The following is a 57,549-nucleotide window of genomic DNA, read 5'->3' on the forward strand; positions in this document are numbered from 1 at the left end:
GCCGGGGCGCTAGCCGTCAGCCTGGTGGAAGAGGGCTACACGGCCATGAAAATCTGGCCGTTCGACCGTTTCGCCCGTCAGGCGGGGGCTAACACCATCAGCCTGGCCGAGGTAAAGCAGGGCGTCGAAGCCTTCCGCCAGATCCGTCAGGCGGTGGGCAACCGGATCGAAATCATGTGCGAGTTGCACAGCCTTTGGGACAGCACTTCGGCGTTGCGCATCTGCCAGGCGCTCGAAGAATTCGAGCCTTACTGGGTCGAAGACCCGCTGTGCAAAATGGACGATGCCAAGGCACTGGCCGATCTGCGTAACCGCACACGTGTGCCGATCTGTGCCAGCGAAACCCTCGGCGGCAGCGTGGCCTATCGCGACCTGCTGGCCGCCGGCTCCATGGACTACCTGATGCTCGACCTTGTGTGGTGCGGTGGCTTCACCGAGGCACGCAAGATCGCCGCGCTGGCGCAGGTCTACAACAAACCCCTGGCACCCCATGACTGCACCGGCCCGGTTGCGCTGTTCGCCGGGTTGCAGATCGGCATGCACGCGCCGACCGCCGTGCTGCAAGAGGTGGTGCGTGCCTCGCTGTCCACCTGGTACGGCGATCTCGTCACTCATCTGCCGCAGATCGTGGACGGTCACGCACTCGCCCCGACGCTGCCGGGACTGGGCACCGCGTTACGCCCCGAAGTGCGCCAGCACCGTGACGTCATCATCCGCGAGACGCGCCCATGACTCTGCTGCGCTGGCGGGATGTCCGCCGCTGGGGAGCTGTCTGAGCGCGCCGATTCCTGCTGTCCGCTATCGAGAACACAATGAAAAAAATAGATTCTCTGCGGCGTTTCATCGCCGAGCACCGCCGTTACGAAGTCATCGTGTTGCTGTTCGTCATGATGATCATCAACCAGGGCGATCGCGCCACGCTGTCAATCGCCGGCGCAAGCGTCTCCCAGGAACTGGGGTTGAACCACGCCGAAATGGGCTGGCTGTTTTCCGCCTTCGCCTGGGCCTACATGCTGCTGCAGCTGCCGGGCGGCCTGGCCATCGACCGCTTCGGCAGTGTCAAGGTGCTGGGCCTGGCCATCGTCGCCTGGTCGGTCTTCACCTGCATGATCGGGACCGTGGCGATCATGCCGGTGGGTGTGGCCTTCTTTGCCGTCTTCGCCCTGCGTTTTTTGGTGGGCGCCGCCGAAGCGCCGTGTTTCCCGTCCAACAGCAAAATCGTCTCGATGTGGTTTCCGACCGCCGAGCGCGGTACGGCAACGGCGATCTTCAACGCCTCGCAGTATTTCGCGGCGGTGGTGTTCACCCCGCTGCTGGCCTGGATCTCGACACGCTGGGGCTGGCCGTGGATCTTTTACGTCATGGGCGCGGCCGGGATTCTGATCGGCATCGTGTTCTTCATTCGCATCAAGGCCCCCGTGGACCACGCCAGTCTGAGCAAGGTCGAACTGGATACCATTCGCGAAGGCGGCGCCAATCTCCAGGAGCGTCCTGCCTGCGCAGGCGAGCGGCAGAGCTGGAGCGAAACCTGGGCCAGCGCGCGGGACCTGCTGGGGCAGCGGATGTTTCTCGGGATCTACCTGGCGCAATTCTGCATCAGCACCCTGACGTTCTTCTTCCTGACCTGGTTCCCGGTCTACCTGGTGCAGCAGCGTGGCCTGTCCATCCTCAATGCCGGGCTGTTGGCCGCGGTGCCGGCGATCTTCGGCTTCATTGGGGGGATCGGCGGCGGCATGGTCTCTGACTGGATGCTGCGCAAAGGCGTATCGCTGACCCGTGCACGCAAGGTGCCGATTTACGTCGGCATGGCGCTGTCGATGAGCATGATTCTGTGCAATTACGTGCAGACCGACATGCTGGTGGTGCTGTTCATGGCCCTGGCGTTCTTCGGCAAAGGCATGGGCGCCCTCGGCTGGGCGATCGTCTCTGACGTATCGCCCAAGCGCAGCGCCGGTATGAACGGCGCGATCTTCAATACCTTCGGCAGCATTGCCGGCATCGTCACGCCGCTGGTAATCGGCTACATGGTCCAGTCCATGGGCTCGTTCAACGGTGCGTTGATTTACGTGGCGCTCAACGCCGCAGGGGCTTTCATCAGTTACATGTTCATCGTCGGTGAACTCAAGCGCCCGGATGACACGCCCTCTGATGCGGCTGCTCCCATCGTGAGACAGGAGGCCTGCACAGGTCGCTGAGCGAACGGGCCAGAGACGCATTTGATGGTTTCGCGTCAATCTGGCCTGCCCATTCCGCATTTTTCTTGAAATTTTTTTCTGCGACTGCCGGTCAGGTGTCCGGGTGGTGTAGCCGCGCCCATGAGAACTGCACCGGGCTGTCGCACTGCCGCGAAACCAAGAGAGGGAAATCGATGCTCGATAGACGCAATTTCTGCAAGGCCACGGTCCTGGCCTCTGGCGCCGGTATGCTGGCTTCCGGCAAGCTGGCCCAGGCCGCCTCGCTTCTGAAGGCCGGGCCACCACTGATCGAAGTCGCGAGTCTGGACTGGCTGTGCAATGCGGTGGCACTGACCTCCAGCGGGCGCCTGTTCGTTGGCTTGCCGCGCTGGCCTGGTTTCGAGAAAACCCCATCGATCGCCGAGGTGCTGCCCAACGGCGGCCTCAAGCCGTTCCCCGGTGGCGAGTGGAACCAGTGGCAGCCCGGCACGTCCGGCGCCAAGGCACTGGTGAAGATCAACACCATCCACATCTTCGATGACGACACGTTGTGGGCCATCGACCAAGGCGAGGATGCCGGGCCCCATGGCATCAACCCGCATCAGAAAATCCTGCAGTTCGATACCCGCGACGGCAAGCTGCTGCGCTCCATCAGCCTGTCGCCAAGCGTGTTGCCCGCAGGTGCCAACCTCAACGACCTGCGCCTGGACAGCGAGCATGCTTACCTCACCGATTCGGGCCTGGGGGCGATCATCATCGTTAACCTGAAAACCGGTGTGGCGCTGCGTCGCCTGGCCGATCACCCGTCGACCAAAATGAGCCCTGAGCGCCGTCCTTTGGGCGAAGGTGCGCAGCCGCTGATGATGCCTGATGGCAGCGATCATCAAGTGCATTCCGACCCGATCGAAATCAGCCCGGACGGCCAGTGGCTGTACTACCAGCCGCTGTCCGGACCGCTGTGGCGCGTGCCGACCGCAGCCCTGCGCGACACGCAGGTGACCGAAAAAGCCCTGGGTGAGACAGTCGAATTCGTCTACGACACCGGCCCCTTGACCGGCACCGCCATCGACAGTGCGGGCAATCTCTACCTGGGCGAATACGACAAGCCTCGCGTGACAGTGCTGTCACCCGACGGCAGCCTGCGCGTTGCGGTGGAAGATCAGCGACTGTGGAATCCCGATGCGATGATCATTTCCAACCAGCGCGAGCTGTACATTCCAGTGCCGCAAAGTGCGCGGATGGCCTCAAATCGAGGGCCGGGTGGCGTCAACGGCCTGCGGTTGCCGTTCAAGATCTACAAAATCCAGTTGCCGACGAGTTTCGGTGCGCGTGAGATCGTACCCGCCGTGGTCGGCCAGCCGTTGGCGTCCGCGCCTTCATGAACCCTTGAGAATTGCAGAGCGAGGCCCCAATGCCTGACGACGCAAGCCTGAACCGAAGAACACTGCTCAAATTCGGCGCCACCGTCGGCGCCGGTCTGGCACTGCCTGCTGTCGGGGCTGCCGAGCTACGCACTGATCAACCGGCCACGAGTGGCCGCGCCGTGCATTTGGTCATTCGCCACGCTACCGTACTCAGCATGGAGCCCGGCGCCGCGGCGATGAACGACACCGATGTGCAGATGCGCGATGGGCGCATCGTGGCCGTCGGCAATTCCTTGCCGGGGGAGGGCGCGGAGTCGATCGATGCCACGGGGATGATCCTCATTCCCGGCCTGGTGGACAGCCATTGGCATTTGTGGAACAGCGTCCTGCGCAACAGCGCGCCGGCTCCAGGGGGTGAAGCGTTCTTCAAGTCGCAATTGGCGGTCAGCAAACGCTTCACCCCGCAAATCTCGGCGCTGGGTGTCCGGCTCGGGTTGCTGGAGGCGGCCAATAGCGGCATCACCACGGTCAACAACTGGGCCCACAATCTGCGCGATTCGGCGTTTGCCCAGGCTGAATTGAAAGCCCTGTTCGCCAGCGGGCTGCGAGGGCGGTTCTGGTACGGCTACGCACAGGATCTGGATGCAACGGCGGCAATGGATTTTGCCGACATCCAGCGGGTGCAGGCTCAGCTGCGCTCAATGCCAGTTTCACGGGTGGATATGGGGTTGGCCATTCGTGGCCCGGAACGCACCAGCGCCGCCATTTGGGAGCCGGAATTCGCCTTCGCCAAAGCCCATGGTCTGCCGATCTCCACTCACATCGCCGTCACGGCCAAGACCCAGAAGGAAAAAGCCCTGCAGCAGTTGGCGAGCAGAGGCGTGTTGGGACCTTCGGTGCAACTGGTGCATGCCACCCACGTTGATGCGCAGGACATCGAAACCATCGCTCAATCCGGTGCCTCAGTCTGCCTCACGCCACTGACTGAAATGCGCGTGGGCTATGGCTTGGCGCAAGTCGACGCGCTGCATCGCGCGAAGATTCCAATCACCTTGGGCATCGACACGCTGGTGCTGAGCGGCAACGCCAATCCGTTCATGGTCATGCAAACCTTGCTCAATCTGGCGGTCGGGATGAGTGGCAACGAGCAGGCCCTGACCGCGCGGGACGTGTTGTTCTGGGCCACCCAGGGCGGCGCGAATGCCATGGGGCTCGGTGGGCAGATTGGCTCGATCACCCCCGGCAAACGCGCGGACCTTACGCTGATCGACGCCCGCCGACTGGGGATGATGCCGGTGCTCGATCCGTTCGCCAGCGTGGTGCAGTCGGCAACCCCGGCGGATGTGGACACGGTCATCGCCGATGGGCGCGTGCTCAAGCGCGGTGGTCGGTTGCTGGGGAGCGATTGCGCAGCGCTTACACGAGAGATAGCCGGACAGCTGAGGGCTTTGGGGCTGCCGTAACGGTCTGTGCAGTTCGAGAATATTGGGATCAGCGCCTCATTTGCCCCGGACTCACTCCCAGCCGTTGCTTGAAGGTGGTCGCCATGTGCGCCTGCGAAGCGAATCCGCAGGCCTGGGCAATGTCGGCCAGCCGCTGCTTCGGATCGCGCAACAGGGCACGCGCCCGGGCGATGCGGCGGTCGATCAGGTAGCTGTGGGGGCTCTTGCCGGTGGCCTCGGCAAATGCGCGCATGAAGTAGCCCTCGGACAGCTCCAGCAGGTTCGCCATGCTCTGCACGCTGATCGCTGCGTCCAGTCCGGCATCGAGGTATTCATCGAGCAGGCGCAGGCGTCGCATCGTCATCGAACCGCGTACAGCTGGCGATAATTCGTGCTCAGCGGCCACTCGCTCAACCAATGCCAGCGCCCAGGCTTCCCAGTCATCGTTCGGGGAGGCGTTCAGAAGCGCCTTGCGCATGCGCTGGGCCAGGCGGATGGCGTGGGGATCGATCAGATTATTGAACGCACCGGCACTGGCCAAAGGTGCAGCGTCGTTGCGCAGCACGCGCAGGTATTCGCCACCCTCGCGGGACTGGGAGAACACGTCGCAGCCAGTGGGCACGAAGGCCAGCCCGTTGGGCACTGCGTCGAAGGGCCGGACCCGGTCGCTGCCGATGGCGTGCACGCCGCGCTGGCTGTCAAATGCAAAACCCACCGCCGGTTGCAGCGCTACATAGCGGGCCTCGTAGGCGCGGGCGGGCAACAGTTCGATCACCCACGGGCCTGCCTCGGCCCGTCGGAGCGGTTCGCTGCTGCCTGGAAATTCGGACTGAGTATGCGCGTTCATGCTCGCCATAGTACGCAGAGTTACCGAGAAGGTCAGGTCGGGTTTTTGAAAGCCTGTGGCTGCCAGGTCTGCCTAGACTCGGGGAAAAACCGGAGCCCACCTATGCACAGCCTGACCCGTGAAGACATTGAAGACGCCGCCCGCCACGTGTACCAAGTGATGCCGCCAACGCCACAGTATGCGTGGCCCTTGCTGGCCCAGCGCCTGGGCTGCACGGTGTGGGTCAAGCACGAAAACCATACCCCCACCGGCGCCTTCAAGGTGCGCGGCGGCATCACCTTCATGCGCTGGCTCAAGCATGCCTATCCAGGCACCCGAGGCGTGATCGCGGCCACGCGGGGTAACCATGGCCAGAGCGTGGCCATGGCCGCCCGGGCCTTGGGGATGCGCGCCATGATCGTGGTGCCGGTGGGCAATTGCACCGAGAAGAACGTTGCCATGCGTGGGTTCGGCGGTGAGGTCATCGAGTTTGGCCAGGACTTCGACGACGCTCGTGAAGAGGCCATTCGTCTGGCGCAGGTCCATGACCTGTTTCTGGTTCCTGCGTTTCACCCCGAGCTGATCCGAGGCGTGGCGACCTATGCGCTGGAGCTGTTTAACGCGGCACCGAATCTGCACACGGTGTATGTGCCTATCGGTTGCGGCTCCGGGATCTGCGGGGTTATCGCCGCTCGCGATGCACTCGGGCTGAACACCGAGGTGATAGGCGTGGTGTCTTCCCAAGCGGACGCGGCCAGGCAGTCGTTCGAAGCAGGCGAGCTACGGGAAACGGCCTCGGCAAACACCTTTGCCGATGGCCTGGCGGTGCGCAAGCCGGTGCCGGAAGCCTTGCGGATTTACGCTGCGGGTGCCGCACGCATCGTCTCGGTCACCGACGCCCAGATCGCCGAAGCCATGGGCGTGTACTACTCCGATACCCATAACCTGGCAGAGGGCGCAGGGGCGTCGGCACTCGCGGCGCTGATGCAGGAACGTGTGGCGATGCGCGGCAAGCGGGTTGGGGTGATTCTGTCCGGTGCCAACGTCGATAAGGAGGTGTACGCAAGAATCATTGGATAAGCCATGCAGCTATGCCGGTCCTGATGCCTTCTGTTGAATGAATTCGCTCCCAAACCAAGGGTCGCGCACGCCATTCGTGCGCGACGCCTGCGACTCAGATACGGAAACTGCCGACCAGCTGCTTGAGACGCGCCGATTGTTGTTCGAGGTCCTTGCAAGCGCGCAAGGTCGCCTGCAGATTCTCTACGCCTTCCTGATTCAAGGTGTTGATTTCGGTGATGTCGACGTTGATAGCCTCGACCACGGCGGTCTGCTCCTCGGTCGCCGTCGCCACCGACTGATTCATGCCGTCGATCTCACCGATGCGCAGGGTCACGCTTTCTAGGCTGGCCCCAGCCTGGTTGGCGATGCTTACGCTCTCGACGCTTTCACGCTGGCTTTCGTTCATGATCGCCACGGCCTCGCGCGCTCCGAGTTGCAGCTCCTCGATCATGGCCTGGACCTGGCTGGCCGATTCCTGGGTGCGGTGGGCCAGATTGCGCACTTCGTCTGCCACCACGGCGAAGCCACGGCCTGCCTCACCAGCGCGAGCGGCCTCGATCGCGGCGTTCAGTGCCAGCAGGTTGGTCTGCTGGGAAATGCCGGTGATGACCTCGAGAATCTGCCCGATGTTGGCGGTCTTGGTATTCAGCGCTTCGATCTGACCGCTGGCGCCACTGATCCGTGTAGACAAGCGGTTCATGGCCGCGATGTTGCGGTCGACAACTCCCTGACCCTCGGAGGCCAGGGTGCGCGCATCCCCCGAATGACCGGAGGCGCGCGCAGCGTTCTGCGCGATTTCCTGCGCAGCTGCGCCCAGCTCGTTGATCGCCGCCGCCACGCTGTTGGTGCGATTGGCCTGTTGATCCGAGTTGAGCATCGATGAGTTGGATGCGCTGACGACCCTCAAGGCCACTTCGTTCAGTTGCACGGTCGAGCAAGCAACTTCACGCATCGAGTCCTGAATCCGCTCGACGAACAGGTTGAAGCCTTCGCCGAGATAGCCGAATTCGTCTCGGCTCTGAACTGCCAGACGCTTGGTGAGATCGCCATCTCCGGCGGCAATGTCGTGCATCGCCCGCCCCATCAGGTTCAGCGGACGCAGCAACACGCTCAGCAGCAAACCCAGCAACGCGATGATCAGTACCACCGCCACCACTGTGGCCACCACTGCGGAGGTGCGAAATTCACTGAGTCCGGCGTAGGCCTCAGCCTTGTCCACGGCGACGCCCACATACCAGTCCACCGACGGCAGGCCGTCGACATGGGCGAAGGTCAGGATTTGCGTGCGACCGCCAAGGCTGCTTTGGCTGATGTCTCTGGACAGCTTCGGCGTAGCCACGGGATAGACCTCGGCGAGGGTTTTCATCACCCGCGAGGTATCGGGGTCGACGAGGATTCGGCCCTGGGCATCGACCAGAAACGCGTAACCGCTGCCGTGAACCCGCATCGAGCTGATCATCTTGACTAACGCCGCCAGGCTCAAGTCGCCGCCGGCCACGCCAGACACGCCCGAGGCACCCTTGACCGGCGAAGCAATGGTAACGATCAGGTCCTTGGTCAACACGTCGAGATAGGGTTCGGTCAGCGTGGTTTTGCCCGCACCGATGGCGTCGGTGTACCACGGACGGGTTCTCGGGTCGTAGCCGGCGGGCATCTCATCCGGAGGCTGGGTGATGAACGAGCCGTCGGCTTTGCCGAGGTAAATGCTGACGAATGTCGAAAGCAGGGTGCGTTGGCTCAGGGCCAGATTCTGCATCTCAAGGCTCGGCGTGGAGTTGGCGCTTTCAGCCAGGTTTTCCACCAGCAGAATCCGACCGGAAAGCCAGTTTTGAATGTTGCCGGCGGTGCTTTCGCCGATCTGGTTGAGGCTGTCCTTGAGTTGTCCGCCAATGGCGTTTCGCTGGAGGTAGTCGTTGTATAGCGTGAACAGCGAAAACGCTGCAATGACAACGAGTGAGGCAGCCAACAGAATCTTGTGGCTGAATTTCAATGATTGGGTCATGCCGGGGCAATCCGTAGAGCAGTGTCGAAGGGTACGATCTATGACGCATCGATGGGAAACGTATCGGCAGGCTTCAGCCGAGGGACAAGGTTAAATTGTGATAAACGCCGGTCGGCGTCTGATTTCCGATGGTCGGTCGGCAGAAAAGGCGGCCCGCAGATGCGGCGACCCAATGTACAAGGGGCTTGGCGATCAGCTCAGACTGAGCAGCGAACGTTTACTGAGCTCTATCCCAAAATATGGGATTCGCCATCACATATTGAGGTGATATTCGAACTGGTCTATGGTGGTTCGGCACTCTGGTCCGTCTCATAACAAAACAAGAGAGTCCATATGCCACAGTCATTCGCCGATCCGGGCTTGCATGCGAGCACCATGAAACGGCTCAACATCAAGTTGATTCCGTTCCTGATGCTGCTGTACATGGTCGCCTACATAGACAAGTCGAATATCTCGGTCGCCGCGCTGCAAATGAACGCCGAGTTGGGCCTTACCGCGCAGATGTACGGCATCGGTGTCGGTCTGTTCTTCCTGACCTACATTCTTCTCGAAGTTCCCAGCAGCGTGATTCTCACGCGGGTCGGCGCGCGCCGCTGGATAGCACGCATCATGATCACCTGGGGCATCGTCGCCGCAGGCATGAGCCTGGTGCAGAGCGCCAATCAGCTGTACGGCATGCGCCTGCTGCTCGGGGCGGCCGAGGCCGGTTTCACGCCCGGCATCATTTATTACCTTTCCCAGTGGTACCCGCGCAGTGACCGGGCCAGGGCCATGTCGTTCTTCTATATTGGCGCGGCGCTGGCCTCGGTGATTGGGCTGCCGATGTCCGGAGCTTTCCTGCATCTGGATGGCTACTTTGGTGTCAGCGGCTGGCGCTGGCTGTTTCTGCTGGAAGGGATTCCAGCGGCGGTGCTGGGCATCATCGTGCTGCGCTACCTGCCGGACTCACCGGCTCAAACCCACTGGCTTGAGCCAGATCAGAAAGCCTGGCTGAGTCGCACCATCGCCGCCGAACAGGCCAAGACCCCGGTTTCCCACCACGCGGGGTGGCAGACGGCATTTCGCAGTCGCCAGGTCTGGCTGCTGAGCCTGTTCTGGCTGTTGCAGGCGTTCGGGACCATCGGCATCACCCTGTTTCTGCCCTTGATCGTGAAGTCCGTTTCAGGACAGGCATCGTTCACGGTCAGCGTGCTATCGGCGCTGCCGTTTCTGTTCGCGTGCGTGTTCATGTACTTCAACGGCACGCATTCGGATCGCAGCGGCGAGCGAGGCTGGCATCTGGGCCTGCCATTGATGGTCGCCGGCGGGCTGCTGGCTGCAGCGGTCGCTACCAGTAACTCCTGGCTCGCTTACGTGTTTCTGGTGTTGGCGGTAGGGCTGAACTGGGCCGCCACGCCGGTGTTCTGGGCCACGACCACTGAATACCTGTCAGGCGCCGCGGCCGCAGCCTCGATCGCGCTGATCAACTCCATCGCCAATATTGCAGGCCTGGGCCTTCCGCCGGTGATGGGCTGGATAAAGGACGCCACGCACAATTACGACTATGCGCTGCTGCTGGTGGCCGTGGCGCTGATCGCGGGCGGACTGCTGGGGCTTTACGTGGCCCGCGCACCGCGTTCAGCGCCGCCGCTCGCGGCCACCCCTCCCCAAGAGCTGCAGCAAGCCAAGACACCGTGACAGCGCCCGCTTTCACGCGTTGTTGCGGGTGACAGGTCGGGTTTTCCGAGGACACCTCCGCATTGGGGGTACGACCTCTTCGCGATGAATTCGCGCCCACGGTGGGTTTGTGTGCGGCCTGCAAAATCGGACCGTTCCAAAGCGGCCTTCGCGTTTTCGTCGGTGCGCGGCGTCAGGGCAAGTTTGCCAATCCCGACCGCGGCCGAGCCACATCCTCGCTTGACTATTCTCAGTGCTGATAGGAATAGGCAAGGCTCGCAGACTATCCGGCATAGGTCCTCGGCGGTTGCCGCTCTACCCTGTGCACCCGTCAACCGAGAGGACGTTCCCCCATGAGCAACCACAAAACCCTGTTCATCACCGGCATCAGCAGCGGATTCGGCAAGGCCCTCGCCACCGAGGCGCTGGCTGCCGGGCATCGGGTCATTGGTACGGTGCGCAATGAGGCCGCGATGCAAGCGTTCGAAGCGCTGTCAGCGGAGCGCGCCCACGGGGTCATTCTGGATGTCACCGAGTTTGAACGCATCGACAGCGTGATCGCCGAAATGGAAAGCCGCTACGGTCCGGTGGATGTGCTGGTGAACAACGCCGGCTATGGCCACGAGGGGATTTTCGAAGAGTCGTCGCTGGAGGAAATGCGTCGACAGTTCGACGTCAACGTGTTCGGCGCGGTCGCCGTGACCAAGGCTTTCGTCCCGTACTTTCGCCAACGTCGCAGCGGCCACATCATTAACATCACCTCCATGGGTGGCACCATCACCATGCCGGGCATCGCCTACTATTGCGGCAGCAAGTTCGCGCTGGAAGGGATCTCCGACACGCTGAGCAAGGAACTCAAGCCGTTCAACATTTTCGTCACGGCAGTGGCGCCGGGCTCGTTCCGTACCGACTGGGCCGGCCGCTCGATGCAGCGCACGCCGCGCAGCATTGCCGACTACGATGCCAGCTTCGACCCGGTGCGTAAGGCACGCGAAGAAAAAAGCGGCAAACAGTTGGGCGATCCACAAAAGGCCGCGCAAGCCATGCTGCAGCTGATCGCCAGCCCCAACCCGCCGGCCCACCTGCTACTCGGCAGCGATGCGCTGGGTCTGGTGCGCGACAAACTGGCGCAGTCGCTGCAAGACATCGATCAATGGGAAACGCTGACCCGCTCTACGGATGGTTGAGCGTCACGACGAAGGAGGGGGCACATGGATTACGCTGCAGCGCGTACGCGGCGCATGGTCCAGTTGATGGAACAGCTGGCACCGCTGGAGGGCTATAACCTGAGCCCGTTGGAAGACATACGGTTCTTGCGTTGCAACCGGCCACTGACGCGCACCCCGGTGCTGTATGACCCAGGCATCGTGATCCTCTGTCAGGGGCGCAAGCGTGGCTATTTGGGCGGCGAGGTCTACATTTACGACGCTCAGCACTACCTGGTGGTCTCGGTGCCGGTGCCCTTCACCATGGAAACCGACGCCAGCGAGGAGGAGCCGATGCTGGCCGTTTATCTGCGGCTGGATTTCAAGCTGGCAGGGGAGTTGATCCTGGAGATCGACGAGACCTTTGGTCCAACCCACGCACGGCCCAGGGGCATGTATGCCTCGCCGATGGACGAGATGCTGCGTGAGTCGACCTTGCGCTTTCTCGAAGCGATGAGCCATCCGATCGAAGCGCGGATTCTCGGCCCGTCACTGGTGCGGGAAATCTATTACCGCATCATCGCCGGCGAGCAGGGCGGCTCCATGCGCGCGGCGCTGAACAGGCACGGACACTTCGGCAAAGTGACGCGGGCCATCCGCAAGATCCACAGCTGTTATCAGGAGCGACTGGACGTCGAGGCGCTGGCGCAGGAGGCGAGCATGAGTGTGCCCAATTTCCATTTGCACTTCAGAACCGTCACCGACTCCTCGCCAATGCAATACCTCAAATCGACGCGGCTGCACCAGGCCCGGCTGTTGATGCTGCGCAACAACATGTCAGCGGCATCGGCCGCGTTCGAGGTGGGCTATGAAAGCCCGTCCCAATTCAGTCGCGAGTTCAAACGGTTCTTCGGCCGCACGCCCCATGCGGAAATTGAATGGATGAAGGCCACCTACGCGCTGCCTGCGCCGAGCACGCCCTCGATCTACGTTTCGTCGCACTGACCGGAACCTGATCTGCGCGGCAGGATTGTGGGCGCCTCAACCGCGCTTGCTGCGGTTTAGCTGAAGATGACCGCTGCATCCGGCGCCTTGCCCGTGCCGAAGGATCCGCTGATTCGCCAGTTCGCCACGTCGACCATTACCACCTTGTTCGACTCCAGCGACAGGTACAGCACATCACCGGTCGCGGACAAATTCAGCCCTGGCGCAGCCGCTTCCAGAGGCAGGTGTTTCTCTTCCTTGAGTGTGTCTGGGTTCAGAAGGCTCAGGCTTTTGTCGGCCTGATTCGAAACGACCAGTCGGCCATCGGGGAGGGCGACAATGGGCACCGCTTCGCCGCGCAACGGCACCTGTTGCCGATGCTCGAATGTCGAGGCGTCGAAGGCATGCAGCGTGCCCTTGTAACGGTCGATCACGTAGAACGTCTGCTCATCCGGGCTCAGGCAGGCGCCTTCAGGCGCTTGTCCGACCAGCCGTTTGACCGGTGCGAAGGACGGATCATGAGGATCAAGCATGATGACCATGCCGGACAGCGTGTCTGCCACGTAGGCACGAGTGCCGTCTTTTCTCAGCACGAAGTAGTGACTGCGCGTGCCGCCCACCGGAACGATCTGACTGGGGTACTCGTCGCTCGAGGGATTATCGAAGCGAATCATTACCGAGTCGGTTTCACTCAGCACGTACAGCCGCCCGGAAGTGTCCATGCGGATGCCATGCAGTCGGTGATAGGGCGTGAGGTCGAGCGTGCGGACGACTTTTCGCGCCTGCAAATCGATGACGAAGACCTGATGTCCACCTTCGCCCGGGGCGAGCCACTTTTCGACGCCGTACTGAGCGACATAGGCAAACTTGCCCTGGACGTCGGCGACGATTTCATGAGGCTGGGTGGCGAGCGCGATGTGCGCCAGGGGCTGCCCTTGGGGGAGTTGATAGAAGCTGACGCCAGGGGCCTCTTTTTCCACCAACACCATCACCGGGTCCCGACCCGCTCCCGCAGCGAATGACGGAAGGAACGGCAGCGTGCTGCTGACAGCGATCATCTGGAGCACCTGACGGCGATCAAACTGATTCATGGCTTTTCCTCGAAGGCATGCTTGAAGGCTCTGCAACAAGCATGTGGAGCCTTCAGGCCCGCCATTCGTTTCATTTGAATCAGCCTGCTTTCTGTTCGGAATCACGCTGCGGAACGCGTAACACGACCTTGCCGCGCACGTGCTCTGTTTCGATGAAGTTCAGCGCATGGGCCGCCTCGCGCAACTCGAGGGTCTGGTCGATCACAACCTTCACCTGACCGGAATTGACATACTCGGCGATCTCGCGCAGCTGGTGGCCATCCGGGCGCGCTGTGAAGCGCGTGCCTGTCTTGCCTTGCGCCTGAGGATGATGAGCGTCGGGCATTTCCAGGGTCGAGACCAGCCGTCCGCCTTCACCCAACACTTGCCAGGATCGCGCCTGAGTTTCGCCGCCGATGAGGTCGATCACCAGGTCGAAATCGCGACAGATGTCCTCGAATCTTTCCTGTTTGTAGTCAATGGCCCGATCTACGCCCAGTTCGTTGAGAAATGCCAGGCTGCCGGCCGAGGCGGTGGCGTAGACCTGGGCGCCCTTGGCGCGGGCGAACTGCACCGCGAAATGCCCGACCCCGCCGGTGCCGCCGTGGATCAGCACTTTCTGGCCCCGCTCGAGATGACCGTGCTCCATCAGTGCCTGCCAGGCCGTGTGCGCGGCCAGGGGGATAGCTGCGGCGTGGCGCCAGTCGATGGAGGAGGGAATGATCGCCAGGTGAGCGGAGGGCACCCGCGAGTATTGCGCATACCCGCCGTCAGCACCAATCATGGCGAACACCCGGTTACCGACCTGAAACCTTTCGACACCTTCGCCGACCGCTTCGATCAGACCCGCGACTTCCCGGCCGAGGGTCAGCGGCAACTTGTCAGCCTTGACCTCGGGATACTGGCCGTTGCGGATCTTGAAATCCACCGGGTTTACGCCGACCGCCATGTTGCGGACCAGTACCTCACCGGCCTGGGGTTCGGGGATGCTCACGTCGCTGACGGTCATGGTCTCAGGGCCGCCAAACCGATCGATACGGATGGCAATCATGGCTGCACCTCTTCTTCGGACTCTGAAGCCTTGCCCGGGTCAAGCTTGACTTTGATCCACCCTGACTCGTGCAATTCAAAGGAAGCAAACGCACTGATGGCGTCGGTCAGCGGTTCGCACTGGGTGAGGACCTTGGCTGGATCGACCTTGCCGGCGAGCGTCAGCTCGATCAGTTTCGGGATGTATTTGCGGTGATGGCAATTGCCCATGTTCATGCGGATGTTCTTGTTCATCGCCGCGCCGATGGGAAAGCTGTCGAAACCCGCTGGGTAGACGCCAATGATCGATAGAGTGCCAGCCTTGGCCAGCGCTTCCACAGCCCATTCCAGCGCCTGGGCAGGCGCATCTCCGGGTTGCCATTGCTCGTGACTGTGCGGGTAGCCGCCATGACTGTGATTGGCGTCGATCCCGACGGCGTCGATGGCGCGATCCACCCCGATGTCATCGGTCAGTCGGTTTATCGTGGCAATCGGATCTTCTTCTTCGAAGTTGATGCACTCGGCACCCAGATGGCGGGCGCGTGCCAGCCGGTCGTTCAAACCGTCGATGGCGAAGATCCGCCCGGCGCCCATCAACCTGGCACTGACAATGGCGAACAGACCCACCGGGCCGCAGCCGAACACTGCCACCGTGTCACCGTCTTCGATCTCGGCCATCTGCGCGCCGAACCAGGCCGTCGGAAAGATATCCGACATGGCTATGGCCTGATCATCGGTGATTTCGTGGGGCAGCTTGATCAGACCGATATTGGCAAAGGGAATGCGGGCTTTTTCAGCCTGCAGGCCATCGAACGGCCCGGTGGCCTTGGGCCCGCCAAAAAACGAGGTGCCGGCTCTCTTGCCATTGGGATTGGCGACGTCACATTGCGCGAAATAACCGGCGCGGCAGTAATTGCAGTTCCCGCAGGCGATAGTGGAGGGTATGAGGACACGATCGCCGACCTGAAGATCGCGCACGTCAGCGCCCAGTGATTCGACAATACCGACGCCTTCATGGCCCAGAATCGTACCGCTCTGCATGTCCGGTGCGCTACCGCGAATGAAGTGCAGATCGGTACCGCAGATGGCAGATGCCGTGATTCGAACGATCGCGTCGGTCGGCTGCTGAATGGTCGGTTCGGGCACGTCATCGAGTCTGATGTCGCCGATACCGTGAAATACCACTGCTTTCATAATCCTTCTCCACCTGAGGCTGTATGGCTGATAGGGGGTGGAGACCGGCACACGGCTTTTGGTTTAACCGGGAGGACGGACGGCGCGCTGCGCTCGCCGAACAGCGAGGGCGGCTCATCCGCGATTCACCGCTTGCGAAATTCACAGAACGACGCCGCCTGATCGCCCTCGAAACATTAGGCCTCGACTCATTCGCGGCCATCGGAGGCGCATTATGAACAGTGAATTCGCATCGCAAAGTAATATTCCCGGCCAACCCCTTGAGCCAGGGCGGCCCGACATCATGCCCAACCCTGCGGCTGAAGAAGGCCAGCAACCCTGGAAAGAAGGGGAACAACCACTGGAGGATGACGGTGGGGTTCTGGAGGAAGAGGACATGGGCGACGTTGAGGTCAACAACAGCGTCTCTGGGGAAAATCCACCCCAGCGTTGATCCAGTGCGGTCGCAATGGTCGACAGCCGCAGATCGGTAGCGGACGCATAACCGCTATTGCCACTGCCCGCAAGGCGTACGCACAGGTAATCAGCCTGCAGCGCGGCTTGTCGGCGGTGGTGATTTCAGGGGCATCACCGTCTGCAAGCCGGACTACCACAGAGGTTCGTGGCGCACTCGGGCAAACATCGTTCGCCAGCGAGCCGTTCACCCTTGCGATGCACGTCAGTCGATCCCCACGCAATTACTTGGAACCGACTCATCCGCACCGCTTCTATACGCATGACCGGGCACACCTGACTGGACCCAATGCCGCTGAACCAGGAACCTTCTTGATGAATCTGATTCCCGAGCAACTCCCCGAACGTCGCCGTTTCCTGCGCATCACAGGGTCCGCCGTCGCTGCCGCCAGCCTGTTGGGTTGGGCATCCCACTCGGCTGCCGCTCAGTCTGGCGCCCTGCCGAGTGGGCAAGTGCCTCACCAGCCCGCGGACAAACTGCCGCCCGCTGTCAAGCTTCCTGCCATGCAAGAAGACGAGACCGAGAAATCCGAAATGCCCGTGCAACTGGGCAAGGACGCAAGACTGGGATTGGCGATTGTGGGGCTGGGCCGATTGAGCCTTGAGCAGATCATGCCGGCGCTCGCCAGCTCCAAGCGTTGCAAGGTCACGGCGCTGGTCAGCGGTGACCGCGACAAGGCGCAACGCGTGGCAGCCATGTACGACGTTCCCGAGGCGTCGATTTACAGTTACGACACCTTCGATCAACTGCGCGATAACCCTGATGTCCACGCGGTTTACATCGTCCTGCCCAACGCGCTTCATCGTGAGTTCGTGGTGCGGGCGGCACAGGCAGGCAAGCACGTATTGTGCGAGAAACCCATGGCAACCTCGGTTGCCGATTGCCAGGCGATGATAGATGCGTGCAAGGCGGCCGACCGGCTGCTGATGATCGCCTACCGTATTCAGTACGAACCGCTCAACCGGCAAGTCATGGACTGGGTCCGCGATGGAAAAACCCTGGGCACCATCAAGCTGATCGACATGGCCAACTGTCAGAACCAGTCCCGGGAGAACGTTCACCAGTGGCGTCATGTGAAAGCCTTGGCGGGTGGCGGTGCGCTACCGGATATCGGCTTGTATTGCTTGAACACCGCGCGTTTTCTGCTGGGAGAAGAGCCGGTGGAAGTCTCGGCAAGCCAATACAGCAGCGAAGGTGACCCGCGCTTCAATGAAGTAGAAGAAGCCATACTCTGGCAGATGCGTTTTCCCAGCGGTGTGCGCGTGCAATGCTCCTCGAGCTACGCCACCTTTACTTCAAAGCGTTATCGCGTACTGGGCGAGAAGGGCTGGGCCGACATGGACCCGGCATTCTCGTACGAGGGCCTGCAACTCAAGCGCAGCCGGATCGCCGGTGACACCCGCGAATTCATCGCCCCAGGCATCGAGCAGATTTCCACCAAGGTCAAGAACCAGTTCGCGCTGGAAATGGACCACTTCGCCGAATGCGTCGTCAGTGGCAAGCAGCCGTGGACACCAGGCGAAGAGGGCCTGCAGGACCAACGCATCATGGAAGCGATCTACGAATCGGCCCGTATCGGCAAGCCAGTGCGTCTGGCACAGGTCAAGGGGCCGGATGCCTTTCGTGGCACGTCGCCTTCCAAATCATGAAATGCAATGTTTGAACACTCATCGAGGTAACACGCCATGAAAGCAGCAATCCGCATATTGATCGGCTTGAGTTGTGTCTTGGCGCTGCACGGCTGTTTCGACAATGATCAGAACCAGGACAAAGCCAAGGATCAATCCAAGCCCTCGCTGCAGATGCAGCAGAACGACGAGAAAAAGTAACGAGCTGGGTTCCCGATCGACATCCCAAAAAGTGATGCATCCAGATGCGTGAATGACCGCTTCAACCGACAGGAGCCAGTGAGCGGTCATGCATCTGATAGGCGCACAGGCGTCGCAAATCTAGGGTTTGTCGATTAGCTCTTTAATCGTTCCGGTCGGAATGCTGACCAGTGCGAACTTGCCCTTGATCTGGACCCACTGTTCGTCCTTACCCGGCGCACTCAGGTGCCGCGCCTGCCAGTCGTTGACGGCCAGGCTTGGGCGCTGAAATTCATCAGGCACGTTGTCACCTTTCTTGAGTTGCGTTTCCCCCGCGCCGGGCCGATCCAGTGTGATGCTGGTCTGCTCGGCAGCGAAACTTGCGTTACTTAGCGTGCAACACGCCACGACAGCCAGAACAGAGGTGTGTCGGGCGATCGGGTGCAACGCCGACCAGAGCCGGGCAAACGCCGGACCTGGCCAGAGGAGGGAAGTGCGCTGACTCATGAACCGCTACCGGAGCCACTCGAACCTGAACTCGAACCGGAGCCCGACGGCGATTTATTCCCGGGGCTCGAATTACCACCGCTGCCGGCTTCTCCACCGGAGCCTGGCAACGCGGTGCCAGTGGTGTTGGCGCCATTGGTACCGCTGGCTTTGGGTACGCCGCTGGATGGGCTGCCGCTGGCCGGGGCTGACGGTCCGCTCATGGTGCCGCCGTTGGAAGTACCGCTCGAACTGGAGCCGCTGGTCGCTGCCATCGAGGTTCCCGACAGCGCGCAGGTCAGTGCGGCCAATGCCAGTGCATAACTCAGTTTCTTATTCATGGGGTAAAGCCTCTTCGTCAAAGAACGAGATACAAGGTCTGGCATTGTTGCCAGTCGTTGTAGGGTTCTGACTCATCGGACAGCTACAAAAGTTTTAAAAAATAACGAGTCGGCGATGAACGGTTATGACGCCTTCAGTCAGGCTCGTTGTATGTCCGGTCCGTTTGTGACGGTTCGAGAGGCTTGCTCAGCACCCAGTTCGATCATCACTGCAGGGCGGCGTTGGGCGTTATTCCGCCCGTTGATGCATGGTCGTGCCTATCAAGACCGGAGCATAGTCCCGAGGCAATCGACGTTTCGTTGAGCCTGCGCCATTTATCCGTAGATTTCCCCGCCGAACACGTCCGCCGGACCGCCTTGAAGGGCGGCTGCAGAGAATCCACGCACCCGCATCATTCTCATACCGAACATATTCATATGGTTTATTCCATATAGAGAATGTTATTCCGACGCGGGAATCGTGTTATTCCTGATTCTGACAACGGCGCCGCACGGCTTGCGCAGCCGAAGGACGCTTGAATCCTGGGATAAACATCAGGTGAGAACGGATGAAAAATGGCGTGCTGGATTCACTACGGGTGATTGAGTTTTGCGAAGGCATCGCCGGGTCGGCAGCGGGTTTGCAACTCAGCGAGGCGGGCGCTGAGGTCGTAAAGGTCGAACTGGCCACGCGACCGCTGAAGCGCAGCGGTGCTCTGTTTTCCGTGCTCAACCGGGGCAAGCGCCACGTAACGCTTGCTTCACTCGAAGGTGTCTTGACGTTGCTGGAGAGCGCGGATGTATTGATTCACGAACTCACACCCGCGCAGGCGGCCGCGAACGGGCTGGACGATGCTTCGCTAAAACGGCTTTGTCCTTCACTCGTGGTTTCGGCGATTGGCGGTTGGCCACAGCGCCATGCATTGGCCGAGGCTGTGCCGAGGGAGACGCTGGTGCTGGCGCGCCTTGGCTTGCTGGATGAGCAGCCCGGACATCGCACGGGTCCGGTATTTGTGCGCATGCCTTATGCAAACTGGATCGCCTGCTGGTTATGTGTGGTGGGTGTCATGGCGCGACTGATCGCACGGGACCGTGATGGCCGAGGGGGCGTTGCTCATACCAGCCTGGCGCAGGCGGCACTGGTGCCGATGAGCATGCATTGGGCCAGAGCCGAAACGCCCACGCCGGTATTTGCCAAAGGGCTGGATAAGCATATTCCCATTCCTTTGCATCGCTGCAGCGATGGGCGCTGGCTGCATGTGCATTATTCCCCGGACAAAGCGCCATGGATGGCGAGCGCCCTCGCGCAGCTGGGCCCTGACGAAGTGGCCAGGCTCAATGCGGCCTGGCCCGAGAGCCACGTCGCCCCCAATTTCGGTGCCAACAGGTACGTCTTCGCCATGCGCCCGGCGCAGGAATGGGTGGAGCATCTATGGGAATGGGACGTGGCGGCGCAGATTGCCGCGCCCTTCGGCGCTGTTTATTTCGATGAGCAAGCCAGGGCCAACGGCTATGTCGTCGAGGTAGACGATCCAGTGTTGGGCAGGACCTTACAGCCTGGGCCTTGCTATAGCGTGCAACCGGCCTCAAGGGTGCGAGGTCCCCTACGCTCGACGTGTGAGGACCTCGAGAGCATCGGATTTCGTCCTCCTGTGCCGGTGGCTGTCGACAAGCCAGTCTGCGACCTACCACCGCTGCATGGCTTGAAGGTTCTCGATCTGGGCGCCTATCTGGCCGGGCCGTTCGCCTGCATGTTGCTTGCGGACCTTGGTGCGGATGTGATCAAGGTCGAGGCGCCCACCGGCGATGCCATGCGCCGACTGGAGCGTACGTTCAGCGGCACTCAGCGAGGTAAGCGGGGGGTTGCGCTGAAGCTGGGGGATGCGGCGACGCAACCGGTGGTCGAGGCGCTGGTGCGCTGGGCCGATGTCATCCATCACAACATGCGCCTGCCCGCGGCGCGCAAACTCAAGGTCGACTATGACAGCGCCAAGGCGCTGAATCCGACGCTGCTTTATTGCCACGTCAGCGCCTATGGCCCCAATGGCCCACGTGCGCACTGGCCTGGGTTCGATCAACTCATGCAGGCGTCATCCGGTTGGGAAACGGCACAGGGAGGCGAGGGCAACCCACCCCAATGGCTGCGCTTCGGGGTCGGCGACTTTTTCGCCGGGTTGTCATCGCTGTTTGCGCTGCTGCTGGGTGTTTATGCCCGAAATCGAACGGGAAATGGGCAGATGGTCGCCTCCTCACTGTTGGGGGCGACGCTGTTGACGATGGCCGAGGCCGTGGCCCTGGACGACGGATCGATTACCGAGGTGGATGTACTGGACAGCACGCAGACCGGCGTGAGCACGGTGCATCGGCTGTACTTATGTGGCGATCACACCTGGCTGGCGGTGGCGGCGCTGCAAGACGATGAAGCCCGGCGCCTGCTTGCGTTGCTGGGCGCCGACCCTGGGGCCTGGTTTTTGACCCGCACCCGCAGTCAGGCGATCACGCAACTACAGCGCCACGGTATCAATGTCGAAGCGGTGCGCGAGGCTCAGCTTGACGCATTTCTCGACGACCCGATGCATGCCGCCGCAGGCCTTCACGCTCATTACCCGCATCCGGTGTACGGCCAACTGCAGCAGGTGGGTGGCTTTTGGGACTTTGGCGACTTGCCCCTGGCGCTGGATCGGGCGCCCCCGGCATTGGGGCAGCACAGCCGCGAAGTGCTGATGCAGATGGGCTTTGACGACAGCGAACAGCAGCGCCTGGTCGAGGCCGGGTTGCTGCACCTATGAGTGGCGAGTGGGTTATCGAGAGGACAGCGTGATGCGGGAACTGGATTTCAGCGGTAAGACGGTACTGGTCATTGGCGGCTCCAGCGGTATCGGTAATGGCATCGCGCGAGGCTTTCTGGAACGCGGTGCCGAGGTTCACGTGTGGGGAACCCGCGCCTGCGCCGACGATTACGCCGATTCGCCCGACTCTGACCTTGAAGGGTTGCATTACCTCCAGGTCGACGTAGCTCAGGCGGCGCAGATCGACGCCGCTCCCACACCATTCGAGCGGCTGGATGTGTTGGTCCAGGCGCAGGGTACGGTGCTGTACGACCGGCAGGAGTTCGAGCCTGAAGGCTTTCGTCGCGTGCTCGACGTCAACCTCGTCAGCCTGATGATCTGTGCCCGCAAACTCTACCCGCAACTCAAGGCCTGCCGGGGCGCGATGATCATCATCAGCTCCGCTGCGGCGTTTCATTCGACTCGCGGCAATCCGGCCTATAACGCCTCGAAAACCGGCGCATTCGGGCTTACCCGCACCCTGGGCGAGGCTTGGGCACGAGACGGCATTCGGGTGAACGGCATTGCGCCGGGCCTGGTGCAGAGCAAGTTGACACGCATTACCACCGACCATCCCGATCGCCTTGAAAACGCCCTGCGTGGCATCCCTCTGGGACGTCTGGGGACGCCACAGGACATGGCCAATGTGGCGCTTTTCCTCGCGTCACCCCTGGCCGGCTACATGCTCGGTCAGACGTTGCTGGTCGATGGCGGGATGCTCCTGGCTTGACGCTCGATTCCGAACAGACGATTCCGAACAGACAAGGAGGGCCCATGGCCTGGGATTTTGAAACCGATGCCGACTTTCAGGCGGAACTGGATTGGATCGACCATTTCGTTCGCGAAGAAGTCGAGCCCCTGGAGCATGTGTTGGGCAGCCCCTGGGATATTCACGATCGGCTGTTCAAGTCGCTCGTTCCACCTCTCCAGGCGCAGGTACGCGAACGCGGCTTCTGGGCCTGTCATTTGGGGCCTGAACTGGGGGGAGCCGGTTACGGGCAAGTTCGTCTGGCGCTGATCAACGAGATTCTGGGTCGCGCAGCGTTCGCGCCTATCGTCTTCGGCTGTCAGGCGCCCGATTCCGGTAACGGCGAGATCCTTGCGCATTTTGGTAATGCCGAACAGAAGCGCCGGTATTTGCAACCGCTGCTCGATGGCACCGTGGTGTCCTGCTTCGCCATGACCGAACCCCAGGGCGGCGCGGACCCGAACGTGTTCACCACGCGGGCCACACGTGAGGGCGATCATTGGGTGCTCACGGGTGAGAAATGGTTCGCCTCCAATGCCCGGTACGCGGCATTTCTCATTGTCATGGCCGTCACCGATCCTGCGCTCGGCGCTCACGGTGGGATGTCGATGTTCATCGTCCCGGCCGATGCACCGGGGTTGATCATCGAGCGCAATGTGGGTATCGCCGACGATCCGCAGGCCACCCACGCGTACCTGAGATTCGACAATGTGCGGATTCCCGCCGACAGCATGTTGGGCGCACCAGGCCAGGCCTTCGTCGTGGCGCAGGTCCGATTGGGCGGGGGGCGCGTGCATCATGCGATGCGCGTCATCGGCCAGGCACGCAAGGCGCTCGACGCCATGTGCCAACGAGCACTGTCGCGCAGTACACAGGGCAGTCCGCTGGCTGACAAGCAGATGGTCCAGGAGAAGATTGCCGATTCCTGGATCGAGCTGGAACAGTTTCGCTTGCTGGTCATGCGCACGGCTTGGCGCATCGACAAATATCAGGACTACCTGAAGGTCCGCAAAGACATCGCGGCCGTCAAGGCTGCCATGCCCAGGGTTCTGCACGACATCGCGGCGCGGGCGTTGCAGATTCACGGGTGTCTGGGGGTGAGCGACGAGATGCCGTTCGCGGGGCTGATCATCCGCTCTTTTCAGATGGGCCTGGCGGATGGTCCGACCGAGGTTCATAAAATCACCCTGGCCAGACAGCTGCTGCGCGACTACAGCCCTGAACCCGAGATGTTCCCGGCGTATCACCGGCCGACCGCCGCACGGGCCGCACGGGAGAAGTTTCACGACGCGTTACAGCCCTTGCCGCTTGCAGGCGGTGATGCATGAGCGGCGCAGATTGGGAGACATTGGTCGATGTACAGCGGCTCGCCGCCTGGATGGACCTGAGAGGCTTGGGCAGTGGCCCCATCGAGCACCCACGGCGCCTGGCCGGAGGAACGCAGAATCTGCTGTTGCATTTTCGCCGCGCAGGCCGTGATTACGTATTGCGTCGCCCGCCGCTGCATCCTCGTCAGGACGGTAGCAAAACCATCGCTCGCGAAGCCCGGGTGCTCGGGGCGCTGGCCGGTACGTCGGTGCCCCATGCGGCGTTGATCGCAGCCTGTGATGACGCGTCCGTTCTGGGGGCCGGCTTTTATCTCATGGAGCCCGTCGCGGGGTTCAATGCTTCGGCGGCAATGCCCGCCCTGCACGCCAGCGATCCAGGTATCCGTCGGCAAATGGGCTACGCCATGGTCGACGCGCTGCTCAGGCTTGGCGAGGTGGATTATCGGCGGGTCGGTCTTGAAGGATTCGGTAAACCCGAGGGGTTCCTGCAGCGGCAGGTGTCGCGCTGGCTGTCGCAGCTGGAGGGCTATCGCGATTATCAAGGTTGGCCCGGTGCCGAGCGCCTGCCCGGCGTGAGGACCATCGCTCGATGGTTGGAGCAGCACTGCCCGACGCAGTTTTCTCCCGGAATCCTGCACGGCGATTACCACCTGAACAATGTGATGTTCAGTCAGGGCACCCCCCAGGTGGCCGCCATTGTCGATTGGGAACTGGCCACGATTGGCGATCCCTTGCTCGACCTTGGCTGGCTGCTGGTGACCTGGCCTGGCGCGGATGGCCGGGGCGCCGGAACCATCCATGTGCAGCCCTGGGAAGGTTTTCCGACCGCGCAAGCGTTGATCGAGCGTTATCGCAGCGGCACAGCACGCAGCCTCATCGATCTGAATTGGTACATCGTGCTGGCCGGCTTCAAGCTCGGTATTTTGCTGGAAGGCAGCTATGCAAGAGCGTGTGCGGGCAAATCAGCCATGGAAACCGCATTGACCCATCACGCCTGCGCCGTGCGTCTTTTCGAGCAGACACAGGCGCGGCTGGCCAACGACTCATGAAGCGATCCAATGGAGGCAGGTAAATGGCAAACGGCAGACAGCTCGATGGCAAGAAAATCGTCGTCACGGGTGGCGCCCGGGGCATCGGCGCGGCAGTGGTCAGCGCATATGTGGAGCAGGGGGGGCAGGTCGTCAGCCTGGACATCGGTAACCACGCCAATGTGGAGGACCCACAAGGCCCCGGCCGGGTCTTTCATCGCCATTGCGATATCGCCCAGAGCCAGTCGGTTGACGAGGCCTTTGCCTGGGCTGCGCAGCGACTGGGCGGCCTGGATGTGCTCGTTCATGCGGCCGGTATCGCACCAAACGCCCAGGCGCAGGACATCGAGCTGGATCAATGGGAGCAGGTCTTTGCCGTGAATGCCAGGGGCACGTTCCTGACCAATCGGGCAGCGTATGGGCTGATGCAACATTCGGGCGGCCGGATCATCAATTTCGCTTCTGCCGCCGGCGTGATGGGCCAACCGGGCAAGGCGCACTATGCCGCGAGCAAAGGTGCGGTGCTGGCCTGGACACGCACGGTCGCCCGCGAGTGGGGGCCGCTGGGAATTACCGTCAACGCCATTGCCCCCGCCATGTGGACGCCGATGTACGATGCGACGCGAGCGAGCATGAACCCGCAGCAGCTGCAGCAGCATGACGCCTTCATGGCGACGCATATACCGCTGGGCGGTCGTCTGGGTGATCCGCGAAACGATCTGGCGCCCATGTTGGTTTTTCTGGCAGGCGATGGGGCGCGTTTCATCACCGGTCAGACCCTGGCCGTGGACGGCGGCATGCTAATGCTCAGTTGAGCCTGCATCCGCTCTGATGGAAGAGGGCAGCAGCACGGCATGGATCATTTTGGTATGCAACCCCACGGCGGCTGTCAGGGAGGGCGTGTGGCCAGGGCTGTGCCAGCTGCTGATTTCGTTGAGCATCGCCAGCATGCACGGCACCATCGTCTGAATCTGAACTTTGACGAAGCGCCCCTGGTCCATGCCTGCTTGCAGGATGGCGCCGAGCCGCCTGGCGGTGTCATCGCGCAGGGCCTGGATCAGGAGCCGTTGATCGGTCGTGAGGCAGCGATATTCCAGACGCGCAAGCAGCCAGCGTTGCCGGTGTTCGGAGGTAAACGTCACATGGGCCCGAATGAACGCGTTCAAAGCCTTGAGCGGATCGCCCAGGATGACGCGATTGCCCGGCAGCGCAAGCAGCAATTCGGTTTCATATCTCTCGATCAACTCGAACAGCAGCGCATCCTTGCTCTCGATATGGTTGTACAGCGAGCCGGCTTGCATGCCGACTGCCGTCGCCAACTGACGGAGGCTCACGGAATGAAACCCGTGATCGACAAACAGCTGCAGGGCGGTCGTGCGGATATGTTCGTGGGGCGAAGGTGGAGCATCGCTGTGCATGACGTCGAACGCGGCGAGAGCCTGCATGATTTTCACCTCGAAATGAGCCAGGGATCTGCGCGCCAGCCGGCCTGAACGTGGCCGGTCTGACGCGACATAAATTACAACTGGGTGACGCGGATCCGGGCAGGTTGGACTTCGATCACACCGCCGGCTTCTGCTGGCGCTACCTTGCCATGCCATTGCTCCAGCAAGCCTGCCAGACGCTGCCGCGCGTGGCCCAAATAACGTTCCCGCACCGGGCCATAACCACGCACCGCGTCCGGCAACTCGGCCAGGGCGACCGCCAACCCGAGGTTGTCAGCGTTCAGGCGGCGCAACAGTTCATCGAGCAGGGACTCGTAATCGGCCAGCCATTGCAGGTCGATTTTCCGCTCATGGGTACGGCCGAAAGGGTCCAGCCAGGTATTGCGCAGGCATTTGAGTCTTGCCAGCACCTTGAGTCCCTTGAGCATCCAGGGCCCATAACTGCTTTTGCGCGGGGCGATGCCCTCGACCGTCTTGTGCAACAACGGTGGTGCCAGATGGAAGCGCAGGCTGTAATCACCCTCGAATGCGACGTCCACCTGCTTGAGGAAATCGCCATTGCTGTACAGCCGTGCGACTTCGTATTCGTCCTTGATTGCCAGCACCTTGAAGTAGTAGCGAGCGACCGCTTCGGTCAATGCACCGGGTTTGCCCTGAAGTGCGGTCTCGGCCTGACTGAAGCGCTCCACGCGCCGACGATAGCGCGTGGCGTAGGCGGCATTCTGATACGCGGTCAGGTAGTCGGTGCGGCGGTCGATGCGTTGCTCGAGGGTTTGCGACAGCTCGCGATCGGAGCCCTGTACCTTGAGCGCATCGAGTCGTGAAATCAGCCGCGGCATATCCACCGCTGCGCGTCGGCCCCAGAGAAACGCCATGCGATTGAACTCCACCGCCGTGCCATTGAGCTCGATGGCCTGCATCAAAGACGGCTCTGCAACGGGAAGCCAGCCTTTCTGAAACGCAAAACCGAGCATGAAGGTGTTGGTGGCAATGGAGTCGCCAAGCAACGCGGTCGCGAGCCGACTGGCATCGACGAACACAGCGTGTTGTGCGCCGACTGCGTCACTGATCTGCCGCGACATGTCGGGGGTGCGGAATACAGGATCGGGATGGTTGAGCAGGTCGCCGGTTTCCGCCTGTCTGGCAAAGCTGCGGACAAATGCGCTGGTAACGCTTTGCTCGGAGTTGACCACCGCGTGAGTCACGCCTTGACGCAGCTTGACCAGCGTTTCGGCGTTGGCACTGACCACCAGGTCGCAACCGAGCAGCAAATCCGCTTCGCCCTCGGCAATGCGCGGCGCATACAGTTGTTCCTGGCGTTGGGCGATACGGATGTGCGACCACACCGCGCCGCCTTTTTGCGCCATGCCGGCCATGTCCAGATTCAGTACACCCTTGCCTTCGATAAAAGCAGCCATGCCCAGCAAAGCGCCGATGGTTACCACGCCGGTGCCACCAACACCGGTTACCAGAATGCTGTAGGGCTGATCGAGCGCCTGTAAAGCCGGCTCGGGCAGGTCCCAGTGCTCTTCGGCGGTGTGGGCCAGCGCTTTGGGCTTGCGCGGTTTTCCACCTTCCACCGTGACAAAGCTTGGGCAAAACCCCGACAGGCATGAGAAGTCCTTGTTACAAGACGACTGGTCTATTTCCCGCTTGCGACCGAATTCGGTTTCAACCGGCACCACCGACATGCAGTTGGACTGGCTGCTGCAGTCGCCGCATCCCTCGCACACGGACTCATTGATAAGCACCCGACGCGCAGGATCAGGGAACTTGCCACGCTTGCGACGACGACGTTTTTCGGCAGCACAGGTCTGATCGTAAATCAGCACGGAAACGAGCGGGTATTCCCTGAGTTGCTGCTGGATCTCGTCCATTCGGTCGCGATGATAGACCGGCACATCCGGCGCCAGATCGGTGACGTTTTCATAGCGTTCAGGCTCGTCGGTGACCACGACGATGCGCTGCACCCCCTCGGCGGCCAGTTGACGGCTGATCCGGGACACGCTCAGGGTGCCGTCGACAGGCTGGCCGCCGGTCATGGCCACAGCATCGTTGTAGAGAATCTTGTAGGTGATGGGCACCTGTGCCGCGACTGCCGCACGAATCGCCAACAGCCCAGAATGAAAGTAAGTGCCATCGCCCAGATTGGCGAACACATGACGCGTACGGGTGAACGGCGCCTGACCAATCCATGCCGCGCCTTCGCCGCCCATCTGGCTGAATGTCTGGGTTTGCGGGTAGATCCACGCGGCCATGTAATGGCAGCCGATTCCGGCCAGGGCGCGGCTGCCTTCGGGGACCTTGGTTGAAGTGTTGTGCGGACAACCCGAGCAGTAATGGGGGACGCGCTCCATGAGGTTGGCGGGCGCACTGCAGTTGGCCAGTTGCGCGTCGAGCACGGCCAGACTCACCTGCAACGGACCACTTGGATGCACGCGCAATATACGCCGAGCCAGCGCGCGGGCGATCTGCGAGGGCGTCAGCTCACCCACAGCGGGGAGCAGCCAGCCGGTGTGCGGCAGGCTCCATTCGCCCTTGTCATCGAACTTGCCGACGATGCGCGGCCGAACGTCCTCGCGCCAGTTGTACAGTTCTTCCTTGAGCTGGTATTCCAGCAGGTGGCGTTTCTCTTCGACCACGATGATTTCTTCAAGCCCTTGAGCGAACTGCCGGACACCTTCGGCATCCAGCGGCCAGATCATCCCCACCTTGTAGACCCGCAGTCCGATCTGCTGGGCAAGTTCTTCGTCGATGCCCAGCATTTTCAGCGCCTGACACACATCCAGGTACGACTTGCCAGAGGTGATGATGCCGATGCGAGGTTTCGCGGCGTCCATCACGACCCGATCGAGCCGGTTTGCGCGCGCATAGGCCAGCGCCGCATATAGCTTGTGCTCCAGCAGGCGCTTTTCCTGGGCCAGTGGCGGGTCTGGCCAGCGGATGTTGAGGCCGCCTTCGGGCAGCGGAATGTCCGGAATGATCGGTTGTACGCGCTCCGGATCAAGGTCGACGATGGCGGCGCTTTCCACGGTATCGGCCACCGCCTTGAGAGCCACCCAGCATCCGGAATAACGCGACATGGCCCAGCCATGCAGTCCGTAATCGAGATACTCCTGAACGCCTGAAGGCGCCAGCACCGGCATCATGACCGCCTTGAAAATATGTTCGGTCTGATGGGGCAGTGACGAACTGCGCGCGCCGTGGTCGTCTCCGGCCACCGCCAGCACGCCGCCAAATCTGGAGGTGCCGGCAGCATTGGCGTGACGGAATACATCGCCGCAACGATCGACGCCGGGGCCTTTGCCGTACCACATGCCGAATACACCATCGTAGGTTGCGCCTTCGAAGATGCTGACCTGCTGGGTGCCCCACACCGAGGTCGCCGCGAGGTCTTCGTTGACCCCCGGATTGAACACGGTGTGGTGGGCCTTGAGGTGATCGCGAGCCTTCCACAGCGCCTGATCGAATCCGCCCAGTGGTGAGCCGCGATAGCCGGAAATGAACCCGGCAGTGTTCAGGCCGTTGGCAAGGTCACGCTGACGCTGCATCAACGGCAGACGCACCAGCGCCTGTACGCCGGTAAGCAGAACCTTGCCGGTGAGCTGAACATATTTGTCTTCCAGGGACGGTGCTGCGGACATGGCGTTCTCCGGTCTTGTTATACGTGTGCCTTCAAGGGCACAGCTGTTATGGCGAAGAGTCTGGCGATGGAGGGGTGAATCGTAAAATCACAAAATTGCGCCAGTGCTATTTGAAAAACGGATACCTCAAGCAACGAGCCTAACGTAGCGCATTAAAATATGAGACACAATCTAGAAATCTGTTCTACTATTGCGCTCGAATCGATTGCTGACTACAACAATAAAAGGAGTCCGATCCATGCGTGCTGCTGTCATTCACGAACGCAATGCCCCACCTGTCGTCGAGGACTTTCCTGAGCCGCAGCCGCAGGACGGTTGTGTGTTGATCGATCTGGACACCGCCGGCCTGGGTGGTTGGGATGTGCTTGGGGCCTATCGATTGGGCGTCAGTTACCCCTGCGTCATACGAGGCGAAGGAGTCGGGCGTACGGCGGACGGCAAACGCGTGTATTTCGGAGAGCGCTCGGTGCAGCCGTTCGGTGCCTGGGCCGAGCGCACGCTGGTGCCGGCCGAAGAGGTCTGGGATGTGCCGGACGATGTGGATGACAGGACTGCGATCAGCATGGGTATCGCCGCAACCGGCGCGGTAGTGCCACTGGAGCTGGCCAACATTCAAAAGGGCGAAAAAGTGCTGATTCTGGGCGCGACCGGAACCCTGGGCTTGATCGCCTTGCAATTGGCGCGTTCGCTGGGCGCCGGGCGCGTCGTGGGCGCCGCCCGGTCGGCGGAGGCGCTGGCGAGTCTGAAAGCCCGAGGCTTTGCCGATGAAGTCGTGCGCCTGGGCGGCGACGATGACAGCGCGGCCCTGAAAGAGGCCGCTGATGGCGGGTTCGATGTGGTTCTCGATCTGGTCTGCGGTCAGCCACTGTTGTCCTCGCTCAAAGCCACCCATCGCGGCGCGCGGATCATGACGATCGGCACCGGCGCTGGACGCAAGATCGAACTGGATATCGCTGATCTGCTGTTTCGCAACCTGTCATGCATCGGCACCGGCCAACGTCCGCCGGCTGATCGTCGGCAGATATGGGAGCGCTTGTTGCGCACCGCGCGCGAGCAGCAGATTCACGTCGATTACGCCGATTACACCCTTGAGCAAGCCGGGCAAGCCTGGGCCGACCAGCTCAAAGGTCCGCACGCCAAGATCACTGCGCGTATCCGCGGCTGATCGATGGCGCGAACCCGCGACATCTCCCTGCGTCAGCTGCGCTATTTCGTGGCCGCAGCCGACGAGGGTCAATTTTCCCAGGCGGCTCTGAGAGTGCATGTCTCTCAGTCGGCGGTGACCGCGGCGGTGCTGCAGTTGGAGGAAGTGCTGGGCGTCAGTCTGTTTGATCGCTTGCCTCACGGTGTCGCGCTGACCGCCGAAGGGCATAAGTTCGTGCAGCACGCGCGGCATGTTCTCGAGACGCTTCAGGATGCCTTGAGCGAACCGCTGTTTCTCAGTCACGCCATCAGCGGAAGCGTGCGGGTCGGGGCTTCGTACACTGTGCTTGGGTATTTCCTGCCCTCGCTGTTGGCAAGATTCAAGCGCAGCTATCCGCAGATCGAGATTGACCTGCTGGACCTTGACCGGGTGAGCATCGAGAGCGCGGTCGCGCAGGGCAGTCTGGATCTGGGGTTGGCCATCGTCTCGAATACGCAAAATCTGCATCTTTTTGAACACCGCGTGTTGATTCGTTCACCCAGGCGCCTCTGGCTATCGAGTCAGCACCCATTGGCAAGCGCGGCCAGCCTGTGTCTGGCTGATGTCGCGGAGCATGCCTACATCCTCGCCACGGTGGACGAGGGCGATGTGTCCACGGCGCGCTATTGGCAGGAGAAGGCGCTGACCCCGCGAGTAGCGTTTCGTACCTCATCGATGGAAGCGCTGCGCGGCTTGGTGGCTCACGGGTTCGGGGTGACCATCCTCTCCGACATGCTCTATCGGGCCTGGTCGCTGGAGGGCAAGAAAATCGACATCCGTCCATTGGCTGACGCGATTCCGCCCATGGAACTCGGGCTGCTCTGGCACCCGCGCAAACACCTGAGCGAGCCTGCCCAGGCATTCCGGCAGTTCCTGATCACCGCCTGTGCCGGCTGACCCGCCAACTCGCGGTTCCGTCAGCGCCTGACGCTCCAATGCCAGGTATTTACCGTGACGCTGCATCACTACAACAACAAGGAGAGCACCATGCTGATCGATGTCCATGCCCATTTGCTGACCAAGGGAATGCTCAACCAACACGAATTCTGGGGGCCGTTCATGAAAACCCAGGGCCTGACGGTGGGGCATTTTTCACTCGGTACCAAGCAGCCGACCAAGGCTGCTACGCACGAAGAAGCCGAGGCCAATCTGCTCGGCCGGATGACCCATGCCAGCAGGCGCGCGCTCATGGCCGAGCGCGGCGTCGACAAGCTCGTACTGTCCACGCCGTCCCATGCATTCATGTACTGGGCAGGAGAGTTCGGCACTGAATACGCGAAAACCTGCAATGACGAAATGGCTGCGTTCTGCCGCGCCGATCCGGATCATTTCGATTTCTGGTGCCACGCCAACCTGGCAGAACCCGAAGCGGCTGCCCGGGAGATCGATCGGGCGGTCAGGGTGCTGGGTGCCAAGGGTGTCTGTGTCGGCGGGGCGAATTTCAATGGGTTGCAAGCCCATGATGAAAAACTGTTTCCGGTCTGGGAAAAGCTGTCGCAGCTGGATGTGCCGATCATGGTGCACGGCTATAACCAGTCGATCTGGCTGGGCGAGCGGCACACCGAGGACAGGTTCGAAACCAGTTCGATCGTTGGCGACTGCGTCGATGAGACCCTGTTTTTCTGGTACCTGATCAACGGCGGAGCGCTGGATGTCTTCCCCAATCTGAAAACCTATATCACCCACGCAGGCGGTATGGCGGTGTTCCAACTGGGGCGACTGAGCGAACTCAATCGGGCCATGGCACCGGACTCGCGGAACAAGCGACCCTTGATGGAGTACATGGACAACTTCTACTTCGACCTGGATGTCCACGCGCCGGCTCTGCGTCGTGGTGTCGCGGAAGTGGTGGGCAGCGACCGGCTGCTCTATGGCACCAACTTTGGAGGCGCATACGATCACGGTGACTTGACCGAAGGCCTCGGCCTGAGCCAGGACGAGCGCGAGCGCATTCGCAGTGGTAATGCGATCCAGTTGCTGAAACTGAGTGTGGCTGCGCCTGTGATCTGAGTTGGCAGGCATTTAGCAGGCATTTAGCGGGCCTCCGCGGCAGGCGGCCCGCTTTCCATCCCGCTATCGGCCCTGGTCGTTGCGCGCCTTGACCATCGCCGCAAAATCGCGCTTGAGCTGGGGGAAATAGGCGATTTGTCCGCCCATGCCGCCGGCGATGTCGATGGAAGCTGCACTGATGAAGCTTGCATATTCACTGGCCAGAAACAGTGCCATGCCTGCCACATCCTCGGGTTTGCCGTAGCGACCCAGGGGTACGACTTTCATCACCATGGCATCGAACTCTTCACGGCTTACGCCTGGCCCCATTTCCCGGTAATGGCGGTCCCACTGACCCGTATCGATCCATCCCATGTTCAGGCTGTTCACCAGGATGTTGTCCTTGGGCAGCGACATGCCCAGGGTCTTGGACAGTGCGATGCACGATGCACGGTTGATCACCGACGGAATGCCGTCGGGCGTCGGGATCGACCCCGCCAGTGCATTGATTTCGATGATCCGCCCCCAGCGTTGTTCACGCATGTGCGGTACCACCGCCTGCACGAAGCGAAAGTGCCCCATCTGCAGCACATTGGCGTGTTCCAGAATGGCCTCGGGCGTGAGCGTGTCCAGATTTCCGCCGCGCCCCTGACCCGCGTTATTGACCAACACGTCAACGCCGCCCCAGGCCTGCACCACTTCGGATACGAATGCCTGCACGGCCGCCGTATCGGTGACATCCACGGCCCTGGCGATGACCGCCTGCGCCCGCGCTGTCAATGCCTCGCCAGCTTCGCGGACCGCTTGCTCACTACGCGCACAGATCGCAACGCGCGCGCCTTCTGCGGCGAAAGCCCTGGCAATCGCCAGGCCTATGCCCCGTGAACCCCCTGTGACGATGACGCGCTTGGCGCTGAGGTCGATATTCATCAATTTCTCTCTTTTTGTTGGGATATGTCGCATTCGCTTTGCGAGCCCGGTCTAGAGGCTGCCCCGCTGAAGCATTCATGGGCGCCAGTAGTGGAAATGCCCGTATACATCGATGGGAAAACTTTAATTGAACATTAATAAATATTGTGTGCAGTATTGCGCCTGAGATCGTGCTGCGCAAGGTAGGGCAGGGGTAAGCTGAACGGATCTTGATATTCTGTATAGAGAATGTGAATCTTTATGTGGAATTACGAGGAAAGATCAATTACCTTGAGATTCAGCTGACGAGGTAGCGGTATAGAGGTGATGCAAACCTCCTGAGCCCATCGTCCGGTCTGAGGTGAAAAATCGACCTGCTCCTCGGAGCAGAGCGCGAAGCAGCATGGCCTGGACGCACATAAACGACTGAAAATAAAAATAAAAGGTAGTTTGTATGAAAGAGATGACCAACCTGGGTCGCAGCGCGCTGACCCACGGTGCTATCACGCTGTTGGTGCTGGGATGCGGGCAGTCTGCGTTGGCCGCTTCCTTTGACCTGCCGAACCCTGACTACCGCCTGCGCTGGGACAATACGGTGCGGTACAACCTGGGTATGCGTACCGATGGGCAGAACAGCCGCATCATGAACACCCCCAATTACGACGAGTCCGACGGCAAGTTCGATCGGGGCGATGTTGTGACAAATCGCCTGGATGTGTTAACCGAAATCGACTTCTCCTACCTCAACGACTGGGGCGCGCGCCTGAGTGCCGCTGGATGGTATGACCAGGCGTATCACGACGATAACGTGAAGAGTCATGCCGCCGGTTATGCCACCAGCTATCAGAACGATCATTACAGTGGCGAAGTGAAGCGCTACGTGCGCGGCCCATCCGGTGAGATCCTCGACGCGTTCCTTTGGCGCAACTTCACCATCGGCGACACGCCCGTCAACGTGAAGGCCGGGCGGCACACCAACTACTGGGGCGAAGGCTTGCTGTTCGGCGCCCATGCGGTTTCCTACTCCCAGGCCCCGAGCGACGGCGTGAAGGCCGCCACCAGCCCGGGTATCGAAACCAAGGAAGTGTTCCTGCCGGTCGGGCAGGTTTCGGCCAAGGCTCAGGTTACCGACAGCCTGTCGGTGGCCGGCCAGTACTTCTATGAGTGGGAACCTACCCGTATTCCCTACGGCGGCACCTATTTCGGCGGCGCGGACCCGCTGTTCGAAGGTCCGGATCGCCTGCCTCTAGCCGCCAATGGCTCGGTGCTTCAGCGTCAAAACTCGCGCTTCGGCCGTGATGGACGTAACTGGGGCGTGATGGCCAAGCTCAACGTCGAAGAACTGGAGTCCACCTTCGGCGCCTATTATCGCGAGTTCGACGACTATCAGCCGTGGCTGGCTCCTCAGGTCAAGGCAACCTCGGGCCTGTATCGCGTGGTTTATCCACGGGGCGTGAAACTGGCGGGCCTGAGTTTCTCCCGGGTGATCGAGACCGTAGCGGTCGGCAGTGAGCTGTCGTATCGGATGAATGGTGCGCTCAATGCCACTGGTGTGAGCACTGTCGACAACGAAGGCCCGCGTGGCGACACGCTGCATTTCATTGCCAACGCCGTCTACGGTGTGCCGCGTAACTTCATCGCCGAAAACGCCACGCTGGTAGGTGAATTCGCCTATAGCCACCTGCTGCGCGTGACCGAGCACGATGAGCTGTACAAAGGTGTCGGCACCGCAGCGTGTACCAACGCGCGGACGCCTGGCATCGCAGGATCTGGCAGTGAGTCCGATGGTTGCTCGTCGAAGAATTACTACGCCGCGGCCGTCAACTACACGCCTCAATACCTCTCTATTTTTCCCTCGTGGGACCTGGAGGTTCCGCTAACCGTCAACTACGGGCTGCACGGCAACGCTGCGACCGCAGGCGGTGGTAACGAAGGCGCGCTCTCGTACTCGCTCGGCGTCAAGTTCACTTATGCGCAGCTGTATGAATTTGGCTTGCGTTATGCCGATACCGACGCGCGCTCCAAGAACCTGGCCAATAACACTATCGGCGGTAACGGTGCCGTGGGGGGCACCGATCGTGGCTGGCTCGCCTTCACGTTCAAGACCTCATTCTGACAAGTCCAATAAGAATCGGAGTAAGTGTGTATGAAAAGACAACTTGCCTTATCCCTCATGCTAACGGGATTTGCCACGTGCAGCCTGGCTGCGGTGCCAGCCAACGAGGCAGCGGAGCTCGGGAAGACGCTGACGCCGTTCGGCGCCATCCTGGCGGGCAACGCCGACGGCAGCATACCGGCTTATACTGGCGGGCTGACGACCCCCCCGGCCGGTTTCAAACCCGACAGCGGTTTCTGGGTAGATCCGTTCAAGGATGAAAAGCCTCTGTTTCGAATCGATTCGAAAAACGTCGACAAATATGCTGACAAACTCAGCGAAGGGCAGAAAACCCTGCTGAAGAAATACCCCGACTACTACCTTGACATCTACCCGTCCCATCGCACCACGGCATACCCCAAGGCGGTGCTCGATGCCACCGCGCGCAATGCCACCAGCTGCAAGACTCAAAAGGACGGCCTGGCAGTCGATACCGCATGCCGGGGCGGCCTGCCATTCCCGATCCCCAAGACCGGCAACGAGGTCATGTGGAACCAGCAGCTGCGCTACAAGATCGGCACCGGTTACTCGACCACATCGTCTTCCAACAGCTGGGTGGTCGACGCCAATGGCGCGATTACCAAGACCGCCGAACAGGCCACTTTCGAAGAAACCCCGTACTACCAGGTCAGCCAGCTAGATCGCGATATGAATCTTTACGCCCGGGTCTTCTCGCGAAATGACTACCCGGCACGGCGTTCGGGCGAAGTGGTGATGCTCAACGATTATCTCGACCCGCTGGCCAAGGCACGCCGTTCGTACAGCTACTCGCCGGGCCAGCGCCGGGTGAAACTGGCGCCCGAATTCAACTTCGACACGCCGGTGGCCAGCCAGGGCGGGGTGACGCTGTTCGATGAACTGCAGATGTTTTCCGGCAGCCAGGACCGCTTCGATTACAAGCTGATCGGTCGCAAGGAAATGTACATCCCGTACAACGCCTACAAGTTCTACTTCACGGCAAAACAGGACGATCAGTTCAAGCCGCACTTCGCCAATCCGGAAAACGAACGCTGGGAGCTGCACCGGGTGTGGGTCGTCGAAGCGACGCTCAAGCCGGGCATGCGCCATGTGTATGGCAAGCGTACCTATTACCTTGATGAAGACACCTACGGCGTGGGCCTGTATGACGCCTGGGACAAGAGCGGTGCGCTGTATCGCTCGATCTTCCTCAGCGGCGTGCAGCTGTACGACAAGACCATTCCCTACAACGTCAAGAACGTCGTCTACGACTTCAACAAGGGCATGTACGCATTGCTCAACGACGGCTTGAAGGGTGGGTACAAGTTCGTCGAAAAGCCGCTGGCTGAACGCGACATGAACATGGAAGCCGTGGTTGCTCGCGTCACGCAGCGCTGAGGTGGGAACGGTTGGCACGAAGGTCGGATCGGGCACGTTGCACACTCCCGAACCGGCGAGCCAACCGTAGAGCAATGCCATCGGGCGACCAGTCCAGGTCGTCCGGATGAGGATAAAAATAATGATCAGGCCTGAACCTCATACCGTTTGCCACGCAGTACCGGCCGAGAAAAAAACATCGCGGCCGTGGCTCATCGCTGCGCGCACCTGCCTGCTGACTGTCTGCCTGACAGCCGCAATGCAGCCCGTTCGAGCGGCACAGACGAGCGATGGCGGCGACATGCTGGACACGCCGGCGCAATCGGTAGACGAGCGTTTACCGGTACCCACGCTCTCGGTGGCGCGGGCGGGCGACGTATTGATCGCAGTCGGTCCCCATGGCGTCATACAGCGCTCCTCGGATGGCGGCCAGACCTGGCAACAAGTGTCGAGTCCTGTTTCCAGCGATCTGGTCCAGGTGCGTTTCATCGATGATCGCAATGGCTGGATCGTCGGCCATGATTCGCTGGTCATGCACAGCAGCGACGCGGGCCAGAGCTGGAAGGTGCAGCTTGACGGCCGCAGCCTGATCAAGTTGCTGGCTGACTACTATCAACCGCTGGCCGACAAGGGCGACGAGGATGCGGCCCGGATCGTCAACGAAACCGCCACTGCCACCAGCACCACCGCCACGCCGGGGGTACTCGCCGCGCCCTTTCTGGATGTGCTGTTCGATGCACACGGCAACGGTTTCGTCGTGGGCGCGTTCGGGATGTTGCTGCATAGCAGTGACAACGGCGCTCACTGGCAGCCGTGGGTCGAGCGCAGCGACAACGACCGACGCATGCACCTGTATGGCCTGGCGCAGCGCGACGGCGTGTTTTACATCAGCGGCGAACAAGGACTGCTGCTCAGGCAGGACGTCTCCGGCGAGCGTTTCACGCACCTGGAATTGCCATACGCCGGAACCCTGTTCGGCGTGACGGCCTTCGACGATCTACTTTTGGCTCATGGTCTGCGGGGCAACCTGTACGCCAGCCGCGACGATGGGCAGCAGTGGCAGAAGATCGAGACCGGCATCGGCTCAAGTCTGATGAGCGTCGTCGATCAAGGTAAGCAATGGCTGCTGGTCGGGCAGGGCGGTGAGCTGGTGACCCTCGATCCCGAAACACTCAAGGTCAGCACGTTGCGTGGGGTCGGGGGCGGCGAGGTTTATGGCGCCAGCGGGACCGGCAAACCGGGACAACTGCTGGTATCGCGATTTACAGGCGCCAAGGTCGTGGATATCGCCACTGCCCAGTGAGTTTGGCAACGCATTGCAACGGCAACGACAGCTGTCTGGCTGGCAAGCATCTTCAACGGGAACGCAGCGATGGTAGAGCAAAAATACAACAGCGGAATGCCGGTGATCGCAGAGCTCAAGGACTTCGACATGAAGTCCGGTGGGCGGCTGGAGCGCATCATCTTCAACAACCGTATTCCGGTGATCATCGCCTGTTTGCTGGCGACGCTGATTCTCGGGTTCTTCGCCACCCGTCTTCAGGTCAACGCCAGTTTCGAGAAAATGATTCCCAGCGCCAGCCCCTATATCAAGAATTACCTGGCCTACAAAAGCGAACTGCCCGGGCTGGGCAACACCATTCGCATCGTGGTCGAGAACAAGACCGGCGATATCTACGATCCCGAATACCTGCAGGCACTGCAGAAGGTCAACGACACGCTGTACCTGATCCCCGGCGTCGACCGTTCGTGGATGAAGTCGTTGTGGATGCCCATCGTGCGCTGGAAGGAAGTCACCGAGGAAGGTATCGAGGGCGGTGCCGTGATGCCTGCCGATTACAACGGCAGCGCGGCGTCCATTGACAAGCTGCGACAGAACATTGCCCGGGCCAACATCATCGGCAACCTGGTGGCCAACAACAGCCAGTCGAGCATGATCGTCGCGCCATTGCTGGAAACCAATCCACAGACCGGGCAGCCTTTGAATTACGGGGATTTCTCCAAGCAGCTGGAGAGCCAGATTCGCTCGTTGGAAAGCGACAAGGTCGGTATTCACATCGTCGGATTCAGCAAGCTGGTCGGTGACCTCATCGACGGCCTGTATGCCGTGATGATGTTCTTCGGTGTATCGGTGGTCATCGCGGCAGTGTTCGTCTATCTCTATACCCGCTGCCTGCGCAGTACGCTGCTGCTGGTGGGGGTTGCGGTTGCCGGAGTGGTCTGGCTGCTGGGCCTGATGGAGTTGTTGGGCTATTCGCTCGACCCGTATTCGATTCTGGTGCCCTTCCTGATCTTTGCCATCGGCCTGTCCCACGGCACGCAGAAGATGAACGGCATCCTGCAGGACATCGGTCGCGGCACGCACAAGTACATTGCGGCGCGGTATACCTTCCGCCGCCTGTTCCTGACCGGCCTGACGGCGTTGCTGACTAACATTGTCGGCTTTGCGGTGCTGGTCATCATCGATATTCCAGTCATTCGTGATCTGGCGCTGACCACCAGCATCGGTGTCGCGGTATTGATCTTCACCAAGCTGCTGCTGATTCCCGTGGCGTTGTCTTATCTGGGCGTCAGTCAGCGAGCGGCGCGCATCGCGATCGAAAAGGACCGCGCCGGGGAGGCGAACAAAGGCATTCTGGGCAAGATCTGGCGCGGGCTCGACCGCTTCACCGAACGGCGCTGGGCAACCCTGGTGATTGTCGTATCCCTGCTGGTGACTGCCGGTGGCAGCGCGGTAATGATGCACCTGAAAGTCGGTGACCTCGATCCCGGCGCGCCGGAACTGCGTCCGGATTCACGCTACAACCAGGACAGTGCGTTCATCTCGAAAAACTACGGGCTCTCCAATGACCAGTTCGTGGTGATCATGACCACCCCCGAGGACAGTTGCCGCCTTTACCCGGCCTTGCAGGCCATGGACCGCCTGGCATGGCGTCTGCGCCAGACCACGGGTGTGCAAACCACCAGTTCGTTGCCCGAGTCGGTGCGATTCATTACCTCGGGCATGGCGGAAGGCAGCGGCAAGTGGCTGACGATCAGCCGTGACCAGGCCATTACCAATGCCTCGGTCGACGCCGCGATGATCTCCCAACCGGGCATAACCAACCAGAAATGTTCTGTCACGCCACTGATCGCCTATCTCACCGATCACAAGGCCGACACCCTCAACCGTGTGCTCACCGTGGCCCAGGATTTCGCCGATCAGAGCAAAGCGTCCGGCGCTGCGGATCAGCCGCAGTTTCTTCTGGCGGCAGGCAACGCGGGGATCGAAGCGGCGACCAACATCGAGGTCGAAAAAGGCATCGTTACCATGTATTTCGCGGTGTATGGCGCCACCGCGCTGCTGTGCCTGCTGACTTTCCGCAGCTGGCGCGCGACGCTCGTGGCGCTTATTCCGCTGGTCATGACCACGATCATCTGCAAGGCCTTGATGGTCTGGCTGGGCATTGGCCTGAAGGTCGCGACACTGCCGGTGATCGCCGTCGGGGTAGGGGTTGGCGTCGATTACGCGCTGTATCTGTTGAGTGTGCAACTGGCCGTACAGCAGCGCGGCGGCTCGCTCGCCACGGCCTATCGCCGTTCGCTGGATTTCACCGGGCGCGTGGTCGCCTTGATCGGCCTGACCATGGCCGCTGGCGTCATCACGTGGGCCTGGTCACCGATCAAGTTCCAGGCTGACATGGGGATCCTCCTGACCTTCATGTTCTTGTGGAACATGCTCGGTGCGTTGGTCCTGATTCCGGCGCTGTCCCATTACCTGCTCAATCCGAAGCTTGGCAGCGACAGCGAACACCAGCAGGCCAGCACGCTCGATGCCACGGAGTCGGCTACGCCCACGGATCGTCCCAGAACACATTCGGCCGCCGTCGTCGCCCATTGACACGCCGTTGCCACGACACGGCTGGTAGCAGCCAATCCATAAAGACAACCGCTGCCAGACCAGCGGGAAAAGCGAAACAGCACAAGGGGAAAGGGTATGTTCGAGTTGTTGATGAGTGCCGACATGATGGTGCCGGACCCGGATGCCATGACCGAGAAACTGGTCGACAAACTGGGTATCCATAAACACGAGCGCTGGCGTCAGGCGTTCGATAACCATCCTTACATCGCGCACTTCCTGCGGGTTCACAAGTCGCTGGCGGTATCGCCGACCCGTGTCGAACCGCAATGGCACCTGGACAAGCCCAATCCTGGCGATCCGCTGTTCCATGATTTCCTGGAAAGCCTCAAGCAATACCAGGGTCGGCATCGGCCGATGATCACCCACTCCATCGTCCTGGCGATCCAGGGTGCCAAGTTCAACGCGCTGGTGGAAAAGCTCATGCGCCGGCGTTTGCCATTCCGCATGGCGCAGCGTACCGACGAGATGCCATTCGATCGGCTGTGGCTGGGGGTGACCCCCGAAAAGCCCTATTACGAGCCGTCGGTGGACGGGGGTTTGTGCATCGAAATCATGCCCATGGAACCCCTGCAGATGCCGCCCGAGACCTTCGCCGAGCCGCCCGTGCAGCCTCGTGACCTTAAACCCGGTGACATGGTGCGCGTCACCGCGCGCGGTTATCTGGTGCGCGATCTGGATGACACCCTGCGCCGCTGCTCGGCCAATCTGGATTGGGAGCCCAGCGGGCCGATACAGACATTGCATGACGAAGGCTATCGCCGCGCGCGCATGGGTTTCACCCTGGCCAACAGCGCGACTCTGGACATCATTGAAGCGACCCGTTGGGACAGTGATGCCGGGCTCTACCTCAACAGTTGGGGCCCCGGACCCTATTACATCCGTATCGGCGTCAATGGCCTGCAAGCCAAGGCAGATGACCTGCGGGCCAGGGGGACGGCATTCAAGTGGATCGAATCCAGCGAAGCTGTGGGTGGCAAGCCGCTGATCCGGATCGATCCCAAGGAGCTGGACGGCCAGCTGTTCGAGTTCGAGGAGTGCTGAGATGAGTGCCGAGCCTGTACAGCAGGAACTCAAAACCCTCATTAATGAGTCGGTCACGATTGAACGGGAGGGCGCGGTCGGTTGGCTGGTCCTGACGCGGCCCGGACAGATCAACGCGATCAACGATCAGATTCGTCAGGGTGCCCCGCAAGGCTTGCGTCTGCTTGAAGCCGACCCGCAGGTCCGCGTCATTGTGATTCGCGGGGAGGGCGAGCGCGGTTTTTGCGCCGGCGCCGATATCAAGGAAAAGCGCGGTGAGGAAACGGCCCTGCAAGTGCGTCAACGGCTGGAAAACGCGCGCTGGATCGGCAGCCTGGACACCATCGACAAACCGGTCATTGCCGCGATACATGGCTATTGCATGGGTGGCGGGCTGGAGTTGGCATTGGCCTGCGACATCCGTTTCGCGGCACCCGATGCAATATTCGCCTTGCCCGAGACCGGGCTGGGGCTGATACCGGGCGGCGGAGGCACGCAGCGTCTTTCTCGCGTCGTGGCGCCGGGCCGGGCGCTGGACATGTTGCTTACCGGGGACCGCATGAACGCTCAGGAGGCGCGTGACATCGGCCTGGTCAGCCGGCTTGCCAGTGATCGCGCGACATTGCGCGAAGAAGTTCTGGCCTTCGCCCAGCGCATTGCCGCCAAGCCACCGGCTGCATCGGCTTCGGTCAAACGCGCTGCGCGGGCCGCGCTGGAACTGGACCTCAAGCAGGGGCTGGATCTGGAGCTGGATCTGTTCGCGTTACTCGCGCCGAGCAAGGATGCCAGGGAAGCGGCACTCGCGTTCGCCGAGCGTCGCGAGCCACGTTTTACCGGCGAATGAAGCGCTGATCAATGACAGGAAAGAACATCATGAGCACAGCAAGACTTGCAGAACGGGTCGCTATCGTTACCGGCGGCGCAAACGGACTGGGTGCAGAATGCGCGCGGGTGTTGGCCAGCCACGGCGCGCATGTGGTCATCGTGGACATCGACCACGATGCCGCCGAGCAGGTGGCCCGCTCGGTGGCTGAGTCAGGGGCGCAATCGCTGGCCATCGCCTGCGATGTTTCATCCGAGGAGCAGGTCAAGGACATGGTCGCGCAGGTCAAGGCACGTTTCGGGCGCCTCGACATCCTGCACAACAACGCCGCAGCGCTTGGCGTCGATCAACGCCAGCGCGACCGCGATATCTGCAACCTGGACATGCAGGCCTGGGATCGCGCCATTGCGGTCAACCTGCGCGGCGCGGTGCTGTGCAGCAAGTACGCCATCAGCGTGATGCTGGAGCGCAAGGCCGGTTCAGTGATCTTCGCCACGTCTGGACTTGGGATGCAGGGCGACATGTCCCTTACCGGCTACGCCTGCTCCAAGGCCGCATTGATGATGCTGCCGCGCAGTATCGCTGCGCAGTACGGCAAGCAGGGTATTCGCGCCAACGCTGTGCAGATCGGCCTGGCACCGGCAGACAACGCCCACAGCTCGATGCCGCCTGAGTTGCTGGCGATCATTCGCGACAACCACCTGACACCCGAGCTCGGCACGCCTCGTCAGATCGCCGACGTGGTGGCGTACCTGGCATCCGACGAATCGTCGTTCATTACCGGCACCACACTGGTCGCCGACGGCGGCTTCAGCAGTCACACTCCGTCGCTGGTGGCGATGCGCGCGCTGTTCGAAACAATGGGCCGTACGGGAATGTAATCCCCGTTTCATTTTTCGCCTTCATGCCTGTGCGCCGGTAGTTTGCGGAGCGATGCCAGCGTGTGGGCCACTGAATCTGGCTGAAAAGGATTTGACATGAATACTGCTGCGCAAAAGTCCGAATACGATGTGGTCATTGTCGGCGGCGGCCATAACGGCCTCTCGGCGGGTTGTTATCTGGCGGGCGAGGGCAAATCGGTGCTGGTCCTCGAAGCGCTGGACAAAGTCGGTGGCATGGCGTCATCCGGATACCTGATCCCCGAGGCACCCAATCACCTGGTGCATCCATGCGCTGCCGATCTGCTGTCGCTGCGTGCTCATTCGGTGGTCGCGGAGTTGCAACTGGAACGCCACGGTTTCAATCAAGTCGAGCTCAAACCCGCTTATGTCTACCTGCACCCGGACGGCACGTCGCTGGTGTTCTGGCGTGATCCGAAGAAGACCGCTGAAGAGATCCGCAAATTCTCCCCGCAGGACGCCGATGCCTACGTCAAGTTCGTCGAAGTCATCTTCGCCTTGCTCGACGTGGTGCACCCGATGATGCGGGTCGACCCGGCGCAGAAGAACCTCGGCGTGAAGTTCAGGGCCTTCCGCACCCTACGCAGACACAAAGCGATCAAGCCGGACATCATCGCGCTGGCGACCGGTTCGGCCTACGGGGCCGCCGTCGAGCGCTTCGTCCATCCTGTGACGATCTCTGCCCTGACCTGTCTGACCGGCGCTGCGGGACCGGTAAAAGCCGACGGCAGCGGTTTGTACTTCGCCGTGCTGGGCTTTCTTCATCGTTTCGGCATCGGTCGGCCCATCGGCGGCATGCAGACGATCCCCAACGCCATGCTTTCGCGCTTCAAGGAACTGGGGGGTGAGGTCCGCACGCAAGCACCCGTGGCAGAAATCATCTCCAGCAATGGCAAGGCCCGCGGCGTGCGTCTGCAAAACGGCGAAGTGATCAAGGCCCGCGCGGTGGTCGCCAGTTGTCACCCCAAGGTGGCGCTGGACATGGTGACGGCGGGCGAACTGGAGCGCAAATGGCTGACGCGTATTGCCATGGCGCCTGCCAACGCTCACGGCGGCTCGCCGCTGAAAGTCGACGTCGCCCTGAGCGGGCAGATCAGCGTGCCCTTGCATCAGTCTCGCCGCGCTGACGGGCTCAACTTGCGCGGCCCGGTATTGCTGGTGGGAACAGCCGAAGCGGTGATCGAGAACTTCGAGTCCGCCGCACGGGGTGAAGTCCCGAAGCTGCCCTGGATGTGGATTGCCACGCCCAGTGCCATCGATGAATCACAGACCCCTGAAGGGCAGGACATCGTTTATCTGTACCCGCCGGCAATGCCGGTCAATCCACGTGAAGGCTGGGAGGCCATTCGTGAGCAGGCGGTACGCCAGACCATCGAGTTCGCCAGCCAGTACGTTCCGGAAATAGCCAGTCTGGAGATCGGTCGCCGCGTGGAAACCGCCCCTGAGTTGGCCAGACGCCTGAACGCGCACAATGGTTGTGTCTTGCACATCGACACCTCGATCTTTCGTTCCAGCACCATGCGGCCCGCGGCTGGCTTGGGGGGCGAAACGCTGCCGATCGCCGGTTTGTTCTTCGGTGGCGCGGGTATCCATCCTGGCGGCGGTGTCACCGGCATGCCGGGGAAGATCGCCGCCGGGCGGGTCAAACGCTTCTTGAAGTGAGTCGCGGATCAGCCGCCCGATGGGCCGGGCGCCGCGATGCTCGCCAGCACGAAGTCGGCGCAGTGCTTGCGCCACACGCGCAGGCCGTGTTCGGAATACGTTTCAAGGCCGGTCAAGGCTGAGGTGGAATAGCGATTGGTGAACCAGCCTGTGGTGATCAGCGCGGCAGTGGCCAGGAACAGGCGCGCATCGAGCCCTTGTCTGAAGACGCCACTTTCAGCGCCTCGCTGGAGGATGCCTTCGAGCTTGTTCACCAGCCGGGGCGCCTGTTCCAGAAAGTGATTGCGCGGCGTGTGATGCGCGTCGTGGTAACGGATGCCTTCGAGCGCCAGCGAACCCATGAGTGGATCCTGCGCGTATTGATCGAAAAAGTGATGCAGCAGCCGCTGTAGCGCCTGTGCAGGTGCCAGGCTTTCGACCTCAAGTCCCAGCAGCTCCGACATGATGCTGTCCGATGCTTCGTCGAGCACGGCGATGAACAGCCCTTCCTTGGTGCCGTAATAGTGGTGGATCAGTTGTTTGGTGACGCCGGCATCCTGGGCGATGTCTTCGATGCGCGCGCCTGCCAGGCCCTTGTCCGAGAATGCCTGGCGAGCCGCCGCCAGAATCCGCTTGAGGGTATTGAGTTTACCAATCTCGGGCTGTTCGGAGCTTTTCACCGATCGTCTCCTTGCTGTTGTTTTTGTTGCGCGGCAGGCCGTTGCCACGGTGAACGACACACTGCCGCCGTCGGCTGTAACAAGCAACCCTCTGCGCATATCGGGCGCCGCGACGTTTCGTTTTACCGCGCGTACAACGAATTGAACACGCTGCCAACGGCTGTGTAGATACCATCTGCACAGCGCGTCATTCACTCGACAGCCCCCACAATAAAGACAAGAAAAAGGTGTGAAGCATGAGCAGCGAAAGTACCGTTCTGAACCTCGAATCCGCTTACTCGGCCGTCTCGGATATGTACAAGGGCGCCGACCTCGACATTCACGCGCTGTGTCGGCAAATGCGGCAACACTCACCGGTCCATGAAGGCGACTTCATTGCCCGGTTCGGTGTGCCCACCAATGCCGGAATGCAGGCCGGCACCCGCCCGACGTTCGCTCTGTTCAAGTATCAGGATGTGATGGCCGTGCTGCGGGACGGCGCAAGCTTCACCAGCGGTTTCATCGCCGAAGGCCTTGGCGCCTTCTTCGATGGTCTGATCATTCTGGCAATGGACGGCGAACAGCACCGCAAGGTGCGCGCATTGCTTCAGCCAGCGTTCATGCCGGAAACCGTCAACAAATGGCGAGGCAAGATCGACCGGGTGATCCGCGAAGATTTCCTGATCCCGATGATCGATGACAAGCGCGCGGACCTGATGGATTTCGGGCTCAATTTTCCGATCCGCGAAATGTACGCGCTGATGGGCTTTCCTGAGGATGATCCGCAGACCTATCGCCAATACGCCGCCTGGGCGCTGGCCATGGTCGGAGGCAATCAGATCGATCCGGCCAAGGCGCCGGAAGCGCGGCGCCTGGCGGGCATTGCGGTGAAATCCCTCTATGACGAGATTCTCAAGGTCGTGATCCAGCGCCGTGCCAATGGCAGCGACGGCGATGACCTGATTGGCCGTTTGCTGCGTGCCGAGCACGAAGGGCGTCAGCTTGACGATCATGAGGTCACGACCTTCGTGCGCTCGTTGCTGCCCGCTGCGGGCGAAACCACTTCACGTACCTTCAGCTCGGTGCTGACGCTGCTGTTGACCACCGACGGCCTGGTGGACCGCGTGCGCAACGACCGCTCGCTGATCGGTAAGCTGATCGACGAAACCGTGCGTTACGAGCCGGTTGCGACCTTCAAGGTCCGCGAAGCTGCCAGGGATGTGGAAATCGGCGGCGTGAAGATTCCCAAGGGTGCGTTCGTGCAATGCATGGTGGTGTCGGCCAATCGCGACGAAGAGGCCTTTGAAAACCCGGATGCATTCGATATCGAGCGCAAACCCAAGCCGTCATTCGGGTTCGGGTTCGGCCCGCACATGTGCATCGGCCAATTCGTCGCCAAGGTCGAACTCAACTGCGCCATCAACGCGATCCTCGACCTCTTTCCCAACGTGCGCCTGGACCCTTCAAAACCGCGCCCGGTCATCACTGGCGCGCAGTTGCGTGGCGCATCAAGCCTGCCGGTGATCTGGGACTGAGTCGGCCGATTCATCCATTTGCCTTTCAACGACAAAAAAAGGGATCACACAGCATGAAAACCTTCAAGACCATTCCTGAACGCGGGGATTTCGGCTTCCAGCAACTGGTGGGGCCTCACAACGTGACTGGGCCGGCCTTGGCCGGGGAGCGCGGTTTCTTCGGGTTGCAGCTGAGCAAAAGCTCACCCTTCGGATCTGTACGGGACGAGGAGGGCAATATCTACTCTTTCGTGCGCTCGATCATGGCACCGAGCGGCACCCCGAATCCGACCAAGTTCTTTTTCATGAGCACCCTGGTCGACGGTAAACACCTGCGCATGGATCAGGCACGCATCGCCAAGCAGGCCCTGACACCCAAGCCGGTGCAAGTCCTCGACGGCGATACCGTGCGCTGGAGCAGTCAGCCCGATGAGCCAGGCAACGGCTGGGAAATCACGGCCTCGAGCGAGCGCATCACCTATCGCGAAGACGGGCTGTTCAACCTCGAAGGACGCCTGCTCGCGCCGGGGCTGCAGTGGTACTTGCCGGGGGGGGAGTGGGGGACGTTCTACGTGTCCCAGGTCTGGGACATCGCCGGGGTCTGTGATGGTAAACCGGTCAAGGGTGCGATGGCGCTGGATCAGTTCTACATGGCCGAAGGCGGCGCAATCCATTTCAAGAAAGACCTGGTGGTGAACAACAACAAACACGTCATCTGGTGGACCTTTGTCACGGTCTACAAGGACGGAACCTGGGACACAGGCTCCTTCATGGTCGGCCACGATCATCTGGGCTACGCGATCTTTGCCAACGAAAAAGGCGAGGTCCGAGTCACCAACGACATCGAGGGGCTGGTCAAGCACAAGGAGGGCAGCTACTTCGTCGACACTGCGCGAATCGTGCTGGACGGCCAGGAAGAATGGGAATTCTTGCCGGATCCGAAAGGCGAGATGATCGATTTCGTCGGTGGTTTCCCGGTCACAGCGCAACAGGAAGGCCGCTGGCGTCGCGTGGGCGATACCCGTGAGCCTGATCGGTGGCTGGGGTGGGGCGAATCGGACCGTCGCAACGGCCCGTCGCGTAACGTCAAGGGTTCGGATATTTGATATTCGCCACCAGCAGCTCAGCCTGCCGAGGCGCGTTTCTGCCCGATGCGGGCAGGGCTGCTGTATTGCGGATCCAGCACAACAATAAAAAAGAGGTCTGGCCAATGAGATTCCAAGACAAAGTGGTACTGGTGACCGGCGCCGGTCGTGGTATGGGACGGGCTATCGCCCTGGCGTTTGCACGTGAGGGCGCGAAGGTGGTGGTCAGCGCACGCACTGAAAGCCGGGGGCAGGAAACGGTGGCGCTGATCGAGGCCGCAGGGGGCGCAGCGTGTCTGGTCGGTGGCGATGTGGCTGACCGCGCAGCAGTCAAAGGCATGATCGAGGGCGGGGTCGACGCGTTCGGCGCCCTGGACATTCTCGTGCACTGCGCGGCGGACACCAGCAGCGGCCTGATCGTCGAGATGGCTGACGAGACCTTCGATCACATCGTGCGCAGCAATGTACAGGCGTTGTTCTGGCTGGCCAAGGATGCGACACCGTATCTGTCCCGATCCGCCGACAAAGGACGCCTGATCTACATCTCTTCGGGTGAAGCCAATCGTAAATATACGCCGCGTCTGATTCCTTATGGCTCGACCAAGGCGTTCATGAACGCCTTCGCTCGCGGCCTGGCTGTGGAACTCGGCGCGCTGAACGTGCTGGTCAACGTGGTCGAGCCCGGTTTGATCGGCACCGATCATATGCACGAAACCCTCGGCCACGAGCTGCCCGACACGCTGGCGTCCAACTTCCCGGTGCCACGGGTCGGCAGGCCCGAAGAAATCGCATCGGCGGTGATGTTCCTGGCCTCCAGCGAGGCGTCGTACATCACCGGTACCTCATTGCTGGTAGACGGCGGGGCGACCATGGTGGCGCTTCCCAAAATCGATGCCTCACTGAAAAACGCCCATTAACCTTCGAGGCGTCAGGCAGCGATCGAGGTCTGGCGCCGGAGCACGATCATGACCGTTTTACTGGATTCATTGACCCGTCGCGCCACGACGGGCGAGTTCCAACGGGGCTGGCGCGTCGTTCTGCTGGGGCTAGCGGGGGTGTTGACCAGCATGAGTGCTGCCTTGCTCTACGGCTTCGGCACGCTGGTGATACCGCTGCAGGATGCGTTCGGTTGGAGCCGAGGAGAGTTGCAGACCTCGATCACGTTTCTGTTTGCCGGTGTCGCCATCGGCTCTCAATTATTGGGCGGCCTTTACGCCCGCTATGGCTTGCGGTCGGTGGCGCTGGTCTCACTGGTGTTGCAGGTGCTGTGTTACGGGTCGCTGACGATGCTCGGCGGCAGTGTTTACTGGCTGTATCTGGCGTTTTTTCTGATGCCTCTGTTGGCCGTCGGCACCATCGCCATTACCTGGACCCAGTTGGTCAGCCTCTGGTTCGAGCGCAATCGGGGGGTTGCATTGGCGATCATTCTCAGCGGCTCAGGGGTGGCAGCGATGGTCATGCCGCCGCTGTTGGCGTGGTCCATTCAACACGGAGGCTGGCGCTCGGCGTTCATCCTGCTGGCGGCGATGCCGTTGCTGCTGACGTTGCCGATGGCCGTGGCGTGGCTGAAGTTTCCGGCGCCGTTGTTGACCTCGGCGCGGACCTGCGGAGCCGAACCCGTTGTCGAGGGGATGAGCTTCGCTTCGGCGATACGCACGCGTGTGTTCTGGGGCTGCAATCTGGCGCTGATTCTTTCCGTTTCGCTGATTGTCGGCATGGTGACGACCATCGTGCCCTACCTTCAGGACAAGGGTGTGCCAAGCCTGACGGCCAGCCAGATCTTCAGCAGCTTTGGCATCTCGATCATCGTCGGACGGTTGCTGGTGGGGTATTTGCTCGATCGTTTTCCGCCGCACAGGATCGCAGCGGCCAGTCTCTGCGTGCCCGCGCTGGGTTGTCTGCTCTTCATGTTCAGCGGCCCCGACGCCATCGGGCTATTGGTCCTGGCCACGATCTGCATCGGCTTCAGTGCCGGGGCAGAGTTCGATATCGCAGCGTTCATGATCGCGCGCTATTTCGGTCTTCGTGACTATGCACGCATCTTTGGCTTGCATCTGGGGCTGGTGACGGTCATTTCCGGCCTGGCCCCGGCCCTGTTCGGTCACCTGTTTACCCTGTTCGGCAACTACAGCCCGGTACTTTTATACTGCCTGGGGTGTGCCGTCATTGCGACGCTGGTGATGCTGACCCTGGGGTCTGCGCCGCTCTACCGCTCGCCTTCGACCTGATCATCTTTGGAGGTTCATCCATGACTATTCCCGATCAAAAGACCATCGAGCATTTCCTGCACGGGCAAGTCGAGTGCTGGAACAACGGTGACAAACAAGGGTTCTTCGCGCATTACCGACAGGTCGCCAGCAGAGGCCTTAGCATCGAATACGTCGGTCAGCCAGAACGGGACGCCTGGCAGGTGCTTGAAGGTATGTGGACGCAGCAACAGCCGCGGATCCGCATAGAAGTCAAACTGGTGGTGATCAAGGGTGACGAAGCGGCCTGCCATCACCGCAACGCGATCATCGGCAGTGAAGCGGGGATCGACACGATCGAGTTGTATCGGTTCGAAGAGGGGCTGTTGTCGGTCCGGTACTTCATTGCAGGTTGACGCGGTGGAGGCGGGGCCCGAGCCCCGCCTGTTCCGCCCGAACTCAAAACCCGTCGGTTGAAGCCGACAGCGCCTGCCAGCGTTCGATTTCGTCGCGCATGCGCACAAGCTTCGCGTTGACCTGGCTGTAGGCATCGCTGCCGGCCAGGTAGCGCAGCGGCGGGGTTTGAGCGTTGGCCAGGGCGATCAGCGCGTCGGCCAGTTTTGCCGGATTGCCCGTCTGTTGGTGGTTACCGGCTGCGCAAGAGGCCTGTAGCTTGTCTACAAACGCTGCGTAGTCGTGCACCGACAGCGCACCGAACGCCATGGAGCTGCTGTCGAGGAAGTCAGTGCGAAACACCCCCGGTTCGACCAGCGTCACGTGAATCCCGAAGCTGGCGACTTCCTGAGCCAGCGCCTCGCTGAAACCCTCTACGGCGAATTTCGATGCGCTGTACAACGACGCTCCGCCCATGCCAATCAAACCGCCGACGGACGACAGGTTGAAGACCTGCCCGCTGCGCTGATTGCGCATCGCCGGCAACACCGCGCGGCACATATTGAACACGCCGAACACATTGGTCTGGAATTGCCGCTCCACTTGCGCCTGAGTGTTGGTTTCGAACGGGCCAAGCTGTCCGTAGCCGGCGTTATTGACCAGCACATCAATGCGGCCGAACCGGCTCAGTGCTGCATCCACTGCTGCATTTGCCTGAGCCTGATCGGTGACATCCAGCGCAAGCCTGAGCAACTGGTCCGGCCCTTCGGTAAAACGCTCGTCCAGCGCCGATGCGGCGCGCGCTGTCGCCACCACCCGGTCGCCGGCGGACAGGGCTGCTGTGGCGATGTAGGCGCCCAACCCGCGAGAGGCGCCGGTGATCATCCAGACCTTGCTCATAGATCGATTCCCGTTGAAATGAACGCTGACCTCATGGCCGGTTGGCCGCTTCCCAGGCCTTAAGGTCGAAGCCAGGTGCTGCCGCCTGCGCAGACGTCAGTTGTGGCGCGCGAGTCAGAATCTTGCGCGCTGCCATGTGGTCGCCAGGACGATTGCAAGACTCCACGGCGATCAGTTGATCATTACGGAAGCACAGCACCGACAACTGCGAGGTCTCGGGTGAGCCGACGACGACGCTGCTGTCATATCCGGTGGACAGCCCTGCGATTTGCAGTTTGAGCGCACCCTGATCGGTCCAGAACCACGGCAGCGCCTCATAGGCTGCAGGTTTGCCCATGAGGCGTGCGGCGATGCAGCGGGCCTGATCCACGGCGTTCTGCACAGACTCCAGCCGAATCGGTTGCTGGTCGTTGTGCAAGCACGGGAAGCACGCCACATCACCGAGGGCGGAAATCTGCGGATCGCTGGTCAGCAAATGGGCATCGACCTTGATCCCGTTTTCGATGTCCAGCCCGGCCTCGCTGGCGATTTGCACGTTGGCGATCACGCCGATGCCGAACACCACCAGATCCGCCGGCAGCCTGCGCCCGTCACTGGTGATCACCGCACAAACTCTGCCGTTGTCACCTTCGATGCTCGCCAGCCCCTGACGAAAATCGAAATGCACGCCCCAGCCTTCATGAGCCTGGCGGAACACCTCGGACATTTCCCGGGATACGGCACGGGCCATCGGACGATCGCCCAACTCCAGCACATGCACGTTCGCCCCAAGGGCCGCGGCGACGGCGGCGAACTCCAGACCAATGAAACCGGCGCCCACGACCACGACGTTGCGAGCCTGATGAACAAGAGGGGCGAGGGTGTCGGCGTGCAACTTGGTCTTGATGCCGAAAACACCCTCCAGTTTCGCACCTGGCACGGTGAGGGGGCGATTATGCGCGCCGGTCGCCAGCACCAGATGGTCATAGCCCACCGCCCCCCCGGAAGCCAGCAACACGCGGCGATTGAGCCGGTCGATGGCGCTCGCCTGATCGTGAATCAGTTCGATGTTCTGGGTTGCAAAAAAATCTGCCGGACGGAACAGCAGCGCAGTTTCGGCGATTTTGCCCAGCAGATAGGCTTTGGACAGTGGCGGGCGCTGGTAGGGCAGGCCGGGTTCGTCGCCAATCAGGACGATGCGGCCGGTGTATCCCTCCTGCCGTAGCGAAGCGGCGACCTGATAACCCGCCTGACCTGCACCGACAATCACGATTGAGGCAAGTGACATGAAAACTCCTTGGACTTGATCGTATGGAAACAGGCTCAGTACTGGGATTCAGGTAAACGCAGCACCAGGCCGTCGAGTGCATCGCTGACGATCAACTGGCAGGTCAGGCGGCTGTTGTCGGCCCGGCCATTGGCGTACTCGAGCATGTCTGATTCCGCTTCCTCGGCCGCAGGCACCCGGGCAAGCCACGCGTCATCGACGAAGGCGTGACAGGTGGCGCAACTGCAGGCGCCTCCGCAATCGGCTTGCAGGCCCGGGACACTGGCGAAATTGGCGGCCTGCATGACCGATTGGCCAATGTCGGCGTGGACGCGGTGTTCAGTACCGTTGAATTCGATCAGGGTCAGAACTGGCATGCGGGTTTCCTCTGGTTTTTATTGTTGGGCAAGTCACGAAAGGCTGGCGCTGACAGCGGCAACCGGCGTTCAGGATTGGGCTGCCAGTGCAGCACCCTGAAAGCGCGGTGCGCGTCCCAGCATCAGCAGCAACAGCGGGCCGATCAGACAGCACGCCATGCAATACACCAGCATCGCCGAGTAATCGCCGCTGCGACTGAGCATGAAGGCGAACAGCAATGGTGCGAGGGCCGAAGCCACGGTGTTCAAGCCCTGATGCACGCCGAACAGTCGGCCGTATTCCCGCAATCCGAAGTAGCGCGCGACGAGAAAAGCGGCGATGTCGAACTCGGCGCCTGCACCGAAACCCACCAGCATGGCCGCCATCAACAGCAGCTGAAAATCCGTGGTTCCACTGAGGTAAATCATGCAGCCCACGGCAGGCATCATCAGGCTGGCGGCAGCCACGGCAGGCGGCCAGAGACGATCGAGCAGGTAGCCGATCAGCATCCGGCCGAGGATCAGAGAAATTCCGAAGCCGCTGAAGATCAGCCCGGCGTCCGCCGCGCTGAGCCCTTTGGACTGCAACAGCGGAATGGTGCTGGTGACCATGCCGACCACCGATGACACCACCAGCGATAACGCCAGGTTGCAGATCCAGAATTTGCCGGACCGTATTCCCTCACGAAAGCTCATGCCGGGCAGGGCGAGCAACAGGTTGTCGCGAGTTTTTTCGACGCCGATACGCTCTTCGCCTATTGAATCCGGCACACCTGGCAAGCGAAACCACAACAGCGTCAGCGGCAGAAGAACCACCAGGTTCAGAAGTGCAAGCATGACGAACGCCGCGCGCCAATCCCACTGTTCGATGCCCCAGGTCATCAGACGCGGGATGATCGCGGCAGTCAGGCCAGTGCCCGACAGACCGATCGCCAGCGCCAGGCCACGATTGCGCTCGTACCAGAGGCTCAGCAGTTGGGTCCATGTCACCGCGAGCGTGCCCATGCCGACGATGGGCAGCAGCGCGAAAGCCAGGTACATCGTCCAGATCGAGGGGGTGAGCTGCGTGGTGGCCAGATAGCCGAGCACCAGTAGCAACAGTGAAACCACAGTCACCCGCTTGATACCGTAGCGAAGGTTGAACCAGCCAACCAGCTGCAGGGAAATGACTGCGCCGCCAAACAGGAATGTGATGCACGCCTGCAATTCTGGCCTGGTCCAGCCGAACGCCTGATTCAACGGCACGACCAGCGTGCCGAAGCCATACAGCAGCGCGGCATTGATGCTGATCGCGACACCGGCCACGGACAGAATGAGAATCTTCCAGGCGCTTCGAAATTCGCTGAAATCGATCGCCGCTTCGTTTTTCGAAGAGGTCATGTATTGGCTTCCTTTATAGGTTTTGTTGAGCCAGGCGTCGGAGCTGTGCAAACCGTGCGGGTGATTCGTCAGTTCCGTTCGAGAACTGCGTTCCGGATCGAGAATATGGCAGCTGGGGATAGCTGTCCAGCGATCGCAAGCGGAATCACCGCTGAATAATAGACATAATTCCGATATATGTTCATCAATGCGCCAAAAAAACCTGCGATTAGAACCGTACAGAACACGCGTTAGCACTCCTCGGACGCTTCGAAAACGCTCAAGAGCGGGAGTTAGCGAGCATCGTAGCGTTTCAGAGCATGGCAAATGGATGAAATATTTACACTTGCCATGAAAGTGTTCATTATTGGCGCAACTGAACCTACAAGGGAGACAAGAAATGAGTTCAGACAAAGCGCAATTCAAAGTGGTGGCCGACCGTTCACGTTGCTGCGGTTATGGCCTGTGTGCAGCCGTTTGCCCCAGCATCTACAAGCTCGACGATGACGGCCTGGTCTATCTCGACGATGACCGAGTGCCCGCCGAGCTGGAAGAAGAGGCCCGCGAAGGCGCTGCTGCCTGTCCTGCCGAAGCGATCTGGCTCGAACCTCTCGACACTCCCGACAACGCTGCCTGAAGCCGTGCCTGATGACGCTATTGCTGTCAGCAGCCGAACACTGAGTGCGCACAATGAGAGGGAGAGAAGGATGACAGGTCGTTTGCAGAACAAAGTGGTTCTGATTACCGGAACCGGTGGCGGGCAGGGTCGCGTCGCGGCGCTGAAATTTGCCCGTGAAGGTGCCATCGTGGTGGGGTGCGATACCAACGCCGACGCCCATGGGGAAACCGTCGCGCTATTGCGTGAGGAAGGATTGCAGTTGTCTGGCTCTGCGCCGGTCGATCTGGGCGATCCGGTACAGGCCAAGGCCTGGATAGATGCCGCGGTGCAGGAGCACGGTCGAATCGATGTCCTGTACAACAATGCGTCGGCAGCGAAATTCGGCCCGGTGAATGAACTGTCCGTCGAAGATTGGCAATTCACCATGCGCAATGAAATCGACCTGCTGTTCTACACCACGAAATACGCCTGGGATCATCTGGCCCGGCAGCGTGGGGTCATCATTAACATTTCTTCCACCGCAGGCTGGGGCGGCTCCAAAGTCGCAGGCATCAGCGCCCATGCTGCCGCCAAGGGCGCGGTCATTGCCTTCACCCGGCAACTGGCCGTTGAAGGCGCGCCGGTCGGGATACGCGCGGTCAGTATCAGCCCAGGTTTTATTGCCACGCCGGGCACCGCTGCTTTCATGGAAAACCCGAAGGTTCGTGCAGCGCTGCTCGACGGCGTGTTGATGGACCGTCCCGGCGAACCGGAAGAAGTGGTTGCCATGGCGCTGTTCGTGGCATCGGCCGAAGCCTCATTCATCACAGGCTCGGATATCGTGATCGACGGCGGTCTGTTGGCCATCTGACCGACGCCCACCCAACAAGAACAACAGGTGCACTCAATGGACATCATCGGTATCGGTTATCTGGGTTTTGAAACGCCAAGTCTGGACGCGTGGCGCGACTATGGGCCGCAGGTCATGGGCTTCGGCATTGCTCCGTCGCCTGCCAGCGACAGTGAATCGCTGTATTTCAAGATCGACGATCGTCGTCATCGCTTTGCCTTCCATCCCGGCAAACTCGACCGCCTGGCCTATATCGGCTGGGAGGCGATGGGCCGGCAGGCATTCGATGCCGCGATCAAGACTTTCGAAGCCAATAACGTGGAGATCACCCGCGGCGATGCCGCGCTCTGCGAACAGCGTGGCGTTCGCGAACTGATCCGCTTCCGTGATCCGGTTGGCTATCAGCACGAGCTGTTCTACGGCCAGAAGTGGACGCCGCGTTCATTCCTCCCGGGCCGCCCGCATGGCGGCTTTCTTGCCAACGAACGCGGGGCCGGGCATGTGGTCGTCA

General features: G+C 61.2%; 50 protein-coding genes and 1 pseudogene (2 of these 51 only partly in view). 35 read left to right on the forward strand and 16 right to left on the reverse strand.

All coding sequences use genetic code 11. The annotated features are described in order from the left end of the window. The 4 genes from CE491_RS21280 to CE491_RS21295 all read left to right on the forward strand — a co-directional run. Positions 1–732, forward strand: partial view of a mandelate racemase/muconate lactonizing enzyme family protein gene (locus tag CE491_RS21280; protein WP_110950317.1) — the 3' portion only. 471 nt of this gene lie to the left of the window's left edge; only the last 732 of its 1,203 coding nucleotides appear in the window; the start codon falls outside the window, past its left edge; it ends in the stop codon at positions 730–732. Between the two features lie 80 nt (positions 733–812). Then, positions 813–2,195 carry an MFS transporter gene (locus CE491_RS21285; RefSeq protein ID WP_110950318.1) on the forward strand — a complete coding sequence of 461 codons (1,383 nt, stop codon included), beginning with the start codon at positions 813–815 and terminating at the stop codon, positions 2,193–2,195. A 173-nt stretch (positions 2,196–2,368) separates the two neighbouring features. Beyond that, the gene (locus tag CE491_RS21290; RefSeq protein WP_110950319.1) at positions 2,369–3,556 is read left to right on the forward strand and encodes an L-dopachrome tautomerase-related protein; all 1,188 of its coding nucleotides are present in this window, start codon (positions 2,369–2,371) and stop codon (positions 3,554–3,556) included. Between the two features lie 29 nt (positions 3,557–3,585). Further along, a complete protein-coding gene (locus tag CE491_RS21295) occupies positions 3,586–5,001 on the forward strand; it encodes an amidohydrolase family protein (RefSeq protein WP_110950320.1) in 1,416 nt (471 codons plus the stop codon). Between the two features lie 28 nt (positions 5,002–5,029). Here CE491_RS21295 and CE491_RS21300 read toward each other — a convergent pair whose 3' ends face one another. After that, complete coding sequence (locus tag CE491_RS21300; protein WP_407681356.1) at positions 5,030–5,836, reverse strand: helix-turn-helix transcriptional regulator; 807 nt, start codon at positions 5,834–5,836, stop codon at positions 5,030–5,032. A gap of 93 nt (positions 5,837–5,929) precedes the next feature. Between CE491_RS21300 and CE491_RS21305 the strand changes: the two genes are divergently transcribed. Beyond that, positions 5,930–6,886, forward strand: a complete 957-nt coding sequence (locus CE491_RS21305) for a threonine dehydratase (RefSeq protein ID WP_110950322.1) — start codon at positions 5,930–5,932, stop codon at positions 6,884–6,886. A 94-nt stretch (positions 6,887–6,980) separates the two neighbouring features. On the opposite strand, the gene CE491_RS31295 is transcribed toward CE491_RS21305, so the two are convergent. Next, on the reverse strand, positions 6,981–7,820 hold the full coding sequence (locus CE491_RS31295) for a methyl-accepting chemotaxis protein (protein ID WP_407681358.1): 840 nt from the start codon (positions 7,818–7,820) through the stop codon (positions 6,981–6,983). Positions 7,821–7,835: 15 nt separating this feature from the next. Next, positions 7,836–8,870: pseudogene (locus tag CE491_RS31300) on the reverse strand (HAMP domain-containing protein); the annotation flags it as partial. 333 nt (positions 8,871–9,203) lie between these two features. Between CE491_RS31300 and CE491_RS21315 the strand changes: the two are divergent. The 3 genes from CE491_RS21315 to CE491_RS21325 all read left to right on the forward strand — a co-directional run bounded on the left by CE491_RS21315 (position 9,204) and on the right by CE491_RS21325 (position 12,676). Further along, positions 9,204–10,547, forward strand: a complete 1,344-nt coding sequence (locus CE491_RS21315) for an MFS transporter (RefSeq protein ID WP_110950324.1) — start codon at positions 9,204–9,206, stop codon at positions 10,545–10,547. Positions 10,548–10,879: 332 nt separating this feature from the next. Beyond that, positions 10,880–11,713, forward strand: a complete 834-nt coding sequence (locus CE491_RS21320) for an oxidoreductase (protein WP_110950325.1) — start codon at positions 10,880–10,882, stop codon at positions 11,711–11,713. A gap of 24 nt (positions 11,714–11,737) precedes the next feature. Beyond that, positions 11,738–12,676, forward strand: coding sequence for an AraC family transcriptional regulator (locus CE491_RS21325; RefSeq protein ID WP_110950326.1), 939 nt, complete (start codon positions 11,738–11,740; stop codon positions 12,674–12,676). A gap of 56 nt (positions 12,677–12,732) precedes the next feature. Here the strand turns inward: CE491_RS21325 and CE491_RS21330 are convergent, their stop codons facing one another. From CE491_RS21330 to CE491_RS21340, 3 genes are all read right to left on the reverse strand, one after another. Further along, positions 12,733–13,746 carry a lactonase family protein gene (locus CE491_RS21330; protein WP_234407643.1) on the reverse strand — a complete coding sequence of 338 codons (1,014 nt, stop codon included), beginning with the start codon at positions 13,744–13,746 and terminating at the stop codon, positions 12,733–12,735. A 79-nt stretch (positions 13,747–13,825) separates the two neighbouring features. After that, positions 13,826–14,776: an NADP-dependent oxidoreductase gene (locus tag CE491_RS21335; protein ID WP_110950327.1), complete on the reverse strand. Its 951-nt coding sequence runs from the start codon at positions 14,774–14,776 to the stop codon at positions 13,826–13,828. After that, the gene (locus CE491_RS21340) at positions 14,773–15,948 is read right to left on the reverse strand and encodes a zinc-dependent alcohol dehydrogenase (protein ID WP_110950328.1); all 1,176 of its coding nucleotides are present in this window, start codon (positions 15,946–15,948) and stop codon (positions 14,773–14,775) included. The genes CE491_RS21335 and CE491_RS21340 overlap by 4 nt, the downstream gene beginning before the upstream one ends. A gap of 214 nt (positions 15,949–16,162) precedes the next feature. Between CE491_RS21340 and CE491_RS21350 the strand changes: the two genes are divergently transcribed. From CE491_RS21350 to CE491_RS30365, 3 genes are all read left to right on the forward strand, one after another. Next, a complete protein-coding gene (locus CE491_RS21350) occupies positions 16,163–16,381 on the forward strand; it encodes a hypothetical protein (RefSeq protein WP_110950330.1) in 219 nt (72 codons plus the stop codon). Between the two features lie 335 nt (positions 16,382–16,716). Then, positions 16,717–18,051 (forward strand): Gfo/Idh/MocA family protein, encoded by a 1,335-nt coding sequence (locus tag CE491_RS21355; RefSeq protein WP_110950331.1) that lies wholly within the window; start codon positions 16,717–16,719, stop codon positions 18,049–18,051. Between the two features lie 36 nt (positions 18,052–18,087). Next, on the forward strand, positions 18,088–18,231 hold the full coding sequence (locus CE491_RS30365) for a hypothetical protein (RefSeq protein ID WP_199885201.1): 144 nt from the start codon (positions 18,088–18,090) through the stop codon (positions 18,229–18,231). Between the two features lie 120 nt (positions 18,232–18,351). Here the strand turns inward: CE491_RS30365 and CE491_RS21360 are convergent, their stop codons facing one another. Continuing rightward, the gene (locus CE491_RS21360) at positions 18,352–18,717 is read right to left on the reverse strand and encodes an RcnB family protein (protein WP_110950332.1); all 366 of its coding nucleotides are present in this window, start codon (positions 18,715–18,717) and stop codon (positions 18,352–18,354) included. After that, complete coding sequence (locus CE491_RS30370; protein WP_199885202.1) at positions 18,714–19,037, reverse strand: hypothetical protein; 324 nt, start codon at positions 19,035–19,037, stop codon at positions 18,714–18,716. The genes CE491_RS21360 and CE491_RS30370 overlap by 4 nt, the downstream gene beginning before the upstream one ends. Positions 19,038–19,585: 548 nt before the next feature. Between CE491_RS30370 and CE491_RS21370 the strand changes: the two genes are divergently transcribed. The 5 genes from CE491_RS21370 to CE491_RS21390 are packed head-to-tail and all read left to right on the forward strand — an operon-like array spanning position 19,586 to position 25,763. After that, a complete protein-coding gene (locus CE491_RS21370) occupies positions 19,586–21,805 on the forward strand; it encodes a CoA transferase (protein ID WP_110950334.1) in 2,220 nt (739 codons plus the stop codon). 31 nt (positions 21,806–21,836) lie between these two features. Further along, positions 21,837–22,574 (forward strand): SDR family NAD(P)-dependent oxidoreductase, encoded by a 738-nt coding sequence (locus tag CE491_RS21375; protein ID WP_110950335.1) that lies wholly within the window; start codon positions 21,837–21,839, stop codon positions 22,572–22,574. Positions 22,575–22,618: 44 nt separating this feature from the next. Further along, entirely contained in the window at positions 22,619–23,920 is a 1,302-nt protein-coding gene (locus tag CE491_RS21380) for an acyl-CoA dehydrogenase family protein (RefSeq protein WP_110950336.1), read from the forward strand. Then, positions 23,917–24,969 (forward strand): phosphotransferase family protein, encoded by a 1,053-nt coding sequence (locus CE491_RS21385; RefSeq protein ID WP_110950337.1) that lies wholly within the window; start codon positions 23,917–23,919, stop codon positions 24,967–24,969. The genes CE491_RS21380 and CE491_RS21385 overlap by 4 nt, the downstream gene beginning before the upstream one ends. Positions 24,970–24,992: 23 nt before the next feature. Continuing rightward, the gene (locus tag CE491_RS21390) at positions 24,993–25,763 is read left to right on the forward strand and encodes an SDR family NAD(P)-dependent oxidoreductase (protein WP_110950338.1); all 771 of its coding nucleotides are present in this window, start codon (positions 24,993–24,995) and stop codon (positions 25,761–25,763) included. Here CE491_RS21390 and CE491_RS21395 read toward each other — a convergent pair. Both CE491_RS21395 and CE491_RS21400 read right to left on the reverse strand, forming a co-directional pair. Then, a complete protein-coding gene (locus CE491_RS21395) occupies positions 25,749–26,393 on the reverse strand; it encodes a TetR/AcrR family transcriptional regulator (RefSeq protein WP_199885203.1) in 645 nt (214 codons plus the stop codon). The two genes, CE491_RS21390 and CE491_RS21395, sit on opposite strands and share 15 nt — an antisense overlap. Before the next feature lie 74 nt (positions 26,394–26,467). Further along, on the reverse strand, positions 26,468–30,037 hold the full coding sequence (locus tag CE491_RS21400; protein WP_110950340.1) for an indolepyruvate ferredoxin oxidoreductase family protein: 3,570 nt from the start codon (positions 30,035–30,037) through the stop codon (positions 26,468–26,470). A gap of 238 nt (positions 30,038–30,275) precedes the next feature. Between CE491_RS21400 and CE491_RS21405 the strand changes: the two genes are divergently transcribed. The 3 genes from CE491_RS21405 (at position 30,276) to CE491_RS21415 (ending at position 33,230) form a co-directional block, all read left to right on the forward strand. After that, positions 30,276–31,202 (forward strand): quinone oxidoreductase family protein, encoded by a 927-nt coding sequence (locus CE491_RS21405; RefSeq protein WP_110950341.1) that lies wholly within the window; start codon positions 30,276–30,278, stop codon positions 31,200–31,202. Positions 31,203–31,205: 3 nt separating this feature from the next. After that, entirely contained in the window at positions 31,206–32,117 is a 912-nt protein-coding gene (locus tag CE491_RS21410) for a LysR family transcriptional regulator (RefSeq protein WP_110950342.1), read from the forward strand. Between the two features lie 90 nt (positions 32,118–32,207). Then, the gene (locus CE491_RS21415; RefSeq protein WP_110950407.1) at positions 32,208–33,230 is read left to right on the forward strand and encodes an amidohydrolase family protein; all 1,023 of its coding nucleotides are present in this window, start codon (positions 32,208–32,210) and stop codon (positions 33,228–33,230) included. 63 nt (positions 33,231–33,293) lie between these two features. Here CE491_RS21415 and CE491_RS21420 read toward each other — a convergent pair whose 3' ends face one another. Further along, a complete protein-coding gene (locus tag CE491_RS21420; RefSeq protein ID WP_110950343.1) occupies positions 33,294–34,139 on the reverse strand; it encodes an SDR family oxidoreductase in 846 nt (281 codons plus the stop codon). 433 nt (positions 34,140–34,572) lie between these two features. On the opposite strand from CE491_RS21420, the gene CE491_RS21425 reads away from it, so the two are divergent. The 8 genes from CE491_RS21425 (at position 34,573) to CE491_RS21460 (ending at position 45,913) form a co-directional block, all read left to right on the forward strand. Further along, positions 34,573–36,234, forward strand: a complete 1,662-nt coding sequence (locus CE491_RS21425; protein WP_110950344.1) for a DUF1302 domain-containing protein — start codon at positions 34,573–34,575, stop codon at positions 36,232–36,234. A 30-nt stretch (positions 36,235–36,264) separates the two neighbouring features. Beyond that, complete coding sequence (locus tag CE491_RS21430) at positions 36,265–37,629, forward strand: DUF1329 domain-containing protein (protein WP_110950345.1); 1,365 nt, start codon at positions 36,265–36,267, stop codon at positions 37,627–37,629. Positions 37,630–37,750: 121 nt separating this feature from the next. Next, positions 37,751–38,911, forward strand: coding sequence for a WD40/YVTN/BNR-like repeat-containing protein (locus tag CE491_RS21435; RefSeq protein ID WP_234407644.1), 1,161 nt, complete (start codon positions 37,751–37,753; stop codon positions 38,909–38,911). A 69-nt stretch (positions 38,912–38,980) separates the two neighbouring features. Continuing rightward, a complete protein-coding gene (locus CE491_RS21440) occupies positions 38,981–41,488 on the forward strand; it encodes an efflux RND transporter permease subunit (protein WP_110950346.1) in 2,508 nt (835 codons plus the stop codon). 96 nt (positions 41,489–41,584) lie between these two features. Then, the gene (locus tag CE491_RS21445) at positions 41,585–42,550 is read left to right on the forward strand and encodes a VOC family protein (RefSeq protein WP_110950347.1); all 966 of its coding nucleotides are present in this window, start codon (positions 41,585–41,587) and stop codon (positions 42,548–42,550) included. Between the two features lies 1 nt (position 42,551). After that, positions 42,552–43,373, forward strand: a complete 822-nt coding sequence (locus CE491_RS21450) for an enoyl-CoA hydratase/isomerase family protein (RefSeq protein WP_110950348.1) — start codon at positions 42,552–42,554, stop codon at positions 43,371–43,373. A gap of 29 nt (positions 43,374–43,402) precedes the next feature. Continuing rightward, positions 43,403–44,233 carry an SDR family NAD(P)-dependent oxidoreductase gene (locus CE491_RS21455; protein WP_110950349.1) on the forward strand — a complete coding sequence of 277 codons (831 nt, stop codon included), beginning with the start codon at positions 43,403–43,405 and terminating at the stop codon, positions 44,231–44,233. Between the two features lie 96 nt (positions 44,234–44,329). Further along, positions 44,330–45,913, forward strand: coding sequence for a phytoene desaturase family protein (locus tag CE491_RS21460; protein WP_110950350.1), 1,584 nt, complete (start codon positions 44,330–44,332; stop codon positions 45,911–45,913). Between the two features lie 8 nt (positions 45,914–45,921). Here the strand turns inward: CE491_RS21460 and CE491_RS21465 are convergent, their stop codons facing one another. Continuing rightward, complete coding sequence (locus CE491_RS21465) at positions 45,922–46,572, reverse strand: TetR/AcrR family transcriptional regulator (RefSeq protein ID WP_234407645.1); 651 nt, start codon at positions 46,570–46,572, stop codon at positions 45,922–45,924. A 236-nt stretch (positions 46,573–46,808) separates the two neighbouring features. Here CE491_RS21465 and CE491_RS21470 point away from each other — a divergent pair, with 236 nt between their 5' ends. From CE491_RS21470 to CE491_RS21490, 5 genes are all read left to right on the forward strand, one after another. Beyond that, positions 46,809–48,086: a cytochrome P450 gene (locus CE491_RS21470; protein WP_110950352.1), complete on the forward strand. Its 1,278-nt coding sequence runs from the start codon at positions 46,809–46,811 to the stop codon at positions 48,084–48,086. A gap of 53 nt (positions 48,087–48,139) precedes the next feature. After that, positions 48,140–49,171 (forward strand): hypothetical protein, encoded by a 1,032-nt coding sequence (locus tag CE491_RS21475; protein ID WP_110950353.1) that lies wholly within the window; start codon positions 48,140–48,142, stop codon positions 49,169–49,171. 104 nt (positions 49,172–49,275) lie between these two features. Continuing rightward, positions 49,276–50,067: an SDR family NAD(P)-dependent oxidoreductase gene (locus tag CE491_RS21480; protein ID WP_110950354.1), complete on the forward strand. Its 792-nt coding sequence runs from the start codon at positions 49,276–49,278 to the stop codon at positions 50,065–50,067. Positions 50,068–50,115: 48 nt separating this feature from the next. Next, the gene (locus CE491_RS21485; RefSeq protein ID WP_110950355.1) at positions 50,116–51,378 is read left to right on the forward strand and encodes an MFS transporter; all 1,263 of its coding nucleotides are present in this window, start codon (positions 50,116–50,118) and stop codon (positions 51,376–51,378) included. 20 nt (positions 51,379–51,398) lie between these two features. After that, complete coding sequence (locus CE491_RS21490; protein WP_110950356.1) at positions 51,399–51,752, forward strand: hypothetical protein; 354 nt, start codon at positions 51,399–51,401, stop codon at positions 51,750–51,752. Between the two features lie 43 nt (positions 51,753–51,795). Here CE491_RS21490 and CE491_RS21495 read toward each other — a convergent pair whose 3' ends face one another. The 4 genes from CE491_RS21495 to CE491_RS21510 all read right to left on the reverse strand — a co-directional run bounded on the left by CE491_RS21495 (position 51,796) and on the right by CE491_RS21510 (position 55,611). Further along, a complete protein-coding gene (locus tag CE491_RS21495; protein WP_110950357.1) occupies positions 51,796–52,629 on the reverse strand; it encodes an oxidoreductase in 834 nt (277 codons plus the stop codon). A 31-nt stretch (positions 52,630–52,660) separates the two neighbouring features. Continuing rightward, on the reverse strand, positions 52,661–53,896 hold the full coding sequence (locus CE491_RS21500; protein ID WP_110950358.1) for an NAD(P)/FAD-dependent oxidoreductase: 1,236 nt from the start codon (positions 53,894–53,896) through the stop codon (positions 52,661–52,663). Positions 53,897–53,931: 35 nt separating this feature from the next. After that, positions 53,932–54,252, reverse strand: coding sequence for a 2Fe-2S iron-sulfur cluster-binding protein (locus tag CE491_RS21505; protein ID WP_110950359.1), 321 nt, complete (start codon positions 54,250–54,252; stop codon positions 53,932–53,934). Positions 54,253–54,321: 69 nt separating this feature from the next. After that, positions 54,322–55,611 (reverse strand): MFS transporter, encoded by a 1,290-nt coding sequence (locus CE491_RS21510; protein WP_110950360.1) that lies wholly within the window; start codon positions 55,609–55,611, stop codon positions 54,322–54,324. Positions 55,612–55,990: 379 nt separating this feature from the next. Here CE491_RS21510 and CE491_RS21515 point away from each other — a divergent pair, with 379 nt between their 5' ends. The 3 genes from CE491_RS21515 to CE491_RS21525 all read left to right on the forward strand — a co-directional run. After that, positions 55,991–56,227 (forward strand): ferredoxin, encoded by a 237-nt coding sequence (locus tag CE491_RS21515; RefSeq protein ID WP_110950361.1) that lies wholly within the window; start codon positions 55,991–55,993, stop codon positions 56,225–56,227. Positions 56,228–56,297: 70 nt separating this feature from the next. Continuing rightward, the gene (locus CE491_RS21520) at positions 56,298–57,059 is read left to right on the forward strand and encodes an SDR family NAD(P)-dependent oxidoreductase (RefSeq protein ID WP_110950362.1); all 762 of its coding nucleotides are present in this window, start codon (positions 56,298–56,300) and stop codon (positions 57,057–57,059) included. Positions 57,060–57,095: 36 nt separating this feature from the next. After that, positions 57,096–57,549 carry the beginning of a VOC family protein gene (locus CE491_RS21525; protein ID WP_110950363.1) on the forward strand. 488 nt of this gene lie beyond the right edge of the window, so only the first 454 of its 942 coding nucleotides appear in the window; the start codon lies at positions 57,096–57,098; the stop codon falls past the right edge of the window.

Source organism: Pseudomonas bohemica (genome assembly GCF_002934685.1).
GTDB lineage: Bacteria > Pseudomonadota > Gammaproteobacteria > Pseudomonadales > Pseudomonadaceae > Aquipseudomonas > Aquipseudomonas bohemica.

Excerpts from the sequence above, each read along its gene's own strand:
- CE491_RS21490 (WP_110950356.1), top strand. The coding sequence starts at position 51,399 with ATGACTATTCCCGATCAAAAGACCATCGAGCATTTCCTGCACGGGCAA.
- CE491_RS21460 (WP_110950350.1), top strand. The coding sequence starts at position 44,330 with ATGAATACTGCTGCGCAAAAGTCCGAATACGATGTGGTCATTGTCGGC.
- CE491_RS21290 (WP_110950319.1), top strand. The coding sequence starts at position 2,369 with ATGCTCGATAGACGCAATTTCTGCAAGGCCACGGTCCTGGCCTCTGGC.
- CE491_RS30370 (WP_199885202.1), bottom strand. The coding sequence starts at position 19,037 with ATGAATAAGAAACTGAGTTATGCACTGGCATTGGCCGCACTGACCTGC.
- CE491_RS21370 (WP_110950334.1), top strand. The coding sequence starts at position 19,586 with ATGAAAAATGGCGTGCTGGATTCACTACGGGTGATTGAGTTTTGCGAA.
- CE491_RS21305 (WP_110950322.1), top strand. The coding sequence starts at position 5,930 with ATGCACAGCCTGACCCGTGAAGACATTGAAGACGCCGCCCGCCACGTG.
- CE491_RS21355 (WP_110950331.1), top strand. The coding sequence starts at position 16,717 with ATGAATCTGATTCCCGAGCAACTCCCCGAACGTCGCCGTTTCCTGCGC.
- CE491_RS21320 (WP_110950325.1), top strand. The coding sequence starts at position 10,880 with ATGAGCAACCACAAAACCCTGTTCATCACCGGCATCAGCAGCGGATTC.
- CE491_RS21360 (WP_110950332.1), bottom strand. The coding sequence starts at position 18,717 with ATGAGTCAGCGCACTTCCCTCCTCTGGCCAGGTCCGGCGTTTGCCCGG.
- CE491_RS21335 (WP_110950327.1), bottom strand. The coding sequence starts at position 14,776 with ATGATTGCCATCCGTATCGATCGGTTTGGCGGCCCTGAGACCATGACC.
- CE491_RS21325 (WP_110950326.1), top strand. The coding sequence starts at position 11,738 with ATGGATTACGCTGCAGCGCGTACGCGGCGCATGGTCCAGTTGATGGAA.
- CE491_RS21300 (WP_407681356.1), bottom strand. The coding sequence starts at position 5,836 with ATGGCGAGCATGAACGCGCATACTCAGTCCGAATTTCCAGGCAGCAGC.
- CE491_RS21315 (WP_110950324.1), top strand. The coding sequence starts at position 9,204 with ATGCCACAGTCATTCGCCGATCCGGGCTTGCATGCGAGCACCATGAAA.
- CE491_RS21380 (WP_110950336.1), top strand. The coding sequence starts at position 22,619 with ATGGCCTGGGATTTTGAAACCGATGCCGACTTTCAGGCGGAACTGGAT.
- CE491_RS21330 (WP_234407643.1), bottom strand. The coding sequence starts at position 13,746 with ATGAATCAGTTTGATCGCCGTCAGGTGCTCCAGATGATCGCTGTCAGC.
- CE491_RS21520 (WP_110950362.1), top strand. The coding sequence starts at position 56,298 with ATGACAGGTCGTTTGCAGAACAAAGTGGTTCTGATTACCGGAACCGGT.
- CE491_RS21470 (WP_110950352.1), top strand. The coding sequence starts at position 46,809 with ATGAGCAGCGAAAGTACCGTTCTGAACCTCGAATCCGCTTACTCGGCC.
- CE491_RS31295 (WP_407681358.1), bottom strand. The coding sequence starts at position 7,820 with ATGCGTGAAGTTGCTTGCTCGACCGTGCAACTGAACGAAGTGGCCTTG.
- CE491_RS21410 (WP_110950342.1), top strand. The coding sequence starts at position 31,206 with ATGGCGCGAACCCGCGACATCTCCCTGCGTCAGCTGCGCTATTTCGTG.
- CE491_RS21350 (WP_110950330.1), top strand. The coding sequence starts at position 16,163 with ATGAACAGTGAATTCGCATCGCAAAGTAATATTCCCGGCCAACCCCTT.
- CE491_RS21395 (WP_199885203.1), bottom strand. The coding sequence starts at position 26,393 with ATGCAGGCTCTCGCCGCGTTCGACGTCATGCACAGCGATGCTCCACCT.
- CE491_RS21295 (WP_110950320.1), top strand. The coding sequence starts at position 3,586 with ATGCCTGACGACGCAAGCCTGAACCGAAGAACACTGCTCAAATTCGGC.
- CE491_RS21385 (WP_110950337.1), top strand. The coding sequence starts at position 23,917 with ATGAGCGGCGCAGATTGGGAGACATTGGTCGATGTACAGCGGCTCGCC.
- CE491_RS21500 (WP_110950358.1), bottom strand. The coding sequence starts at position 53,896 with ATGTCACTTGCCTCAATCGTGATTGTCGGTGCAGGTCAGGCGGGTTAT.
- CE491_RS21400 (WP_110950340.1), bottom strand. The coding sequence starts at position 30,037 with ATGTCCGCAGCACCGTCCCTGGAAGACAAATATGTTCAGCTCACCGGC.
- CE491_RS21420 (WP_110950343.1), bottom strand. The coding sequence starts at position 34,139 with ATGAATATCGACCTCAGCGCCAAGCGCGTCATCGTCACAGGGGGTTCA.
- CE491_RS21455 (WP_110950349.1), top strand. The coding sequence starts at position 43,403 with ATGAGCACAGCAAGACTTGCAGAACGGGTCGCTATCGTTACCGGCGGC.
- CE491_RS21430 (WP_110950345.1), top strand. The coding sequence starts at position 36,265 with ATGAAAAGACAACTTGCCTTATCCCTCATGCTAACGGGATTTGCCACG.
- CE491_RS21515 (WP_110950361.1), top strand. The coding sequence starts at position 55,991 with ATGAGTTCAGACAAAGCGCAATTCAAAGTGGTGGCCGACCGTTCACGT.
- CE491_RS21440 (WP_110950346.1), top strand. The coding sequence starts at position 38,981 with ATGGTAGAGCAAAAATACAACAGCGGAATGCCGGTGATCGCAGAGCTC.
- CE491_RS21415 (WP_110950407.1), top strand. The coding sequence starts at position 32,208 with ATGCTGATCGATGTCCATGCCCATTTGCTGACCAAGGGAATGCTCAAC.
- CE491_RS21405 (WP_110950341.1), top strand. The coding sequence starts at position 30,276 with ATGCGTGCTGCTGTCATTCACGAACGCAATGCCCCACCTGTCGTCGAG.
- CE491_RS21425 (WP_110950344.1), top strand. The coding sequence starts at position 34,573 with ATGAAAGAGATGACCAACCTGGGTCGCAGCGCGCTGACCCACGGTGCT.
- CE491_RS21285 (WP_110950318.1), top strand. The coding sequence starts at position 813 with ATGAAAAAAATAGATTCTCTGCGGCGTTTCATCGCCGAGCACCGCCGT.
- CE491_RS21480 (WP_110950354.1), top strand. The coding sequence starts at position 49,276 with ATGAGATTCCAAGACAAAGTGGTACTGGTGACCGGCGCCGGTCGTGGT.
- CE491_RS21510 (WP_110950360.1), bottom strand. The coding sequence starts at position 55,611 with ATGACCTCTTCGAAAAACGAAGCGGCGATCGATTTCAGCGAATTTCGA.
- CE491_RS21450 (WP_110950348.1), top strand. The coding sequence starts at position 42,552 with ATGAGTGCCGAGCCTGTACAGCAGGAACTCAAAACCCTCATTAATGAG.
- CE491_RS21505 (WP_110950359.1), bottom strand. The coding sequence starts at position 54,252 with ATGCCAGTTCTGACCCTGATCGAATTCAACGGTACTGAACACCGCGTC.
- CE491_RS21495 (WP_110950357.1), bottom strand. The coding sequence starts at position 52,629 with ATGAGCAAGGTCTGGATGATCACCGGCGCCTCTCGCGGGTTGGGCGCC.
- CE491_RS21340 (WP_110950328.1), bottom strand. The coding sequence starts at position 15,948 with ATGAAAGCAGTGGTATTTCACGGTATCGGCGACATCAGACTCGATGAC.
- CE491_RS21390 (WP_110950338.1), top strand. The coding sequence starts at position 24,993 with ATGGCAAACGGCAGACAGCTCGATGGCAAGAAAATCGTCGTCACGGGT.
- CE491_RS21475 (WP_110950353.1), top strand. The coding sequence starts at position 48,140 with ATGAAAACCTTCAAGACCATTCCTGAACGCGGGGATTTCGGCTTCCAG.
- CE491_RS21375 (WP_110950335.1), top strand. The coding sequence starts at position 21,837 with ATGCGGGAACTGGATTTCAGCGGTAAGACGGTACTGGTCATTGGCGGC.
- CE491_RS30365 (WP_199885201.1), top strand. The coding sequence starts at position 18,088 with ATGAAAGCAGCAATCCGCATATTGATCGGCTTGAGTTGTGTCTTGGCG.
- CE491_RS21485 (WP_110950355.1), top strand. The coding sequence starts at position 50,116 with ATGACCGTTTTACTGGATTCATTGACCCGTCGCGCCACGACGGGCGAG.
- CE491_RS21445 (WP_110950347.1), top strand. The coding sequence starts at position 41,585 with ATGTTCGAGTTGTTGATGAGTGCCGACATGATGGTGCCGGACCCGGAT.
- CE491_RS21435 (WP_234407644.1), top strand. The coding sequence starts at position 37,751 with ATGATCAGGCCTGAACCTCATACCGTTTGCCACGCAGTACCGGCCGAG.